Raw genomic sequence first — 57,671 nt, forward strand, 5'->3', positions numbered from 1 at the left:
CAGCGTTCGTCCTGAGCCAGGATCAAACTCTCCATAATAGTTACCTTCCGATCTGCGAAGCATTTCGAAAGGCAACAAATTAGAACTAGTTTAAAAGCTCATTTGTTTTGCTGGCATCATCATTAAATGATGTCAAAAATTGTTTTGCTATCAAACTAACAAAGTTAGTTGTCAAGCTGTATGCCTTAACGTTTTGCATGTTCAGTTTTCAATGTTCAATGTTCATGTTGTTCAAGTCGTTTTAGCGACTTTATTAGTATAGCTTATTCCAGATTTGATGTCAAACATTTTTTTGAAGTTTTTTAAGTTGTTTGTATCGCGTTCCGAAGGACAAGTATTAATATACATCGTATAGATATAAAAAGCAAGCCTTTTTATAAATATAACTTAAATATCTGCAAAACTCTTGTATTATCACTCCCTTGCTATAACTAAATTTGATTATTCAATAGAACCATTAAGCATCTTGCTATCCTCATAGCTATTTTCGACACTAGCCAAATCAAATGATGAAAGTATTCAAGACCTTAAAAATATTAGTTAGAGTAATAGAAAACCTTTCAATTGAAGAAATGAATTAAGAAATAGATCTCCTAAGTATAAACCAGTGCTTTATTTTAAAGACCCCTATCCTTATAATAAAAGAAACAAGTCTACCAAACTCTACTATTCCCTAATTAAAGCATTTATATAGTAGGTAGTCAAAAAAGTCCTCAACTCGCCAAAATAAATGAAGGAGGAATTATCGTTGGAATGGCTAAACTACCTAAGTGATTATACTGAAATTATATTCAAATTAATTTTTGCAGCATCTTTAAGTTTAATAATAGGTATAGAAAGGGAACTAAAGAAGAAGCCTATTGGATTAAAGACCAGTATAGTCATTGCTACATTTAGCTGTCTCCTAACTTACATATCCATCGAAGCTGCTTATAAAGCCGTTCCAAACGATGCTATAAATATTACGATGGATCCATTACGATTAGCTGCACAAATAGTGAGTGGCATAGGTTTCCTCGGAGCAGGAGTTATATTACGTAAAGGAAATGATAGTATAACCGGCTTAACCACAGCAGCTATGATTTGGGGGGCTGGAGGAATAGGAATAGCTGTTGGTGCAGGATTTTATATTGAATCAGCTCTTAGTGTGATTATTGTAATAGTAGGAATTGAAGTAATCCCTCCCCTTCTAACTAAAATTGGTCCAAAGCGCTTGAGATCAAAGGAACTATCTCTAAAAGTAATAGTGGGAAATCCAGAAAGTATTCCTAAAGTATATGACTTTTTACAAGGAAGCGGGGTTTATATAGAAAGTATACGCATTAAAGATGTCACTTCAGACAATAATACAGTTAAACACGAGATGGAAATGAGACTTTCCGTCGTCACCCAAAAAAATACCGTAGAATTCTACTCTACTATCAAAAAACAAAAGTTCGTTGAGTCGGTGGAAGTAGAATCTATTTAAGAGGAGTAATTATATGGCAGATTTTTTTAAATTATTAAAGGGTGGTAACAAACCTTCATTATTAGCAGCAGTTGTAAATACTGTAATAGCTATACTAAAAGGAGGAGCATTCTTTTTTACAGGGAATGTAGCAATGTTTGCAGAAATGATGCACTCTATCGGGGATGCCGCGAATCAGTTTTTCGTTTACATCGGTTCAGCATTATCTAAAAAAGCACCTACACCGAAATTTCCAAATGGTTTTGGACGTTTAGTAAATCTCGTTTGTTTAGGTGCTGTCATTATCGTTGGTATTTTATCTTATGAGACTATTATAGAAGGCTGGCATCATATACAACATCCAACTGAATCTACTGGTGTCGCTATCACGCTTAGTGTACTCGCTATTGCTATAATATTAGAATTTGCTGTTTTGTACAAAGCAGGGAAAGAAATCTTACATGAAATAGGAATTAAAGGAACACTTCTTTCTCCTCTTACTACTAGTTTTGCTAACTTAGATAGGGCTAAACCTGCGACAAAACTTGTCTTTATGGAAGATTTAGTCGCAACATCTGGAGGAATCCTAGCTTTTGTAGCTGTTCTAATTTCTCACTTCACTGGTTTCTTACAAGCAGAGGGTATAGCTTCTATTATGATTGGTATAATGATGTTCTATGTAGTAGGAAAAGTATTCCTTGATAATGCCCGTGGAGCACTTGGGGAAACAGATGAACAAATGCTTGTGCATATAGCGCATATTGTATCTGAAAACGAACATGTGACAGATATCCAAAAACTTGAAGTTATAAAAGAAGGAGAATTTCTTCACGTTGATATAATTTTAGAAATAGGTCCCGGATATTCTTTCGCTGAGGTGGATGATATTCGTGATGTCTTAAAAGAATTAATTCTAAATCAACAAGGAGTAACAGATATTTCTATCTCATTTGATGAGGATGATGGAATCAGAACATGGACTGAACATCGAGATGAGCATACTGTATTAAAAACACATAATTAAAAATAGTCGCACCATCTTATACAAACAAACACTTCCCATAAGTAAAATCTAAGAAAACCACATGACGAATTTCCGTCATGTGGTTTTTATTCATGCTATTAAAGACAAGCAGTTAGAATAGATTTTGTATCCTCTGCATTTAACTTATTGAAATTACCATAATTGCCATAAACCATTGCCTTTTCTACCATAAGGTCAATTTGGCTATCATCTATATTATAGTCGGCTAATTTAGAAGGGGCATTTAATGACTTCCAAAATTCTTCAAGGCGGTCAATTCCTTCATAAGCTACCTCTTCTATAGATTTACCTTCTGCTTTCACTTTAAAGACATTCGTCGCAAGCTTAGCAAAACGTTGTGGATTTACTTTAACGTTATGACGCATCCACCTAGGGAAAACGATCGCTAATCCCCCACCATGTGGAATATCATAAACAGCTGAAATTGCATGTTCTAAGTTATGACTTGCCCAGTCACCGTTGTAGCCCATTTGAAGGAAGCCATTTAACCCTATTGTACCTGCAAATAATATTGTTTCGCGATTCTCATAATTTGTTAGGTCATTGATAAGTTTTGGTCCTACTTCTATAACAGTGCGAAGAGCTCCTTCTATTAACTCGTCTTGAACTGGTGTATTGGTTGCATTATGATAATATTGCTCAAACATATGGGACATCATATCCACTATTCCGTAAACTGTTTGATCAAGAGGAACTGTGAATGTGTTAACAGGATCTAAAATGGAGAACTTCGGAAAAACTAATGGACTTCCCCAGCCAAATTTTTCGAGAGTATTTTCATTTGTAATAACAGAGCCAGAATTCATCTCTGAACCAGTTGCAGCAAGTGTTAATATTGTTCCAAAAGGCAAAGCTTCTTGCGGAACAGCTTTACGTGTAACAAAATCCCAAGGATCGCCATCATACTTTGCTGCTGCTGCGATAAGTTTCGTACAATCAATCACGGAACCCCCACCAACCGCAAGGATAATGTCAATTCCTTCCTTTTTGCAGATTTCTGCTCCTTTTATAGCTGTCGATAATCTAGGATTAGGTTCTACTCCTGCTAATTCAAAAATTTCCATTTCTGCTTCTTTCAATTCAGCCATAACGCTATCGTATAAACCATTTTTCTTGATACTACCTCCACCGTAAACAACTAGGACTTTGTTGCCGTATGAAGATAATTCACCTTTCAACTTACTTAGTTGATCTTTACCAAATATTAATTTTACCGGGTTATAAAATGAAAAAGCGTTCATCTAACATCCTCCTCTTTCCATACTCTCTTTATAATAATAAAAACCGCTCGTATAATACAAGCGGTTCAACTTACTTATAATTTTATACCCAACCACGGAAACGTGATGCTTCTGCAGTTTTACGTACACCTACCATATATGCAGCTAGACGCATATCAATATTACGAGTTGATGCAACTTCATAAATATTTGCGAATGCATCTACCATTTTCTTGATTAGTTTTTCATCAACTTCTTCTTCTGTCCAGTAATAACCTTGGTTATTTTGAACCCACTCAAAATAAGAAACAGTTACGCCTCCAGCACTAGCTAAAACATCAGGGACCAATAGAATTCCTCGATCATAAAGGATTTTAGTACCTTCTGTTGTAGTTGGACCATTTGCAGCCTCTACTACAATTTTCGCTTTAATGTTATGAGCGTTTTCAGCAGTAATTTGGTTTTCAATAGCAGCTGGAACTAAAATATCACAATCTAATTCTAATAACTCTTGGTTAGAAATCGTATTTTCAAATAGAGTTGTTACAGTCCCAAAGCTATCACGACGATCTAATAGATAGTCAATATCTAAACCGTTTGGATCATGTAAAGCGCCGTAAGCATCGGAAATAGCAATAACTTTTGCCCCTTGATCACTTAAAAACTTAGCTAAGAAGCTTCCTGCATTTCCAAATCCTTGGATAACAACGCGTGCACCTTGCATATCAATATCGCGTTTTTTTGCAGCTTCGTTGATAATAATTGTAACACCTTGAGCTGTCGCACGGTCGCGTCCTTGTGAACCACCAAGTACTAGTGGTTTACCCGTGATAAAGCCTGGTGAATTGAATTGGTCAATACGACTATATTCATCCATCATCCATGCCATAATTTGAGCATTGGTAAATACGTCTGGAGCAGGGATGTCTTTTGTCGGACCAACGATTTGTCCAATAGCACGTACATATCCACGGCTTAGACGTTCGATTTCTCCCATTGACATTTCACGTGGGTCACAAGTAACTCCACCTTTTCCTCCACCATAAGGAAGGTCAACAATACCAGCTTTTAGGGTCATCCACATAGATAGAGCTTTCATTTCATCTGGTGTTACTCCCGGATGAAAACGTATGCCACCTTTTGTAGGTCCAACAGCATCATTATGCTGTGAACGATATCCAGTAAAAACTTTCGTTGTGTTGTCATCCATACGTACAGGAATACGAACTTCTAACATACGTAGTGGTTCTTTCAATAATTCATACATTGCTTCGTCATAACCAAGTTTGTGCAGAGCCTCTTTAATAACAGCTTGAGTTGATGTGAACAGGTTTAAATTTTCAGCCATTTTCTATTTTCGCCTCTTTAATTCATAATTATTTCTTCGGAACCATTGTAACATATAATTAATAATATTTGTCTATCAATTATTATTTATTGAATACTTTCTGAATTCTTTCGATTGCCCAATCTAACTCTTCTTTAGAAATGATTAAAGGTGGAGCAAAACGAATTACTGTATCATGAGTCTCTTTACATAATAATCCAAGTTCTTTTAAGTCTTCACAGAATGGACGCGCTTCTACTGTTAACTCCATTCCGATAAATAAACCACGACCACGGATGTCTTTAATAGAAGGATGCTTAATTTCTTTCAATGCATCCATAAAATAATTACCTAATTCTAGAGAGCGATCAGCTAATTTTTCATCTACCAATACGTCTAATGCAGCTATTGAAACCGCACATGCCATTGGGTTACCGCCAAATGTAGATCCATGAGAACCTGGGTTAAATACATTTAGAATTTCTTTATTTGCAACGATACATGAGATGGGGAAAACTCCACCGCCTAATGCTTTTCCTAGAATGTACATATCAGGGTCGATTTCTTCCCATTCACATGCAAACATTTTACCAGTGCGGCAAAGACCGGCTTGGATTTCATCAGCAATAAATAACACGTTATTTTCACGACATAATTCTAGAGCAGCCTTCATGAAACCAGCTGGAGGAATAATAATTCCTGCTTCTCCTTGAATAGGTTCGATTAAAAATGCAGCTGTATTTGGAGTAATTGCCTCTTTTAGCGCTTCTAAATCACCATATGGAATTAGTTTAATACCTGGAAGCATTGGTCCGAATCCACGTTTGTATTCAGGGTCAGATGAAAGTGAAACAGCTCCCATAGTACGACCGTGGAAATTTCCGTTACAAGCAATTACTTCTGCCTGGTCTGCTTCTACGCCTTTTACATCATATGCCCATCTGCGAGCTGCTTTAAATGCAGTTTCTACAGCTTCCGCACCCGTATTCATCGGTAATACCATATCTTTTCCTGTTAACTCACTAACTTTTTCATACCATGGACCTAATTGGTCATTGTGGAATGCACGAGAAGTTAAAGTAACACGATCCGCTTGGTCTTTTAATGCTTGAATAATTTTCGGATGACGATGCCCTTGGTTTACTGCCGAATAGGCTGAGAGCATATCCATGTATTTGTTACCTTCTGGATCTTTTACCCAAACTCCTTCAGCTTCAGAAACTACTATTGGAAGTGGGTTATAATTGTTTGCACCATATTTGTTTGTTTGTTCGATCATTTTTGATGAAATAGTCATGTATACATTACCCCTTTTATTTAAAATGAAGGCAGACTTCAAAATGAGTCTGCCATTGAAGCATTAAAGCATTTCAGATGTAGTTTTTGCTTGCATATGAAGTTGGACGTAATCCGGTCCGCCAGCTTTTGAATCTGTACCAGACATATTGAATCCACCGAATGGTTGGTATCCAACAATCGCACCTGTACATCCACGGTTGAAGTATAAATTCCCAACGTGGAACTCTTCGCGCGCTTTTTCTTGGTTCAAACGATTATTTGTAATAACCGCTCCTGTTAACCCATACTCCGTGTTATTAGCAATTTCTAATGCTTCATCGAAATCTTTTGCTTTTGAAATACCGACCACTGGTCCAAAGATCTCTTCTTGCATTATACGTGCTGTTGGAGATAGGTCCGCGATTACAGTAGGTTGGATAAAGAATCCTTTCGAATCATCACCAGTACCACCAGTAACTAGACGACCTTCTTCTTTACCAATTTCGATATAGCCCATAATTTTTTCGAATGAAGCGCTATCGATCACTGGTCCAACGAAATGCTCATCACTATCAGGAATACCAACTGTTAAAGCATTTGTTAATTCTTCAACGCGGTTTACCACTGTATCGTAAACGTCTTCTACAATCACTGCACGTGAACAAGCAGAACATTTTTGACCACTGAAACCGAATGCAGATTTCACAATAGATTGAGCTGCCAATTCTAAATCAGCATCTGAATCGACTACGATTGTATCTTTACCACCCATTTCAAGAATAGAACGTTTAATCCATATTTGCCCTGAAGCTAATTTAGAAGATTTTTCTACGATTCCTAGGCCAACATCACGAGAACCCGTGAAGCTGATAAGACGAGTGCGTGGGTGTTCTACCATGAAGTCCCCTATTTCAGCACCAGAACCTGGGATGAAGTTAACTACTCCTGGAAGCATACCTGCTTCTTCTAATACTTCTACAAATTTATAAGAAACAACTGGAGTTGTAGAAGCTGGTTTTAATAGTACAGTGTTACCTGCTACCATTGCAGCAACAGTAGTACCAGCCATGATTGCAAATGGGAAGTTCCAAGGTGAAATTACAACAGCAACACCTAGTGGAATATAGTTATATTGGTTATATTCACCAGGACGGCTTTCAACTGGTGCACCATTTTTTAAACGTAACATTTCACGACCATAGTATTCTAAGAAGTCAATACCTTCGGCAACTTCTACATCAGCCTCAACCCAAGTCTTTCCAGTTTCTCTTGATAAAAGAGCAGAGAATTCGAATTTACGACGACGAATAATTGCTGCTGCTTTAAAAAGAACATCTGCGCGAATTTCAGGCTTAACTTTTTTCCACGTTTTGAATGTTTCATCCGCAATATCCATAGCTTTAGAAGCAATCTCTTGCGTTGCTTTAGAAACAGCACCAACTAGTTCTTCTTTTTTAGCTGGATTATAAGATTTTATTTTAGCTTCTGTAGTAATACGTTCTCCACCTACGATTAATGGGAAATCATTTCCTAGGTATGCATCAACTACTTTGTAGCCCTCTTGTATTGCTTTTTTATTTTCTTCTTTCGAAAAATCCGTGAACGGTTCATGTTTGTAAGGTATCAATTTTATATCCTCCTTTGAATTGGGTGCAAATAATATTTGCAGTTTGAATTAGTTTACATATATAATAATGCAAAAGATTGTTGCGTTAATCAAGTAAAAAATTTAAAAAAGTGAAATATTTTTTTGAGGTGAGCAATTTGGACGAACAAATAAAAGACTTTCTACCCTTTTATAAATTTGCAACAGAGCAAGTAGCAGTAGGCATCCACGCTATTGACGTATCCGGCAAAACAATTATTTACAACGAAAAAATGAAAGAAATTGAAGGTCTAAATTTAACAGATGTTGTCGACCGATCTATCTTTGAACTTTTCCAATTTGAACAGCAAGAAAGTACTTTGCTAAAAGTTTTGCATAGTGGAGAACCAGTTTTACGTGCTAAACAGACTTACTGGAATCGAAATGGACAAGAAATAACTACTATTAATGATACATACCCTGTTTGGCAAGATGAAACACTTGTTGGGGCAGTTGAATTCTCTCGTGATATAACTGCTTTAGAACGATTAATCTATCAGCCATTAAAACGTTACAATGAAGCCATCACCCTTTCTAGTATTACAGCTGTTTCGACAGACATGCAGGAAGTACTAGAACGTTCGATGAAAGCTGCACATGTACGAATGCCTGTCCTTTTAGTTGGAGAAGCTGGTACTGGCAAGGATTTAATAGCTGAAGGTATTCACAATCAACTTTCACCTGTAAATAAACAGTTTATTTCTCTGTATTGCCATAGTTCAGATAGTTTTTTAATACGTAAATTTAAAAAAGAGCTTACTGAAATCTTGGACTGTACAATATTTTGTGAAAGAATTGATTTATTATCCATAGAATTACAAAATGAACTTTTGCAAATTCTTATTGCCAATGAAACACGACAAAATTTATATATAGCAAGCATTGGCGAGGATCCAGTTGATCTTATTTCTTCGAACAAGTTGAGTAAGGAGCTATATTATTACTTTGCACAAATAACCATCAGCGTCCCACCTTTACGCAAACGCACGGAGGACATACTACCTTTTACACATGATTACTTTAATCGATATTTAAATCGCTATGGCTCGACGATCAATAACATTGATGAAGATGTTGTTCAAGCTTTTTTGAAGTATGAATGGCCAGGCAATCTAAAGGAGTTGGAACTACTCCTGGATGAGATTAGTTCTATGGTAACTACTGAGCAAGTATTGAAATTTGATATGCTGCCTCTACACTTCAAGCTGAAGGTTCAGGATTTTAATGAGTCTTCAAGGAAAGCGGAGGATTTTGTCATCACTTCTGATAAAGAATTGGTTCCACTGGATGAGTATTTACGCTCCGCAGAAATGTATTATTTACAAAAAGCGTTAGATAAATTCGACGGTAATATAACAAAAGCTGCTGAAGCACTGGGAATGAGCCGACAGAATTTACAATACAGAATAAGGAAGATGAAACGATAAGTTAACCTTTTTGCGCAAAATAAAGTAGTTAAGAATTCTGCAGTCTGCATTATTTAATAGAAAAAGCAAGAATGAGTTCACTGACGAACAACATTCTTGCTTTTTTCATACAGGTGGACCTCTGCGTGAGCCCATCCATACTTTATAGTGCTGATTTTTTTATCCAGTCGCCTAATTTTTCTTTCAAAGTATTAAATCCTTCTTCATCATGTTCATCTACTCGATCTTGAAGTGATCTCCGGGGTCTGTCATCACGTTTAGGGAGTGAGGGTTTTTCTTGGAGCTCTCTCATGGACAAGCTAATTTTTCCAGCTTCGCCGTCAATCTCTAGAATTTTCACCTCTACCTCTTGCCCTACAGTTAAAAATCCTTCCACTTCTTTTACATACCCGTATGTTATTTCTGAAATATGCACTAGGCCCTGTGTTTGCTCGTCTAAACTAACGAAGGCACCGTATGGTTGAATCCCTGTAACTTTACCCGTGACAACATCTCCTACCTTATAATTTTGAGTCATAATCCGTTCCTACTTTCTTATATACGTTATAGTCATGTTAAATTATAACATAGTAGGAAGTATGACGGCAAAAGTCACTGTGTTGGCATAAACGGTGGTCTCCATCCATTGTCGGTTGGGATTAGTTGAAAGCCAATGATAATATCTTGTTCGTCTGGGTACTTCGTTAATGTAACAACTCCCTCTCCATTTAATTTTTTTTCAAATTTCATTTCTTTAAATACTAGCCTAATGTCTTCTATATATTGATGCTCTGCATTCATGTATTCATCTTTGGGTATCTGAATCCGCCCTTCTTCCTTAATATATAGCTCATACTGTGTTTCAAAATCCTTTAGCTGAGCTGAATAATAGTACAAACCTACAATTTCTGAAGGGGTAGCCTCTTTTAAAACTGTTTGATCATATGTTCGTACAAAGGATTTATATAAATCCTGAATGCGCTGAAGAAGTTTATCATCCACTGGTTCTACTTTACTTATTAAGTAATCTTCTTCCCCTTGAATTCTCCATATATCATCATTTTCTAGGCGGAGAAGAATATCGTAGCTAACTTGATTTCCTTTTTCCTGTCCAATATAGGTTTTCAAATTATTTTTGTCCGGGGTTAAATATTCTTTGTTGAAGTAAAGATTTTTAGCACTGTCTCCAATAATATTTTGTAGAGTTGGATTCTCTACAAATTCTTCTTTCTTATATTCATTTTTAAAAGCACTAGTCATCAATTCCCACATCATTTCATGGTTATCTTGCCCATCAGCATAATGGTATAAGAGAGTGATATCCAATGGTCCCGCTCCGTGTAACATTAGCGGATTAAAGTTTTCATTGAACTTTTTATATAACTCATGAATTCCATACATTGTATACGGTGTTTCTAAGCTTTTCTCTACTCCGTCAGGCAGTATAGATAACCAGTCTAATTTGTTAATTTCTAGTTCGTTATCCAAAGCTAAGAGGTAATAATCTCTCAGTTGCTCTATGTCTAATAGTTTATACGTCTCATTGTAGGTCCAATCACTTGATTTCATTGAAGCAACTACCGGTTTCATAAAAGTAGCCAATGGTGATACACCTGGAATATTCACTAGTGTTTCCCAAGCCATATGGGCTTCGATATTTATTTTATTGTCATCATTTAAGATTTCACCAATGTCAGATGGGAAAATAATCATTTCTGCTAACTCAAAGTAATGATTTTCAAAGCGAGAATGCATTGCCGAATTTTCACTTGTATTTAGTAATGTAAATTCTATACTAGCTAAATAATAGCCTAGTTGAGATAATTCCTGCTCCTCTACTAGAGTGGCTATCCCATAACCTGGGATTAAATCATAAATTCCTAAATAACGCGCCTCATTTTCATCTAAAACGGAGAAAAGGTCTCTTGTGAATAAGGCCAAATCAGGTTTAATTTGAAATTTTGTTCCTTCCGCATTAACTGCTAATTTTAATCCCTGCTTAGGTAAAACTTCAATCATGCTCTTTATTTCTTCGGGGATATTGTATCGATTGGCAATCAGCACATGTTCACTTAGTCTTCCTTCATGTTTTGCTATTTTGAGAGCCTCTTCATTGTCCCAAAGTTTTTGTTCATAGTAGGCCATTAAATGTTCCGTTTTAGTGACAAAGTCATCCACAAAATAGGAGCTTTCTTTGCTATCTAATTTGCCTAAATTTTTAGCTACCTTTATCATTTCAGAAGGAAGATTTAACCCTTCAATAGCTAAATCATATGCCTCTTTAACAGAAATATTATCATTCTTACCTTCTAAGGTTCCAGGTTCAATCTGCGAGGCGAAAATATTGTCGGCGTACTGTACAAAACCTAATGAAGTAAAATCATCTACATTCATCTGAAGCATATGTTGACGTTTAATTCGTTCGTCTTGATAACGTTTCCTCCATTTTTCAATTTCTTCATCACTGTAGTTTTCATCGCTAGTTGTTGTTTCATCTGACTCAGTTAAATAAGCTGTTCCCAAAATTCCAATCACAAACACACTCGCTACGCTCACTGCCCACACTGTAATTCGTTGACGCTTGGATCCTCTGGTTTTCTTTTCTATTGGAAGAACATTTTTCTCATTTTCTATTTTTGTTAAAATCTCTTCCGTATCTAAAGTTGAAGGCAATCGATCATAGGATGATTTTAAAAGATTTAAGCGTTCTTCTAATTGTTTATCGTCCATGCTTTACTCCTCCACTCATCTGTAATCTTGATTTTAATAATGCTTTTGCCCTCATTAAACGTATTTTGACCGTCGATAAGGGTACATTTAATACTTCTGCAATTTGTTCATACGATAATTCATGGAAGTAAAACATGATGATCGGATGACGATATTTTTCATCCAGTGATTGAATCGCATGATGGAGTTCGCGGTCTTCTTCAAATACTAATACTCGGTCTTCTGCGGATTTTGACGTATAGCTTTCTCTTACTTCTACATTTAACTTTTGTCCCTTTTCTTTTTCTTTTATTTCTTTTCGATAATAATCTCTAGCTGAATTTAAGGTGATTTTGTATAACCATGTCGTAAATCGGTCACGCTGAAACTGATGTAAAAATCTATATAGCTTCACAAATACTTCTTGAGTTATATCCGGTATGTCATTGACCTGAACGCCACATTGAAATGCAAACTTTTCAACGGTCCTATAATGTATATGTATGAGTTCTGTATATGCTGCCTTGTCCCCTTGTTGGGCTCGTTCTATTAACTCAAGCTCTAACATAGGCCTCCCTCTCTCTCTGTTTCTCTATTGATGATACGAAAGATTATTCTAGATTGTTTCACAGATCACAATGCATTTTAGAAATAGTTGTATCAATTTGGATTAAGTCTAAATATGATAGAAGGAAACATGAGTACCTGAGTTTCCGGATTCCTTATATTCTTAGTTGGAATTCCTAGTGCCATAATTTTTGGTGTATTTAATGTAATAAATGTTCTTTTTCTGACATTAATATCAAAAGTTCTAAGAGGAATTATGTTACAATATAATAATTGAGATAGGGGTGGATGAATCATGAAGATAGATTTACATGAGCAATTACGTCAATTACGAGAAGAGCGTAACCTTTCACTAGAAACGCTTGCATTAAAAACAAGAATTGGTACTGGGAAGCTAGAAGCATATGAATCAGGCGTAGAGAAGCCTTCCGTACAAACCATCTTAAAATTATCCAATGCACTTGAAGTTCCCGCCTCTAACCTATTGGATGGACTGAAAGAAGCTTAATAATACAAAAAAGCTTTCGGCTTAAAAACCGAGAGCTTCTTCATTTATATTATACATTTCATTTCGTATTTTAATGCTATTAGCTTGTATGATATATCTACACATTTTTCTAATGGAATCCATTCTTCAAAAGAATGTTCATAAATTGCCTGAATTCGTTTCGCCAATTCAGATGGATGATCGATATTTTGTAAATAGGCGACTACATCTGCCGTTTCAGTCTCATAGGCATTTTCTCCAATGTGGAATGGATCCCATTGTTGCAATGTCCAAACAGCTTTTCTATTCATTTCAATTGTGTCCATTTTAGTTTCACCTGTCTAGTTTTATTAGATAGCGTTATAATAACAATAATAAATACAAATTGAAAGGGGAAATTTCATTGTCCATATTTTCCACTGTTTTTAATCGACGAAAAACATATTCTGCAAAATGGGATATGTTAGAACAAGTATACTCTATTCAAGATGCTTCTGAAGTACTCCCTATGTGGGTCGCGGATATGGATTTCGCCATCCCTTCCGTAATAATTGATGCACTTCAAAAACGCATGGAACATCCAGTATTTGGTTATACGATGGTGCCGGAACAAACGAAATCATCCCTTACTAAATGGGTTGCAGACAAGCACCAACTTACAATAGAAAATGAATGGATTTTGTTCCGCCAAGGAGTCATTCCAGGCATAGCAGAAGCTATTGAATCCTTCACTGAAGTTGGGGATAAAGTGCTCATACATACACCTGTCTACCCTCCATTTGTAAGTGTTCCTACGAATTTAGGTAGAGAAGTAGTCACTAGCCTGTTAATAGAAAAGGATAATTCCTATGAAATGGATTGGGATTCATTTGAAAACTGTTTAAAAGATGATGTTAAAGCTTTCATACTATGTAATCCACATAATCCTGGCGGAAAGGTATGGAGTAAAGATGACTTAACGAAAATGGCGACACTTTGTCAGCAATATAATGTATTAGTTTTGTCCGATGAAATCCATTCTGATCTCATTTTCGAACCGAATAAGCATACTCCTATGCTTAATGCTGCGGAAGATTCAACTAACATCATCACTTTTTTTGCTCCAACTAAAACATTTAATCTTGCAGGAATTCAAGCTGCCGCTATGGTTGTTCCTGATGAACAAAAACGAACGGTATTAGAAAAACTTGCGATGAGCCGCGGATATATGGATTTGAATGTATTCTCACTTACAGCTCTTCAAACTGCCTATGAACAAGGTAATCCTTGGCTTGAGGAACTATTAGAAGTATTGACTGTGAATATGGACTATGTGGTGGATCATCTGTCGAAATTAGAGGGCATCAAAGTTTCTAAACCAGAGGGTACTTATTTAGTTTGGATTGATTACCGTGGGACTGGCCTTTCCGAAAAGGAAATAATGAATCGTCTATTAACGATTGGAAAGCTCGCTCTCGAGCCAGGTTCTAAATATGGAAAAGCTGGTGAGGGATTTTTGCGTATGAATTTGGCTTGTCCGCTTTCTATTGTTGAAGACGGTGTAGAACGCTTTGTAAGATCACTTCAATAAATGTAATTTGAAAGCTAATGTCTAAAATACGAAAGACATTCCATTCAAGGAAGGTCTTTCGTATTTTCATCTGTTATAGATGTCAAATATCAGTATAAAGACTATTATTTTAGTTCATCTTTTTTGGCTTGCATAATTCTTTCTTCTAAAATCCTTGCTTTTTCTGCATCTTTTTTAGATTTTTTTTGCAGCCATCTAAAAACAAATACACAAAGAGCAACTAAAACAACTAATTCTATTACTACAGGTATATATTCCGATTTATCTTCTGGAAAATACAAAAAAGCTAGATGTAAAAACGAAAACATATATACACTCCTCTAATTATTTCTGAACAATTTCGATTGAATCTATCGTAATATCTACAACTGGTTTATCATTAGCGCCTTTTTCAACTGCTGCGATTTGATCCACTATATCTAAGCCTTCAATAACTTGTCCAAATACTGTATGTTTTTGATCAAGATGCGGCGTTCCACCCATTTCTGCATAAGCTTCGGCAATTTCTTTTGGCCATCCACCGTCAATCATTTGCTGCGCAGTTGCTGGTGGTTCAGAAGCTTGAACGATGAAAAATTGACTTCCATTTGTATTTGGTCCTGCATTTGCCATCGAAAGAGCTCCTCTTAAATTAAAGAGATTCACCGAGAACTCATCCTCAAATTCTGCTCCGTAAATACTTTCTCCGCCCATGCCGGTACCAGTTGGATCTCCACCTTGAATCATGAAATCTTGAATAACTCGGTGAAATATCATTCCATCATAATAACCATTTTCTGCATGTGTTAAGAAATTCTCCACTGTTTTTGGTGCTTGTTCTGGGAATAATTTAATCTTAATTGATCCCATTGATGTATTCATCGTAACTAAGGCTTCATTTGAAGCAACCTCTTTAGAAAGTTGTGGATACAAAGTTATCTCTCCTTCTTGTTGAGTTTCCGTATTTTTATTAGTATCTTCTGTTACTATCTCTTTTTTCGATGCAGTGGAATCATTGGAATCTGTTGACCCACAAGCACTTAAAAAGAATATAGTTGTTGCTGCACCTATTAATATTAATAACTTTTTCATGAATTAATCACCCCAAATTAGTTTACCATAACAGTACATCAAAATTCAGCAACAAAGTATCTAACTTTCTTAGACACACGAAATGTTCTATACTAGTAATAGAACTGTTACGCATCAAAAGAAGGAAGGGATATCGATGAGCGTACAAAAACGAAATTTTGCGATCATGTGGTTTTCTATCTTTCTAGTTTCAGCCACTATGACAATGATTATGCCATTCTTATCATTATATATAAGTACGATGGGTGATTTCACAGCAGCTTATGTCCAAAAGTGGTCCGGGCTCGTGTTCGGTGCTACATTTGTTTCTGCATTTTTAATGTCACCTATTTGGGGAAGAATCGCAGATAAGTATGGATATAAACCAATTTTAATCATTAATGGGTTTGGGATTGCCATTAGTGTTTTGCTAATGGGGTTTGTTAATTCTGTAGAAGCCTTCTTTGTCCTACGTTTATTTATGGGGATTGTTACTGGATTTATCCCTACCTCCTTAGCATTTATAAGCTCCCAAACTGCAAAGAATGTTGCTGGAAAAACGATGGGTACATTACAAATGGGTAGTGTTTCAGGTACATTATTCGGTCCTATCATCGGTGGATTATTAGCAGATACATTCGGCTTCCAATATACATTTATGATTACTGCAACAGCTGTTTCTATCGCTGCGTTAATCGTACTTTTTGGTATTCATGAAGTTCGCAAAGAGAGAAAAGCTGGTGATCATGAATATTCTAGAAAGACTGTTATTTCAGGTATATTTCATCATCGTCTCATCTTAAATGTCCTAATGATTACTTCGTTGATCCAAATTGGACTATTTAGTATACAACCCCTGCTATCCTTATATGTTTCTCAATTAACAGACTCTAAAGAAGTTGCCCTCCTTGCAGGTATAACCTTTAGTGCAACCGGAGTTGGAAGTCTATTATTTGCTAGAACTTGGGGGAAACTCGGTGATTCAATTGGATATGAAAAAATATTATCCTTTCTACTAATTCTTGCTTTCGTGTTTATCATTCCGCAGGCATTCGTTTCCGAACTATGGCAGCTAGTCATCCTACGTTTCTTATTTGGCATTGCCGCCGGTGGATTAATACCAATCACAACTGCTCTAATACGGAGAGAGTCCCCGATTGAGGTACAAGGTGAACTAATGGGTTATAATACGAGTTTCCGCTTTTTAGGTAATATTATCGGACCAATGTTTGGCGGATTTATCAGTGGATATATCGGTATTTCATCTGTCTTTTTTGTTACCGGATCGCTGTTCTTGATCGCATTTACCATTATTTACTTCGCCAGAAAGAAACCACGAATAGATTTTGAGGATGTATTAATAGAAGAAGAGGAAATGCAAGCCAAATTATTGTGAAGATAGCACACTTTCAATTTAGAAAGTGTGCTATTCTTTTTATTAGAAAAGAAAATATAGCTATTTACTCATTATTTGTCCAGCTCCAGCGCCTATCCCTTCGAGTCGCTTGCTCTTTTCTTATTAGATTATTGAATTGGAGTGCGACTCATGCGTCAGACAATCGGATATATTATCATTCTTCTTTGCTTTCCACTTATTTGGCTGTTATATTCCTATATCCATAGTGAGACGCAAACTGCCTCTGAGTTTAAAGAAGATTTAAAAGTTGCAATCCCCCTTAATACACCAATTATTACATCGCCTATTGTTCTATTAGATAAAGATAACGAAATTTTCTCGGAGGATTATGTTGAGTGGCGAGATCCTCTACCATTAGAATCTATTCCTCTCTTCGTTCAAGAAGTGCTTATTCAAAGTGAAGATGTAGAGTTTTATAATCATATTGGCTTTAATTTTAGCGCGATTTTTCGTGCTGTTTTTGCAAATGCAGCAGCAAATGCAAGCGACCAGGGAGCAAGCACAATCACTCAGCAATTAGTGAGGTTAAGATACTTATCTACAGAAAAAACGTATGAACGGAAAGTCACAGAACTAGTCTACGCATACGAGATGGAAAAACATTCGAACAAAGAGCAAATACTAGAAAACTATCTAAACGAAATATATTTTAGTAACCAAGTGTATGGAATTGGCGCAGCCGCAACCTATTATTTTGGTAAACCATTAGGTGAATTAACTGAAGCACAACAAGTATTTATTAGTGCTATTCCAAATAATCCATCCGTTTATAATCCATTGAAAAATTTTGAAGCTACTAAAAATCGGCAAGAATTGTTGATTGATATTTTAGTGAAGAACGATAAAATTTCTACAGAGCATGGGAATGGGTTAAAAAATGAGCCTATTGTTCTTCAAACTAAAACAAAAACACAATTGTATCCAGTTTATAGTACGTATGTATTAGACGAATTAAAGTCTTTAATCAGTACAAGTGAGGGATTTCAAGAGAAAATTGAATCCGCCTCAAACGAACAGCAAGCACAGTTTTTCAAAAATGAATTACAAACTCGCGTGAATGAAGTAATTTCTCAGGGCCTAATTGTACATACCGCTTTAGACCCACACAAACAAAAAGAAGATGTAGCTTATATCGATAGCCTCCTGCATCAAACAAAAGATTTACAAGCTGCTTCTGTAGTTATTAATAATGAAACAAGAGAAATTGTCAGTATGTACGGCGGGAAGGATTATAAAAAGTTTGATTTTAACCGGGCAAATCAAGCAGTGAGACAACCTGGATCCGCTTTAAAACCCTTACTTGTGTATGGACCAGTTTTTGAAACGACTTCATTAACTCCTAACAACGAAGTAAGTGGGGGTAAATTATGTATTGGGGATTATTGTCCTCAAAATTATGGAGGAGCCGTATACGGAAATGTTACCTTAAAACAAGCTTTTCGTTTTAGCCATAACACTCCCGCTGTGCGTCTATTGCAAACCGTCGGGATTGAAGATGCCTTTGCGAAGTTAGAGCAATTCCAATTTGATCATTTAATCGAGGAAGATCATACCTACCCTGCTGCTCTTGGTGGTTTGACGAATGGAGTAACAGTGCTCGAAATGGCGGACGCTTATACAGGCTTTATTAACGGAATGTATAAACCTGCCCATGCTATTCGCAAAGTAACAAACAAGAGTGGTGATATTCTATATGAATGGAAAGAAGAAAAGATCGAAGTATGGTCTCCTAAAACTGTAAATATAATGAGAGACTTACTGGCAGATGTAGTAGTTAATGGGACTGGTAAAGGTTTATCAATGACCGCTCCTTATGTTGGAGCTAAAACAGGAACGACAAATGACTTTTATGATTACTGGGTTGCTGGACTTTCCGATACACATACTTCGGCAGTATGGATTGGCTATGATATGCCACAAAATATGAAGCCAATAGAATCTAAAAAGATTCATCATAAGATATTTAACCAAATCATGAATTGAGTAAATAGAGACGAAAAAATGAGCTTGAGATGTTTCTCCAAGCTCATTTTTCTATACAAAATAAAGCCTAATCGGGTCATTTTAGGCTCTGTTGAAGAATAAAGTAGATTTTAGATACCTCTCTCGAAATTTTACTAATTAAAGTGTCCACCCTAAAAGATATAGGAATAGTACGTCGCTAGATCAAATAAAATGATAACAGGTAGAAATGAGGTGATTGTATGTTAGAAAAACTTAGAAAAATTAATCTAAAAACTGCTGTAATCATGGGGATTACTTTTTATTCTTTGACTATCTTAATCCATCTTCTTATTTTAAGTGGGATTATTCCATTCACATGGGTTAATGGTGGACGGTCTGAATCCTTCGCTACTCAACTACCAATATCTATAGTAAATATTGTTATTTCTATTTTTGGAGGAATTTTTACACTGTTTGTTGGCAGAAATATACTAAGTAAATACAAAAGGGCACTAACCATTATATGTTGGCTTTTTGTTGTACTTTGGTCAGTTGGGTTTATACAACAATTGTTAGGTACACCTTTTGAAAAAATGATTTGTTCGTTTATATTGTTGCTAGGAGTCATCTCGAACTTCCGTATGGCGATTGAAAAAAGAATAACACTTAAATTAACAAATTCATGAAAAAAAGTGCTTTAAGTTAAGGATACTTCTTCAGTATAAATTTCTTCATGGAGGACCTTTCTAAAATGGTATTTATTGCCCACCTAATCGTTTTGATGTTTCTCTCTTATATTATCTTTCTCAATCATTGTTTATATAATACTTACTCTGCTCAATCTTATCTTTAATATCTACTCACTTATTGATTGAAGTGCAACGCGGCTAATCTTGAACCTCGTATACTGATCGCGCTTTGTTCAAAGTACGAGGTTTTTTTATAATTTTTCAACAGCAAGATCTACTATTTTTCTAATAACAAGCGGTATTTCATCCGAACTTTTAATAGTAAACAAATGCTCCGCTTCATCTTCAGTGGGAACTATTATATCTCCTGTATTAGTCTCTACTTGCTGTCTAGAAAGTACTTCGGCAAAAGTTGAAGCGACTCTTAATATCTTTGTACTGCGTTGACCTTCAGCGATTCTTTGTTTTAGAACATGATCGGGGAGTTCAAAATTTACAAGGATACAAGTAAATCCTTGGTTTTGATAATATTCAATTAATCTCAAACGACCTTTTCGATTGCGATTCGAGTTACAAAGAATAAGATGGCAAGTTGTCTCTTGAACTGCATGATTAACAATCGCTTGTGTAATTGCATATTTTATCGTGTTACTCCCCTGCTTGGGAAGTAAGGATTGGTAATGTGTATGAAGGAACTCCGCATGATTATCTTGATCAATCACTACTGAGTTGAGAAGCTCTTTTTCCAAAACTTCGGCAAATGTCGTTTTACCGCTATGCGTTTTTCCGACCGTCATAACTACTAACCTTTTCATTAGATAAATACAACTCCATCCCAAATTTTAGAATTAACCTTACATTTTATTCGCAGCACTGAAAGAGATAAGGAATAGCATTTTAGTTAGAAGGTAGGTACTCTCGCCATTCCTCCCACACTTTCAGATAAGCACTTAAGTCATGAGGATGTACTTTTTTACAAATCCCGATACGGGTATATAACTGAAATAAGACCTCTTCCAAAAGCTTTGTATTACTAATTGAGTTATTTTGGTTCAACAATGAAAATGATGAAAATAATGTCCCTAAATCTAAATCGTCTGGAGAAGAGCAAAATGCGTATGTAAAATCATAAATCATCGGACCTATTAGCGGTGAAGGATCAATAACTCCATTTAATTTACTGTCTTTAAATATTAAATTATGAACGCCAATATCTCCGTGAAGATAATACTTTTCTTCTTGATGCTCATAAGTATTTAGTTTATTTACTAAAACTCCTACTCTTCTATGTTCTTCACTTGAAAACAAATCCCCAATATTAGCTTTAGCATATTCTAAACTTTCTAGATTAAAGTCCGCCCATGAGTTTCTACTTACCCCCGTAAGCCTACCCCGGTTGGCGTTCTCATCTGCTTTTTTATATTGATTGAACAATTCCTCCACAATAATAGTCATCCATCCCAGCTTAGACCCTCTATTTATATGAGTATCTCCTAAAATATAAGAGTAGACTATAAATTCATTGTTTTCGTCAGTGTAAAGTATATTTGGCAACAACTTCACATTTCTATAAATTTGAAGAAAATCCTTCGTTGTAGTAATTATATTAGGTTGATCTATTTTTATAACATATAATGGCTTGTCTCCTGAAGATAAACTATATATAATTCCAGCTGTAGTACCTCCTTTAATTTCTTTATATTCTATATTTTCTTCAATGATGCCTAGGCACTTAAGAGTAATTGTGATTTCGTCTATTGTTTTCATGTCTAAACCTCACTTGTAATTGAATTTCAATTTCATACGGTTATCATCCTATATATAGTGAATTTTATTGATTAGAGCGGCAGTAGTATTATTCTATATTCCTTTATTTCATATTAAAGTACTACTCACTCAATTGATTGGAGTGAAAGGTGGCGACTCCAGTGGGATGAGTGAGACAGATGAGATATCACATCGACGCGTTAGCGACGGTGATAGCTCATCGCTCACCCCACGGAGGCCAACAGGATGTTAGTCACGAAGGCATTGCCACACGACGTGGCGCACTTAGCCTTCGTTCTACACCTGAAACGGAAGTCAGTCGTGTCCTATAATAGAAATCAAAGAAATGGTAAACTAGCAACTATTCCATTGTATAGTTTAATCATTATATAAATAACGAGTGCGATAAAAAGACTCCAGACGATGATCTCAAACATGACTAATCCAAGTGTACCGACAAGAGTCATCGAACTGCTCAATTTATATACGACATAAACAAAATATATAAAAGTAGTTATCAAAAATATAATTAGCAATAATTGGACCGATTGAAATCCAACTAAAGAAATCACTGCTCCAACAAAAAAGATAACAAAGCCTCCACGTGCCTGTGCCATAGTCTTACCTTCATAGTCCTTTGAGAAAAACAGCATACCAATTTCATGAATCGTCTCCGCAATTAGTTTCAATGCAGAAAGAATCATAAAATAGATTAATGCCAGAATGATCAATAAAAAAAGTTTTAGTTCTAAATCGGAAAGAAATTCTCTCATTCCACTGTACACACCAATTACCTTAAAAAGTTCTATAACTTTATTCATCGTAAATGTAGCGAATGATAAACTGAACAATACTATCGTAATTAGTGGTAAAAAGCCAAACACATAAGGGTTTTTCATATGTACTCCTTTGAAAGGTTGTTCCTGTTATTTTTCTTTATGGCTAGCCTGTTGTAGAAGCAAGTGAATTTTTTGTGACAGTATTAATTTACCTAGTTCTACTTATTTAACTAATCTTAAATATCATATCGAAAGAAAGATACTATATGCAATAGCAAGTAATACATTCTATGCAATTAATACTTATCTGCGTTATAATTTTGGAGATACATTAAATACACTAATTTGAGAGGAGGATTCCTTTGTCCTTAATTTTCGCAATTTTCTTGCCCATTATATTGGCGTTAGTGATTCCTTTTTTATTCAAGAAAGTTTCGAGTATTCATACTGGTTGGTTCGTGCTACTTGCTCCACTTGCTTTGGTAATCTTTTATGCTACATATATACCAACTGTCATGGATGGTAGCACATACATAGACAAGTTTGCTTGGATTCCATCATTGGATATTTCATTAGTTTCATACATAGATGGACTAAGCTTGCTGTTTTCACTACTCATAACTGGAATTGGCGCATTAGTTGTTCTCTATTCTATCTTTTATTTAGATAAAGATAAGGAGAAACTTGGTAACTTCTACGTTTACTTATTACTATTTATGAGTGCAATGCTAGGTGTTGTTCAATCAGATCATCTCATCAGTTTATATTTCTTCTGGGAATTAACTTCTATATCCTCGTTCCTGCTAATCGGATATTGGTACACCAGGGATGGTTCTCGATTTGGGGCTTTAAAATCGATGATGATCACTGTGTTCGGTGGTCTGATGATGCTAGGTGGATTCCTGTTACTTGGTATTATGGGAGATACGTTCTCTATTCGTGAATTGATCGATCAGGCACCAACGCTTGTAAGTCAGGAGTTATTTGTTTGGGCACTTGTTCTCGTACTAATCGGGGCATTTACAAAGTCTGCTCAGTTCCCATTTTACATTTGGTTACCGGATGCAATGGAAGCACCTACTCCGGTTAGTGCATATCTGCATTCTGCAACAATGGTTAAAGCAGGTTTATACTTAGTTGCTAGATTCACACCCATATTTGCGTTATCAGAAGTCTGGGTTTGGCTTGTAACGGGAGTAGGATTACTAACTCTGTTATGGGGTTCTATCTTTGCTGTAAAGCAAACAGATTTAAAGGCCATATTAGCTTTCTCTACAGTAAGCCAGCTCGGGTTGATCATGTCGTTGCTTGGTATTGGATCTATCTCCTATCATGTTACTGGAGATTTAGTGACTACCTTTACATTCGCTACTTTTGCAGCGATATTCCACTTAATGAACCATGCTACGTTTAAAGGTAGCTTGTTTATGATTGCAGGTATTGTTGATCATGAAACAGGTACACGAGATATTCGTAAGCTTGGTGGATTGATGAGCTTGATGCCTATTAGCTTTACTATCGCTATGATTGGTAGTTTCTCCATGGCTGGAATTCCACTATTTAATGGATTCTTAAGTAAAGAAATGTTTTTAGATGCTACTCTTTCCTTGCAGCACTTTAATGTGCATTCTTTAGAATCTTGGTGGATTTTGTTTCCATTAGTAGCCTGGGTTGCTAGTGTTTTCACATTTGTCTATAGCCTATATTTTGTATTCCATACATTTAGAGGCAACTACAAACCTGAGCTGTTACCGAAAAAAGCACATGAAGCACCTCTAGGCATGCTTGTATCTCCGAGTATTTTAGCAATACTTGTGATCGTAATATTCTTTGTTCCTAATTTTTTTGGAAACACTTTCATAAAACCCGCAGTAGCAGCTATTCAGCCACTAGCTTATCAAGTGCCTGCAGATGTTGGATTTAAGATAAAAGCATGGCATGGTTTTGACTCTATAGCATTGTATATGACATTAGGTATCTTTTTAATAGGTTTCATTTTATATAAAACAATTGCTAAATGGTCTCCTATTTACGATAAAATGCCTGCTAACATATCTCTCAATAGATTTTACGATGGGTTGATGAACCTATCAGACAAAGGTGCTAATCGACTATCCTCTACTTATATGACTGGATCTATTCGATCGTACTTAATCTATATGTTCGGTGCAATTATTATTCTATTAGCGTTTACAATGTGGATTAAAGATGCATTTGTCATAGATTTAACTAATTTGGCGCCAATTCAATTTTTTGAAGTGTTAATTTCCATTGTATTAGTAATTAGTACACTGACTATTTTAATAACAAATTCAAGGCTGACTGCGATTATTGCACTGGGAGCAGTTGGATATACAGTCTCATTGTTCTATGTCATATTCAAAGCGCCTGATCTCGCATTAACTCAATTGGTTATAGAAACTGTATCGGTGGCACTATTTTTAGGTGCATTTTATCATCTTCCTAAATTGAATAAATATGAAAAGGGAAAAGAAGATCGTCGTTTCCGCTTGACTAACTTCGTTATTGCTTTGGGTGTTGGTGTAATGGTTACATTAATAGCGATTGCTTCCCATTCTCAAAAGCTTGTAAAATCCATCTCTGACTATTACAAGGAAACCGTCTATTCAGAAGCAGGTGGAGGAAATATCGTAAATGTTATTTTAGTCGATTATCGTGGCTTTGATACATTATTTGAAATTAGTGTACTTACTATTGCATCGCTTGGAATTATCGGAATGATAACAGTTCGCCTAGCAAAAAAGAAAGGAGATAGAAAAGTTGAAAACAAATGATTTAATTATTCAAACGGCCACAAAAGTAGTGTTTTTCATCATCTTTCTATTCTCCATTCATATCTTTTTTGCCGGTCACTATACTCCAGGTGGAGGATTTGTAGGTGGATTAGTTATGTCTAGTGCCATTGTTTTACTGATGTTAGCTTTCGATTTGAAAACCGTACAAGAAATGCTACCGATTAATTACACAGTAGTTACTGCAATTGGTTTATTAATTTCAATCTTAACTGCATCAGGTTCCATTTTCTTTAATGTCCCATTCTTCACTCACGTATTTGATGACTTTTACATACCATTGCTTGGAGAAACATCTATCCATACCGCTATGTTTTTTGATACCGGCGTATACTTAGTAGTTGTAGGCGTTACGATAACCATCATTCAAATGATAGGGGGAGATGAATAATGGAGATTTTGATGTCCATTTTAATCGGCTTTCTATTTATGGCTGCCGTCTATTTAATACTATCTAGAAGCTTACTGCGTATAATTATTGGCACTGGTTTGCTTAGTCATGGAACCCATCTATTACTACTAACGATGGGTGGATTAGGCGGGGAATCTGCTCCTGTATTAGCAGATGGAATTACGGATTATGCAGATCCATTACCACAGGCGCTTATTTTAACGGCGATTGTCATTAGTTTTGGTGTAACTGCTTTTTCGCTCGTTTTAGCTTACCGTGCATATAAAGTTGTTGATACCGACAATATGGATTTAATGAAAGGAAATGAAGACAATGATTAACTTATTATTATTCCCTGTCCTAATTCCTTTTCTGTTTGCCGCTGTTCTATTACTTTTCCCTAAAAAAGTGAAAGCTCAGCGAATTGTAACGATGATTGGTTTACTATTCGCTTTAGCTTCATCCTTTGTCTTACTTTACAAAGTAAAAGTAGATGGTGTACAAACCCTCACATTAGGTAGCTGGGCACCTCCATTTGGAATTACAATGGTTTCTGATATGCTTTCTGCATTATTGGTTACCTCTTCTCTACTCATCGTATTCTTTGTAGTGTGGTACAGTTTCACTTCTATAGGGGAGGAACGAGAAAAAGCATTTTATTACCCTGCGATCCTATTCATGCTTACAGGTGTAAATGGTGCATTTACTACTGGCGATATTTTCAATATGTTTGTATTCTTTGAAGTATTATTAATGTCCTCTTATGTGTTAATCGTTTTAGGAGGAGAAAAGATTCAGCTGAAAGAATCGATCAAATACATAATTGTTAATGTTGTATCCTCCTCTTTGTTTGTTATTACAGTTGGTTATTTGTATTCTGTAGTTGGCACATTGAATATGGCGGATATTTCTGTAAAACTAGCAGAAATAGGACCATCTGGGATTGTGACAGTTATAGCAGTTCTATTCCTAATCGTATTTGGGATCAAAGGTGGTATATTCCCGTTATTCTTCTGGTTACCGGGATCATATGCAGCCCCTCCTATCCCAGTGCTTGCATTATTTGGAGCGTTGCTTACAAAAGTAGGGGTGTATGCAATAATGCGAACGTATACCCTGTTTTTCACAAGTGATGTAGGGTATACGCATAATTTATTAATGATACTTTCCATTCTTACTATTGTGGTAGGATGTATTGGAGCTCTAGCGTATTTTGATGTAAAACAAATTATTATTTATAATATTGTCATAGCTGTGGGTGTTATATTGTTTGGAGCCTCTGTTATGAATGAAAGTGGAATGATGGGGTCTGTCTTTTATTTGATCCATGATATTCTCATTAAAGGTGCACTGTTTCTATTCATAGGAATTATTATTAAGATTACAGGGACGTCCGATTTACGTAAAATGGGCGGACTTATCAAGCGTTATCCAATGCTCGGGTGGAGTTACTTAATCGTTGCATTTGGACTAGCTGGTATCCCGCCTTTAAGTGGTTTTATAGGGAAGCTATTAATCGTACAAGGTGGATTTGAAGCTGAGCTCCTATGGCAAAGTATTTTCATATTAGCATCTAGTTTACTAGTACTACTCTCTGCAATTCGTATTTTCATCTATGCATTCTGGGGTGAGGAAAAGGGAGAGCATCTTATTAGTCCAAAAAAATATCGTCATTTATTGGCTCCAGCGATCACATTAGCTGGAATTACGGTCCTTTATGGCGTTGGTGCAGAATACTTAGTACCATTTATGGCAGATGCCGCAAATGTACTACTCGATCCTTCTATATATGTTGATGCTGTATTCGAAGGGGTGAAATAATTTGGCTTTTCAAATTTTATTGAATGTACTAATCGCTCTTACTTGGATGTTCTTATCGGTGTCTATTAAGCCTACGACGTTCATAGTCGGTTATTTACTCGGATTACTTATGCTTTTCATGCTTCGTAAATCATTTAGTTCTAGATTTTATATGGACCGTATATGGGCTGTCATTAAGTTAGCTTCCCTATTTTTAAAGGAACTTGTGTTGTCCAACTTCTCTGTATTAAAGTTAATCATGCAACCAACCATGCCTATTCGTCCCGCAATCTTTGCGATGCCGACAGTACTCGAACAAGATTGGGAGATTACCCTGTTGTCTAGTTTGATCACTTTAACACCAGGTACCATAGTAATTGATATTTCAGATGATAATAAAACATTATATATCCACTCGATAGATTTTGAAGATATCGATGAGGCAATAGAATCCATACAGAATACGTTCGAAAAAGCCATTTTGGAGGTGAGTAGATCATGATAACTTTTCTATGGGTAATTGTTGTGTTAATAAGTTTATCCGTTTTAGGTTTTGTTTATCGCCTAGTGAAGGGTCCTTCTACTCCAGACCGCGTTATTGCATTGGATGCTATAGGAGTTGGCCTAATAGCACTAATTGGGCTTATATCTATTCTTTTTGATACCGTCTTTTTCCTAGAGGTTATCATGTTACTTGCAGTTCTATCTTTTATCGGGACTGTCGCATTTTCTAAATTCACGGAGAAGGGAGAAATCATTCAACGTGACCGTAATAGCTAATATTCTTATCATTGGTACTATTTCTTTTGGAACCATTTTCATCTTAGTTACTGCTATTGGTTTAATACGCCTACCTGATGCATTCTCAAGAGCCCATGCTGCATCAAAAAGCGCAACTTTAGGCGTTATGAGCATATTACTAGGGGTATTCCTTCATTTTTGGTTAATTGAAGGTCATTTCAATTCTCGTATTTTATTAGGAATTCTCTTTATATTCATCACAGGACCTGTTGGAGGACATATGATGGGGCGAGCAGCTTACTTGTCAGGGGTTAAATTAACCGATAAAACGGTACGCGATGATTTAGCTGAAGTGATTAAAAAGAAAAGAGAAAAGCTGCAATAAGAGCTGATAAAAATTATCTAACGAGCATGTTTTGAAAAAATTCAAAACATGCTTTTTTGATGAATTAATAGATTGAATTTGGGCTCCCTCGTAGCTTTATTCGAAATATTTATAAGAATGGATATAAATTTCCTATAAATTATTATTTTAGCAAACTTTTTTATCTGCTTAACCGTCTAAATAGTAGTATATTTATATTTGTTTATGAATGTGAAGTTGAATTACACATAATAAAGGAGAATACCATCTTATGAACAAATCCCGTATCAAAAAACGAGTACCATGGATTGAGGTTGCTTGTATTGGTATAATTGCACTTCTGAGTATGACCTTCATCCTACTGAGTTCCTCAACAAAGAGCAATGCAATCCAAACTAGCAGCAAAGTAAAAAACACAGAAATAAAAAAAGAAGATTCGACTAAAGAATCGGCTTTTCCTGGAATACTTATAAAAACGGAGGTGTCAAATGACGAGTATTCGCCTTATTCAATGCAATACCCACATAGCAAAGTAGAATCATTTAATGTAAGTATCAAAAAATACATAGATGAACAGCTTGACACTTATTTAATCGCCATGCAAGAAAATAAACAGAGAGGTAGTAAGATCCCTGGAGAATTGAACATCGCATTTGAAATATTTCCACATACCTCAGGGTCTTTTTCATTTGTTATGATTACTGGAATGTATACTGGTGGAGCAAATGGATATACAGAATTTAACACGATTAATTTTCACCCTAAATCAGAAAAAATTATAGGGATTAATGATCTATTTGGAGGTGATGAATCTAATCTTGTAAAGCTTTCATCACTTGTACGAGATAATATTAAGAAAGACCCCAGTCTGAAAGATCAGGTGCAAGAAGAAGAAATGTTGCTAGCTACCGAACCAAGATGGAGTAACTTTGAACAGTTTGCAATAATAGACGATACACTTGTTATCTATTTTGATGAGTATGAGATTGCTAGCGGGGCGGCAGGTGCACCGATCATTGCTGTCCCCCTTTCCGAGTTAAATGAAGAACTGCTTGCACCTTATAAGCTTGATATTTCAGTGGATAGATTGCCAAAACCTCCTGTAGAAGATAATTCTGTGGATGTTAAAGTAGAAGAAAACAGTAAAGATGAGACTTCAACTCAAGTTGACCAACAAATTGATGATACTAAAATGAAGCGAGTTGCTTTAACTTTTGATGATGGACCAGATCCAAAAGTTACACCTAGTATTCTAACAACTTTAGCAAAGTATGATGCAAAAGCGACATTCTTTATGCTTGGGAGCAGAGTAGAATTCTACCCGGAGATTGCAAGCGATGTGTTGAAAGCCGGACATGAGCTTGGCAATCACACATGGACTCATGCAAAATTAACTAATATGACCACAGATGCAATCTTGGAAGAGGTTTCCAAAACAAATAACATCATCGAACAATCCACTGGACAGGAACCTACCGTTTTTCGCCCTCCCTACGGTGCTTTTAATGATGATTTGGTGAACATTTTGAACTTACCAGTTGTATTATGGGACGTAGATACACTTGATTGGAAACATCGTGATGCCTCTCAGCTATTAGTATCTGTGAAGAGCAGTGTTCATGATGGAAGCACCATTTTAATGCATGATATACATTTATCCACTGCTCAAGGACTAGAAGATGTTCTTGTATATTTGATCAGCGAAGGATATACATTCGTAACTGTTTCGGAACTTGAATAACTGTAAGGATGAATTAATGGAAAATTAATACTCGATTTTTTTATAAAGCAAATTGGTAGTTTTTCTACCAATTTGCTTTTAAACACTATACTCTCCTTTTTATCTTTAAATATACCCAAGTTTGCCGTAAAGACATTTTTACTGTATACCTCTAGTTGCAACCTTCATTAGTAGAAATATTCAACTCAAGACCTATTATTTACTTAAGCTCATCACACTATAAATAAAATAAAGCTTCTGTACCCGCGGATAACCGAGGATACAAAAGCTTTTTTACCTTTATCAATTTTATTAGTAATATCCACCATAATAAGGCGGATATGGGGTATATGGATAGTAATACGGATATGGATACGGGTAATATGGATATGGTTGCCTATACCCTCCGAATCCTCCATATAATGCAGAACCTACAAGACCTCCTACTAAGCCACCTATAAATGGGGTTCCAAAGCCTCCAAAGCTTCCAAATCCAGGACCCCTAAAACCTCCCCGATATCTGACCATGCTACTCCTCCTTTCCTCTCAGTGTATGCCACTAGGAAAATCGAGTCTGTGCATATGCCCTATTCTTCGTCCGCCATTATTTCTACTAATGTCGCTAACGTACGTACCATAACTCCAGTACCACCTTTTGGTCCAAAGTCATGAGCAGCTTTTGTATCAGATGTACCTGCGATATCCAGATGAATCCATGGAGTTTCCTCAACAAATTCCCCAACAAACCCTCCACCGAATATCATATGACCATCTCCACCGGGTGAATTATTAAGGTCTGCTACATCACTTTTACGAATGCGTTTTTTGTCGCTTTCAGTTAGAGGTAGTCTCCAAACGAATTCTCCTGTCTCTAGGGAAGCTTCCATGAAAGTTTCGAAGAATTCCTCATTGTTCGTTAATGCACCAGTCTTATCATATCCTAATGCCGTTATAACGCCACCTGTTAACGTTGCAACATCTACAATATAGTTCGCTCCTTGTTGCTTAGCATATGTAACAGCATCCGCTAAAACTAAACGACCTTCTGCATCGGTATTTAAAATTTCGATCGTTTTACCACTCATGGATGTAATAACATCGTCTGGTTTAAAAGCACTACCTGAAATCATATTGTCTGTAGATGCAATGACAGCGATCACGTTTTTATTTGGACGAAGTTCTCCAATAATTTGCATTGCCCCTAAAACGGCAGCTGCTCCCCCCATGTCACCCTTCATACCAACAATGCCAGTTTTAGTTTTAATAGAGTATCCACCTGTATCAAAAGTAATACCTTTGCCTACTAATCCTACAACATCCGTCCAATCATCCGTTGCTTGATATTTTAAAGCTATAAGTCTTGGTTCTTCAACGGAGCCTTGATTTACTGCAAGAAGTGCACCCATTCCAAGCTCTTCCATCTCTTTTTTTCCAAGGATTTCGGTTTCGAATCCGTATGTTTCTCCAAGCTCTCTTGCATATTCCCCTAATTGAGTAGAAGTCAATACATTACCAGGTGTATTAACAAGAATTCTTGCTTCATTTACAGCATCTGCATAAATGGTTCCTACTTCAAAATAAGAAACGACCTCTTCATCCTCTTCGTCCATTAACAGTTCGATAGACGGTAAATAATAGTCAGGAACATTCGAAGTTGTTTTATACCCCAAAAATGTAAATGAACCCATGCCAATTCCTTCAGCTGCTAAATAAGATACATCTGCTACAGTTATAGTTTCAGTAGTAAATGAAGGAAGCCAAATTGCAAGTGATTCTGGTTTACTAGTTAGTAATTCTTTACCGACAAGACCAAACGCTTCCCGCACGCTCTCTTGCGTTAATTGTTTTCGATCACCTAGTCCTACAAATAGTACTCTTTTTACTGATTCTTGGTTCGATACAGGAATTTTGACAATTTTCTTTAAATCAGTGGAAATATCTCCACTTTTTACCCAGTCGCCTATATGCTCTCCGAAACTATTTAAAAAAGTATCCCATTTTGGTGTATTTTCTATATGCTTAGAAACTCCAACTACAAGCGTTTCTGATTGTACTTCTTCAAATACTACTTCATTTGTATGGATAATCATTATTTTTCCCCCTACTATTTTCGATATACTCCTATTATATAGGAACCTTACATATTTTTCGAATGGAAGGAATGTGATATACTAACAATCATATAAGTTCAAAAATGAAAGGCGGTGTCTACTTTGGCAATCCTCCAAAACACTCCACTTCTGGCTGCACTTTTTTCTATTTTCTTTGCACAATTCGTCAAAATTCCCATTCACTTTTTAATGACGAGAAAATTAGATTGGTCTTTATTCACTTCTACCGGTGGAATGCCTAGTTCTCACTCTGCTGCTGTTACATCTTTATGTACTGCTATTGCTTTTGAAACAGGGCTGGATTCTCCATTGTTTGCAGTTGCTATGGTATTCGCGGTAATTGTTATGTTCGATGCAACAGGCGTCCGTTTCCAAGCTGGTCAGCAAGCAATTATGATCAATCAAATGCGCATTGATTTCCAACTATTTGTGGAGCAAACGAGAGATTGGTCCCAGAAGAAAAATGAAGAGAAAATAGAGGAACTTAAAACTTTACTAGGTCATAAACCTATTGAAGTTTTCATGGGTGCCATAACCGGTATACTGATTTCTATTGTAATTTATAACATTATACAATAAGTAAAATGGGGCAAAAAGACATCCGGTCATTGAAGGTCACAGCCTGTTTCTATCGTTTCCAAAGGGCTTTGAACAGTCGTTTTGCTATTTGATTACCGAGTCAATTTTTAGTGATATTGGTTGTGACAATCGTCACAACCAATATCACTTTTTTTCGATAATCGTATGGCATTTATCTGTTCGCCACCCTTAAACAACTTTTAGAGAAAGGTAAGTACATTTTTGGATAACTAGAGAAAAGATACTTTCCAATTGATAGAGCAAAGCTCACGAAGATGCAATTTCGTTCGCTGTTTCGCTTCTTTATTAAGTAAATACTTACTATTTCTCCTTTCCCACTAATGTAAAAGAAAATCTACCTTTACATCCTTATTACAGTATAGTTTCTCTAACTTTCTACATCGCTGCGCTAGCTTCGAAACATGAAAGTGCGTTGGAACGGAAATCAGTAGTATTATTCATTCTTTTTAGTCCCATGAACTCTGTGTTTACGCTACATTTTTGTATATTTTATTCAATAAGAAAAGGATGGCTCTATGGAGCCATCCTTTTCTATTAAAACATCTGATAACCATTTTTTCTTAAAAATTTTATGACAAAGCCCGCAGCAATTGTACCTACAAGACCTCCAGCTAAAATAATTATATCTGCAGCATGTAGAGAAACAATTTTTTCTCCTAGAGCTGAGAATGCTGATCCTGGTTTCGTAAAGTAATCAAAAAACCCAACTTCATCGATGATTAGTACCACAACAATCGGATAAAGAATGGCCATAAACCATGTCATACGAAGTAACATGTTCATTAAGAAGGCGATTCCAAAAAACATGACAAAAAATATAACAACTGAAAGTATCATTTGAACTAACATAAACTCCATATTATATAACCTCCGTAACATCTGTAAATAGTTTACCTTAACGGAGGTTAGTATTCAATGAACATATTTGTTTTCACTTTTTTGTCATAATCTTCTTTATTTTCTACCAGACCCATTACAACAGTTGCATGTTTCAGACCCGCCTAATCGAAGTTGGAAATACCCCTCTCCTTTGCAATATGGACAATGCGTGTTCTTCGTCTCCGTTTTCATTCTTGTCATAGTAATCGTCTCCTTTTCTATATTTTTATAATATTCAGATAATATATCACACACAGAATATTTTGTAAAGGAGAAATACGATTACTCTAAAAAGAAAAGCTCCCACTATAAAGAAAGTGGGAGCTACTATTGTTCCTAACAATTATAAGCTGAATTTACCTTTTTTCACTACTAGTGGAAGTCCACCGATCATGTAAAGTGCACGATTATCGATTACTTTTTTCATGATGGATGCTTTGGTACCTGTAAGTTTTCTTCCCATTACATCCCCAATTGCATCATGTTCTCCAAGAGAACAAACGGCTCCTTTTAAGTTTGGTACGAATTCTTCCGTAGCATTACCATTCGTAAGAGATACAATATTTTTTGCAACAGTTACTGCTTGTTGCATTGCAATTTGAGCTGTTGGTGGATATGGACGGTTAACTGCTTCATTGATCATTAGAGCACAGTCTCCAACGATGAATACGTCAGGGAATCCAGGAGCTCTCATATCTTTTTCTACTTTAACGCGCGCACGCATATTTTCAATACCTGATGTTTCGATTAAGCGATTTCCACGAACTCCTGCAGCCCATACTACTGTACCAGCTTTGATAAATTCGAATTCCTCTTCGCCTTTTTTAATTTTTACGCCTTCTGGAGTTGCCTCAACTACTGGAGTACCAATAGAGAATTCAATTCCTTTAGCTTCTAATTGTCTTACTGCATATTCCACAAGCTCCGGATCAAATCCTGGTAATACCATTGGAGCTGCTTCTACACAAACTACACGAACTTTTTCTTTCGGTACATCGTATTCTTTACAAAGTTCAGGCACACGATTTCCTAGTTCACCCAAGAATTCAATACCAGAGAACCCTGCTCCACCTACAACGATTGTTAGGCGAGTATCATCTAGTGTGTCCTCTGTTGACCACGTCGCAAATTGATATTCAATATGATCACGAATTTGACGTGCAGCATTTACATTTGCAATGGAAAGTGCATACTTATCTAAGCCAGGTATACCGAATGTCTCACCTTCAAAGCCTAAACCAATAACTAAGTAGTCATATGTATACTCACCAGCACTTGTTGTTACCTTTTTAGTATTCACATCAATCGCATCAACTGTAGCTTTTACAAAATTTACTTTACTAGAATTGATAACACTTTTTACATCATAACGAACTTGATCTGGACGTAATGTACCAGCAGAAGCTTCATGTAACCAAGTTGATTCATAATGATAATCATTTTTATTAATTAATGTAATATCCGCTTCATTTGGACCTACTAATTTTTGAAGGTTTACTACAGTAGATAATCCACCATATCCTGCACCTAATACTAGAATTGTTGGTCTTTTCAAGAAGATCGCAACCACCTTTTTATATTTTTTAAGAAAATTAATGACACAGAATATACATCATTAAACTATTTCATTTTGTCTAATGTTCGACAAATAATCTTACTTTCTATATTAGCCCTTTTCTCATACGATTTCAACTCAATATTGTATAATTGTAAAGGTCTGAAAATACTGTGATTAAATCTCAACAACTTAATAAACTATGTTGATGGTAGTCTGATGAAAAATACTAAGAAAAACCGGGCAAAAAGACGCTCGGTCCTTTAAGTTCAATACCTGTTTCTGTCGTTTTCAAAGTGCTTTAGAAAGACGTTTTGCTATATAATTACGGAGTGAATTTTTAGGGATGCCGGTTGGTTGTGACTGACGTCACAACCAACCGGCATCCCTTTTTTCGGTAATCTTACGGCGTTTGTCTATCCGTCGCCCTCCTACAACTCTTAGAAACAGGTAAGTACATTTTTAGATAACTAGAGAAAAGATACTTTCCTAATAATTGAGGAGGCTCACGAAGATGCAATTTCGTTCGCTATTTCGCTTCTTTATTGGGTAGACACTTACTATTTTTCCTTATTTCCACTTGTAAAAAGGAAATCTACTATCTTCATCCTTCCTTACACAATTTCATTCCTACATTCAACAGACGGTTTTATCCCCACATTAACTCCTACTACTCTTCTTATCTAAGCGAGAGTCTATGCAATATCCCCTAGTTTATTTAGTACTACTCATTTAATTGATTGGAGTGAAAGTGGCGACTCCTGTGGGAACAGCACGAGCTGAAAGCCCCGCAGGAAAGACGTTGGTCAAACTTTATTTGACCAACGTCTTTGCGACGAGTAACCGCAGGAGCATATGTTTTCGTAGTAACGAGGAGATTTAAGCCGTGCCCACGGAGGCCAACAGGATGTTGGTCACAAAGGCGTTGAGGCCCACAGGAGGTGGGTTATGCAATCGTTGCCGCAGGACGCGGCGAACTTAGATTGCCTTCCTTTTACGACGTGGCGCTCTTAGCCTTTGTACTCCACTGAAACGCAAATCAGTAGTATCAATCATTCTTAAAAGCCCTGTAAAACTGGTGTTCATGCTGTATTTTTATATACTTTCTTATCTTTTTAAAAAAAGAACATCTCCTAGATAAGAAAATGCTCTTTCAAATATTAGCAACTTTCAGGCGTTCCTTCTTTTTTCGCTGTTCTAAATGATGTTCCGCAACCACAAGATGCAATGGCATTTGGATTTTCTATCGTGAACCCACCACCCATTAATGATTCCTTATAATCAATTGTGGTGCCTTTCAATATAGATGCATCCTCAGTTGATACTACTATATCTATTCCATGCTGATGAAGTCCTATATCTTCTTGCTGTTTTTCTTTTTCAAAGCCCATTCCATAAGAAAGACCGCTGCATCCACCACCATTTACTGATACACGAAGGGCAGAGCCTTCTTCTCCATTGTGCGTCATCATTTCTTTTACACGGTAAGCCGCCGCTTCAGATAAAATAACTACTTCTGACATCTGAATCACCTTCCCTTTCTTATCTATATCATATCAATGTTTTTACTATGTATACAAGGAATACTACTCGAACATTTACTTCGCATTCAATATGTATTTCAAGTATAATAGAACTATAAACTGTAGAGTGAAAAGAGGACTAAAGATGGAATTAACGCCCTATTATCAAAAGGACATGGAATGCTTGAACTGCAAAAAAAAGTTTAAAACGACAAAGGTCCGCTCCAAATTTATAAAAGTTCTATCACATGAAACTGATTTTCAACCTATATATGAAAACAAAGAAGTAAACCCCTTATTATATAACATATTTGTATGTGAGCATTGTGGATTTTCATTTTCAGACGACTTCACAAAATATTTTGCTCCAGGAGTAAAAGAAACAATCCAAGAACAAATAGCTAGTAAATGGACACCAAGATCATTTGGCGATGAACGAACAATTGAAGAGGGAATTACGGCCTATAAACTAGGTATTCTTTCTGGAACCTTAAAAAAAGAAAAATTTGTAAGTATAGCAGGTTTAGCTCTTCGTATAGCTTGGCTATACCGTTTACAGACTAAACAGGAAGAAGAAATTCGATTCTTGGAAATTGCTCGTGATCGGTATGCTGACTCCTTTTCAAATGATGACTACAATGGAACACAGATGTCCGAAAGCCGCATGCTCTATTTAATAGCCGAATTATCAAGAAAAATTGGAGATATTGAAAATGCTACTCGGTATTTCTCTAAAGTAATTGAAAAACAAAAAACTTCAACTGAACCTTCTATTATTGAAATGGCAAAAGATCGTTGGCATGAAATTCGTGCTCAAAAAGAAAAAGAAGCCCAATAAAAGGCTTCTTTTTTTGATCAAATACGCCTAGGCGTATAGTTAAAATACTTGTTCTACTTCTACTACTCCTGGAACCTCTTCTAAAAGTGCACGTTCAATACCTGCTTTAAGTGTAATCGTTGAACTTGGACAGCTGCCACAAGCTCCTAGAAGGCGTAGCTTTACAATACCATCTTCAATATCTACAAGCTCACAGTCGCCTCCATCTCTAAGTAAAAACGGACGCAATTTATCTAAAACTACTTGAACTTCTTCAGTCATTGTATCAGTCATATTGATCGACTCCTTTCACTATAATCATTATAATGTGAAGGAGGGAAAAAATCCAATAAAGAATTCCGAGGAGGTCACCATTTTGACGTTACAATCTTTAAATATAGAAGTATTTGGAGCAAATGTGATATGCGCTAGTTGCGTAAATGCACCATCTTCCAAGGATACATATGAATGGCTACAAGCTGCCATCGACCGTAAATTTCCAAATCACCAAATTACTTTCACCTATATCGATTTTGAAAAGCCAATTGAGAATGAGCAACATCAGCATATTGCCAACCGAATTGCAGATGATGAATTCTTCTATCCACTCGTGATGATTAATGGCGAAATGGTTGGGGAAGGCTACATCCAACTAAAACCAGTCTACACGGCACTTGAGAAATACGGCTATATGGAATAATTTCACGAAAAAAAGCTTGAAAGTGCTCATATTGAGCCTTTCGAAGCTTTTTATATTACCCGTTATGTCGTTTGTACATCCAAAGTAAGCCTGATTTCATTAAACGTGCAATTCGTCCAGTAACGGAGATATCAGCCAAATATGCAAATCCTTGTTTTTTCCCAAGAGAGCCCATGAACCCTTTAAGTTTGATTTCCGGCATCTGTTCAGGAAGTGGTGCATCTTTCCAGCGTGCTTGAAGCACTTTAACAATTTGCTCTGCTTGTTCTTCTGCCAACTGAGCACTCGGTGCTAATGGTAGTGATGCAGCATCCCCAACAACATATACATTCGGATAGCTTGGTAAGTCATGGTATTGTGTTAAGATGACGCGACCAGATTTGTCTTTTTCACCTGGTAATGCTCTAACAGGAGCTGCCGGTTGAATACCAGCTGTCCATACCACCGCATCCACAGGAATTACCTCTTCATGATTGAATAATTTGTTCGGCTCTACTTTTGTAATGTTTGAATTACTAACTACATCCACATTATTTGTGTCGAACCACTTTTGTACATAATTACTTAATCGTTCTGGAAAATCTCTTAAAACACGAGGACTGCGGTCAAATAATTTAATGGTCAGGTCTGGACGGCTTTCACGAAGTTCGCTCGCAAGCTCTATTCCACTAAGTCCCGCTCCAACGATACCTACAACAGAACCAGAAGGAAGACCTCCAATTTTACTATACGTATCTCTTGAACGACCAATCGTTTGAATGCTATAAGTAAATTCATCTGCTCCGGGCACATTATGGTACTTGTCCTCACACCCCAGCCCAATTACTAGGTCATCGTATGCAATGGCTTGTCCATCAGCTAGTAAGACTTGTTTGCCGTCTACATCTATTTCTAAAATTTCACCGAAATTAATTTTTAATTTTTCGCTCTCTGGAAATGCAACTCGAATACTACTATCCGGAGATGTTCCAGCAGCTAGTGCATAAAATTCTGTTTTTAAACTATGAAACGGTGTTCTGTCTATCAAAGTAATTTCTACATCATCAGGAATATTATTTGGCAATAAGCGAAGTAATATTCGCATATTTCCATATCCCCCACCTAACAATACTAATTTTCGCATAATATTCTCCCTTAAATTTAATGTCATCTCAAATTATAATAGATTGTGATACATTTCACAATAGAACTTCTTAATTGACGTTTTCTTAAAAAAAGAGTAGCATGACCATGTAGTGAGGTGAACAGCTGTGAATCCTATGGTTGAATTTTGTATAAGCAACCTTGCAAACGGGTCCCAAGAAGCATTTGAAATATTAGAACAAGACTCCAATTTAGACGTTTTAGAGTATGGTTGCCTGAGTTATTGCTCCCTCTGTTCTGAAACTTTATTTGCTATTGTGAATGGTGAAGTTGTAGAAGCAAATACCCCAAGCGAACTTGTCGCAAACATATATCAATTTATAGAGGACAACCCTCTATTTTAAAAGACTGTACTTTGAGCACAGTCTTTTTATTTTGTCCATTCGCTTAAAGATTCTAGAAAATAGGTAGGTTGCTCTGCCTGAAGCTTAACTTCTGCAGTAGAATTTACCCCACTGTTCACATGTACTGTGTCAATCCCCATATGAATTCCGGTCAAGATGTCTGTTTGATAATTATCGCCAATCATGACCATCTCTTCTTTACTAAATCCATATTGTTTTTGTATAAACTCTAACATAAATGGTTGAGGTTTCCCCATATAGATTGGTTCTACTCCAGTAGAATGTTCCACTAACTTTGTAAAGGCTCCATTTCCAGGTAAAAATCCAATTTCAGAAGGAAATGCATGATCACTATTAGTAGAAAGAAATGTAGCGCCCGCTCTTACGGAAAGACAGGCAGTTGCCAGCTTCTCATAATTAATGTGACGATCAATTCCAAGTACGATAACATCTGCCATGCCAGTTGTTATCGAAATATCTCGTGATTTAAGTGCATCTTCCAAGCCCAGTTCACCAATCATAAATACTTCTTTACCTGGCATAAACTCATTAATATAATTTGCAGCTGCAATTGACGATGAAATAATATGTTCCGTATCTACTTGAATATCCATTTTGGCCAGCTTTTCCTGTAGTTGTTGTTGAGTCATAGAAGAATTATTCGTCACAAAAAATGGTTGGTTACCATTGCTTTGTAAATAATGAATGAATTTCACAGCCTCAGGAATTGGTGTTTTACCTCTATAGACAGTGCCATCTAAATCGATAAAGTATGCTTTATAATTTAACATTAGAATCCTCAGGTAAAAAGGCAGAAACTGGCCCTAATTCATTAAGTAAATAAGTTTCTACAGCTTTCGGGAATTCCTTTAAGAATGGTAAATTATTCGTCAGAACTTCCTCTAATTTTTTGTGGTCCACCGCATAAAATTGGCGAACAAGCACTTTTCTAAACTCGATAACTTCTTTTAATGGTCCATCCATTTCAGCAGAAATAACTTTCTCATCCGTTAAAATATCGATAATATCATCGTATCCACCAGGATCACGCATGATAAACCCATCGATCATTGAATTGCCTACGTCGATAATAGATTCAATAATATTATGACCAATTCGCTCAAACGCTAAATTAGATAATTCATCTACTTGCCAATCTTGTTTTGTTTCAATAAGGTTCAACAATTGGTTCATATGAGCCAATGTTAAAGCAATTTTTTTTCTATCTACAAAATACATGGAAAGGCCTCCTAATTGTTGTTCAGTTGATATATACTCCTATTCTATAGTACCATAATTCTAAGGTAGGAAGGAGTGTCACATAGTGGAGCGATTTTATTTGTACGATGATGTAGAGGATACTAAAACGAGATTTGTTGGCTTTACAGGAGAATCCCAAAGATATGATTTAGCTATTTCTCAAAGCTCTCGCTTTTTTGGAAAAGTACTTGTAATGGATATACAATATGGACGAGCAGCCATTATCGGAGCAGATGATGTGGAAGAACCAGGCTATCTCGAACATGTATTTAATAGATCAGAAGAAGAAGCAGTGGAATTACGAGATTATCTTCGAGAATTATTAAGTTAATTAATATAAGATGGCTAGTTGTGGATAACTATCACGGCTAGCTTTTTTATGTGCATTTGGATGGCCCATAAACTGCGCCACAGTATATACATTAGATTATAGCCCATAAAACTCTTGAAATGGCCCGTAAAAATGCAATATTAGCCCATAAGCTTCTTATTATAGCCCTTAACCTGGCTGTAAATATAAAAAAACTAGAGCAGATCATAGTTGATCTTGCTCTAGATTTTCGTTTACTTCTATTATAGCTTCGTCAGGAACAATTTTTGGAGCAATCCCTATTTTTTTTACGACAAAGTAGGCGCATCCAAAATTACAATATTCATATAAATAATCTTTCATCGTTCCTATTTTCGTATCAAATGTAGCTTTATGACTACGATCCTCAAAAAAACCTTTAAGACGCAGCTGACCGTAACCCCAGTCACCCATAATATAATCGTATTTAGTTAAAATTTCACTATAACGATCTAAAAACGCTTCTTCTTTAAATGCCTCGCGATAATCTTCTATAATTTCATATGTAAAGCCTTCTGCAACTATCATTCAATCACCATCCATTAGCTATTTGGAGTAGCTAGAAGTTGTTCACCTTGCAGTTGTCTTTGCTTAGCCGCAGCGTTTACCTGTTCATCTGCATGGTAGCTACTTCTAACTAGTGGACCAGCTTCACAATGGGAGAATCCTTTGCTCATAGCAATTTTTCGTAATTCTCCAAAATCTGCTGGGGAGTAATATTTTAGTACCGGTAAATGTTTTTTCGAAGGTTGCAAGTATTGACCAATCGTCATGATATCTACATTGTTCGCACGAAGGTCGTCCATTACTTCCAGAATCTCTTCATGAGTTTCCCCTAAACCTAACATTAAGGATGATTTCGTTGGAATACTTGGTTGCATTTCTTTTGCACGACGCAATAATTCGAGTGAACGATCGTATTTAGCTCTCGCTCTAACTCTTGGAGTGAGTCGACGAACCGTTTCAATATTGTGATTTAGGATATCCGGTTTTGCATCCATAATATTACGGATATTTTGTTCAATACCGCCCATATCAGAAGGTAAAACTTCTATTGATGTAAAAGGATTTTTGCGACGAATCGCACGAATGGTTTCAGCAAAAACTTCAGAACCACCGTCTTTTAAATCGTCTCGAGCAACTGCTGTTACGACAACATGTTTTAAATTCATAACTACAACCGAATCTGCAACTCTTTCTGGTTCTGCCAAATCTAACTCATTAGGTAGGCCAGTTTTTACAGCACAAAAACGGCAAGCACGTGTGCAAATAGCTCCTAAAATCATAAATGTAGCTGTTCTACGTGAACCCCAGCACTCATGTATATTTGGACATTTTGCTTCCTCACATACAGTATTTAAATTATTTTCACGCATCAGCTTTTTAAGACCCTTGTATTCATCATTCGTATTTAACTTAATTTTTAGCCACTCTGGTTTTCTTTGGTACTCTGCTTTCGTTGGTTTACACGATGTCATTTTCATCCCGACCCCATTCTAAATAAACTAACTACACTGTTGTCAATGTAACATATTATTTAATTGCAAACAACCATACAAATACCAAAGACAACCAATTTTAAAACAACTAAGCTACCCTCTTACTCTTAAAATTCCATATCGTGAAAAATAGGATAAGGATGACGACTACTGTTATAAAGCCAAACATAACAGAACCTGTAAGACCTAATACTAAATAGCCAATTGCAGCAATGACTGCACTAATAATGGCATATGGTAATTGAGTCATTACGTGATCGATTACATTAACTCCTGCACCAGTCGCTGACATAATTGTAGTGTCTGAAATAGGCGAACAATGGTCTCCAAAAACAGCTCCCGCTAAAACGGCCGCTAAAACAGGAAGTAATAACTCTGGCTCTACTACCATGATGATACTTGCACCAATTGGTAATAGTATCCCAAATGATCCCCATGAAGATCCAGTTGCGAAAGCCATAAAAGCTGTTAAAACAAACAGTAAGACTGGAATAACCCCTGCCGGAATATTATTATCTGTAACTAGATGTGCTAAATACTCACCAGTTCCTAAAGCTGTTATTAAAAATGAAAGGGACCAAGCAAATATTAAAATGTAAATAGCAGGTAACATTGAATTTATACCAGAAATAACAGCTTTCCCCAGTAAGCCCAAATTAGCATCTTTGTTTTTCTTGAATTGAAGCGTATACAATAGTACAGCTAAAATACTCGATACCATCCCACCTATAAATAGAGAGAGCGGAACATCTGTATTTTCAAAAATAACAAATATGTCCATTACTTTTCCTGAAGCCTGATAGCCTGTCCAAAACATTACAAAAAGAGTTACTACTATTAATGAGACAATTGGAAGGATTAGATCCTTTACTTTACCAAAATTATTTTCCGGGAAATTACCTTGTAAATCACCTGGATTTGATTTATTTGGATCAAAAAGGACACCAGTTTCTCTTGCAAGTTTTTCATGTTTTTTCATCAGACCTAAGTCATTGTCTGTCCATGCTGTAAAAAATACCATTGCAAGCGTAGCAATTACATAAAAATTCATCGGTGCCATTAACATAAACGCTTGCAGTGGAGTATAGTCTGTTACTGCATGAGTAGCAAATATAACACCAAGCTGACTTATTAGAAACGCACCCCAGCTAGAAACCGGAGAAATTACACAAACTGGTGCTGAAGTAGAATCGATAAAATAAGCTAGCTTTGCACGAGAAACACGATGAGTGTCAGTAATTGGACGAGCAATCTGTCCTACAGCAAGTGCATTAAAATAATCGTCTACGAAAATAATAATACCTAAAAAAGCTGTAAGGAGTTTAGATCCGCGATTTGTTTTAATACGTTTAACTGCCCATGCAGCAAATGCAGTACTTCCTCCTGACAGACTAACAATCGCAGTAACCACCCCAAGCAACAATATAAACAATAATATATAAATATTATACATATTCAATCCATTATCCCAAAATGACGTGATAAAGGAATCCCAAAGAATGATCAATGAATCAATCGGCGAAAAGCTTTCTACTAACAGAGCCGCTGAAACAATACCGACCCCCAATGATAATAAAACTCTCTTCGTCACAAGCACCATTAAAATAGCTAGTAGTGGCGGTAAAATCGAAAATATCGTATTTTCCAAAACAATTCCTCCCAAATATAAAAAGCCAAACCTAATATATTTTTAGGTTTGGCTTTTAGTTAAAATTTCAAGCATAAATTTTATACTTTGTAGTCCTCCATTTATACTATTGTATAAATGACAGTGTTATTTTTGTTCAAAATAACCCCAATTAGATTTGTCTCGACGATTAGCATCTAATTTCGGCAAAACTTCCTTCCGTTTACAATCACAGGTGTCATTCTCCTGTAAACTACTCTTAAGTTATGCAGCCTCTACCTATTCATATTCATTTCTACTAGTATAACAGTAAATGCTATGTTATTAAGGTTTTTTATTTTTCTGGTAATGGTATTGGTACTTCTATAGATGGAGCTGAATCACCGTCGCCGCCTGTGTAAATATATGGTACCTGGCCTTGCACAATCCCCATAGCAACAGGTATACTCTGTTCAACCGTACTCATTTTACTTGCTAGAGGTACAATTATTTGCACATTTACTTTAATATGGATATTGATTTCCACATAAGCATTATTAATACCAAATTTAGTTATCTTAGACGTTACATTCGACTGTACATTACCGATCACATGAAAGCGTATAGGAATTTTCGGACCTAAGTTACCAATGATGGGAATATTCGTCGCTTGCCCCATAGGAACGAAAAATACGATTCCCCCTTGGTCTTCCATCGTTTGTTTATCGTATTCAATATCATCCAAGTATGGAAGACTCGACAAATTCCCTTGCTCTGCTTGCTCCAAATGAGATTGAACTAAGCTATTGGTATCGGCAAGTATACGATTGATGATTTCTGTATTAAATCGAGTTGTTACCATCGTTGTACTATCAGTCGGAACTTCTTCGATTATTTCATTGACATCAAGTGCATTTGCAATCCTTGAGTTAATCGCTTTGCTAATTACCATGGATGCTATTTTATTTGTTTGAATTTCCGCATAATCTAAGTACATAGGGGTCAACTGTGCATTAATATAATAAATGATACCCGCAATAGATAACAAAAAACAAGCTAAAAAAATGGCTATCTTACGCTGAAGGGTAAAAATAGTAACTCGCTTTTTCTTCTTTTGATAGAACAAAAAAATCCCCCTAATTACTACTTATGTAAGGAGGAGGATTTTCATGACTCATATTCATCTTTTTCAAGCTGTCCATACCATTTCACGATATCACGTATCATTTCTGGCATAAAGTATTGTTTTTGAGCAAATTTTAAGGAAGGAAAAAAGTACCCGAATGTAAACATATCTAAAGTTGCTAACGTATATATTTTTTCAAGTTCAAGCGATGTTTCTTGAACCAACACAGTTCCATCCGTTAGCTCTTGAAGCTGTTCATATAAAATTGCTCCAAGATACTTGCCTCTGAACCCAAGCCCTTTGACTTCAAGCTTTGCCCATTTTTCATTTTTCCCCGTACGAATAACTTCGAGTAGCTCTGCACCAGTTAATGTAATGACACATGGATTAATTGGATGTGGCAAGCATTGGTGTAAATCCCTCATAGTAATTGGTCCCTGCTGAAGGTCCTTTAAAAAAATACCCGCCGGAAACATTGCACAGTCTGCTTTTGTAAAGGAAATCAGAGCTTTTCCAAAAAAGTGAGATAAATCGGATTGTCTAAACCAATCCTTTTTTAATGTCGAAGAGTTGTAAAAAGCAATACTAGTCATTTCAGCTATTCCTTCATTTTCCCATGCTAGCTGTGAATTACTTGCGTAGGGTGGAACTGGTAGTGTTTCTGTAGGAAATAATTCTGCTCGCTTCGATTGAATTGTTCCTGCAGCATGATCAAATTCGAGCGTCACAAGCCCAATATTCATACCAAATTTACCTGTAGCAGCTTGCAGTGTATTCCCTATTAGCTTGCCCTCTTCAAAAGCATGATGTGTATGGGCACCCAAAATCACATCAACCTGTGGAATTTCCAATGAAATTATTTCATCCTGCGACATTCCTAAATGAGACATACAAATTAGAACATCCACTTGTGGACGAAGTGTCTCACATACCTCTTTCAGACGTGGAATCGGGTCTTGCACATGCCAACCTAATTTTTCATAGTAAATACCGTAATCTGCAGTAGCTGCAACAATACCTATTTTTATACCTGTTGGTGTCTCATGTACTTTGAAAGGTAAAGCCCATGAAGGAATATTCCCTTCCAAATCAGTAAAGTTGGAAATGATAACGCCAAAATTAGCATCTATGTATAGGGTTTCCAAATTTTCATGACTTAGGGTGATCCCCTCATTATTGCCAATTGTTACATAATCATATTGTGCTTCATTTAACAGTTGCACATTCCCCTTCCCAAGGGTACCTTCCGTAAATATATTCGCCCGGTCCAAATGATCTCCAATATCCAAGGTTAAATGGGAAGAAAGTGCATCATGGTTTTTCCGGCTATCTGAGAGAAATTGATGAATAGTGGGCCAATTTTCTAGATGACTATGCAAATCATTTGTATGATATATATAAATCTTCTCTATCATTTTTTACCCACCTTTTCAAATATGCTGACGTTTTTATATTGCGCAAATTACTCTCCCAATTTGAAGTTAAAATAGTCCATCGAAAATGGAACGTATGCCTAATAATAGAAGTACAATTCGTAAAGCTAATACGAGTGTATCGGAATTCAACTTTTTATTTAATCTTGCTCCTATTTTCGCTCCGATATAAGCTGCAGGAATTACGGCAATCGTGTACATCCACGGAACATTTCCTAAAGAAATATGAGTTACAGAGTTCACTATAGATGAAAGAAATACCATAAACATGGACGTTCCTACTGCCACATGAGGAGGGAATAGGAATAATATAATCATAGCAGGTACGATAATAGAACCCCCGCCAATTCCAAATAAACCAGACGCAAATCCAACACCAAATGTTAATAATAATGCAAACCAAATAGGATAACCATATACATATGTTTTATTGCCATCGTTGAAGGTTTTCTGTTTCCCATTCTCTACAAACCACCGAACTGGACTTAGGCGATCTCGAACTAACAACAAAGTGGATAAGATCACCAGTAAGATACCAAAATATAAGTTAAAAGAAGGTAAATCTAATCCTTTGTTCACAATTGCTCCAAGTATAGTTCCGGGAATACTACCGATAAAGAATATAAATCCGCTTTTAAAGTCGACCATTTTAGTCTTCATATAGGATAGAGTAGATGCCAGTCCTGTAAATATCATCATAATAACAGATAGACCAACAACACTCTGAGGTGTAATATTAGGAATCATGCCAAGAGATGCACCAAAAAATAAGATAGCTGGCACTAAGATAACTCCCCCACCAAGACCGACTAAAGCGCCCACTATTCCAGCAAAAAGACCACTAGCTGCAAGTATAAACCATTCCATTTAAAAATCTCCTTCAAATAAGTCTAATTGTTTTGGAGCAAGTCCTTCAAAATCTAATCCTAACATGCGCTGAAATGCTTTTGCATTGTTTGCCGCATGTCCACCAGAGTTATTATTAAATAATACAACAACTTCTTTTGCTTGTTTCTCTAAATGCTCACAAACGTTTTTAATAGAAGAAAGTTCTTCATTATTATAATCGTAGAGGTATCTAACCTCTCTCCACTTCACATTATTACCCGGATTAACCCATCCATAAGTATTTCTACCGTGCAACCGAACTAGCACCTTATTTGAAGTGGCAACTGGAACTAGAGGAATACTACCATCACCAGCCTGTGGTTCATCACAAACACTATGATGAAGATGATTCTCCCTTAAAAATTGAAGTGTAGAGGCTTTGTATTCGGGAGCATACCAGGATTGATGTCGAAACTCAATGACCACTTCAAAGTCCTTTAACTCTTCTCTAACTTTACGTATGTATTCTACACTTTCCTTATTGCATTTGAACCAAGGTGGAAACTGAGCTAATATCATCGATAGTTTCCCTGCTTCTTTAAACGGCAAAATCGACTGTCTATATAATTCAAACATTTCATCGATCGAATCAAATGGAAAATCTCCTCGTAAATGACCAGTGATCCCTTGATACGCTTTCACAACAAATTGAAAGTTATCTGGTGTTTCTTTAATCCACTTTAAGCTGTTTTTTTTAGGTTGAATCGCATAAAATGCCGCGTCTAATTCTACAATGGGAAAGTGTGCACTGTAATCTTGCAATCTTTCTTTTGTAGAAGACACGTACAAGTCCGGATGATCTCCCCAGCCAGTTAGGCCGATCTGAATCATTTACAACACCTCACTATTAATACTATAATATCATAGGTGTACGCTACCGAATAACGTATTTAACCTTTAAAATATGAAGAGATGGATAATTTGAGTTTATTTCGCTCAATATACAAGTGTCTGTAAGAATAGCCCATTACGCTTTTTGAAGCAAAGGGAGGAATTTTAAATGTTGAAAGTAGATATATGTATAGTAGGTGCAGGTCCTGGTGGTGCACTTCTAGCGTATTTATTGGCTAAGAAAAATATATCTGTTGTATTAATAGAGCGAACAAATAAAATCGGCAAAACGTTTCGTGGAGAGCATTTAAATGAAACAGGCGAAGCCATTTTAAAAAAATATAACTTATTTGATGAAGTGGAAAAACTCGGGCTTTTGAGAATGGAGAAACTTGAATATTGGCAGCAAGGTGAGCTGTATAAAACAATTTTACCAGATCCTCAGGTCGGTCATCTAGGCATTCATGTTCCGCAAGCACATTTACTACAAGTATTGATAGATGCGGCTGAGAAATATTCAACGTTTCATTTAATGCTTAATACGAAAGTAGATGAACTACTTCAAGATGAAAATGGAATCTTTACTGGAGTTAAGGCATTGAATAACGGAGAACAAATTATCATTGAAAGTGAACTAGTAATTGGTGCAGATGGACGTTTTTCGACCGTACGAAAAAAAGCAGATCTGGATGTTACCATTCGAAAACACGGTTACGATTTGCTTTGGGCAAGAATTCCAGCACCAGATAGTTGGGAACCTTCTATTAAAATGGCCTTAGTCGGAGATAAGCAAATTTCTCTATTTACCCAAGCAAAAGGTTATATCCAAATTGGTTGGAATATTGAAGAAGGCTCGTTTCCGACTTTAAGGAAACAGCCTTTTACACCATTTATCGAGCAGCTGATACTTGCGTTCCCAGAACTGGAACAAACTGTTCGAGAAAACATTCAATCGTGGCAGGATTTCGTTCTGTTAGATGTATATAGTAGCACTAGTGAAAATTGGGGTAAAAAAGGAGTCGCATTAATTGGGGATGCAGTTCATACAATGACACCTACTGGAGCATTTGGATTAAATAGTGCTCTAAAGGATGCCGATTACCTCGCTTCTTTAATCGATAAAAATACAATTACCCAGCTAAATATTGCTGATTGTGCTTCCGTAAGGAAAAAAGAAGTTGCTAAAATTCAAGCAATTCAAGTAGAAAAAGAACAATCCTTTGCTTCTCAATTTGTAGTGATGGTATAACAATATGAAAACCAGTCAATATGTATTGACTGGTTTTTTTGAATCACTTTATTTGAATATAATTTTTCTATTAGTGACAGGAGTATCTTTAAACGCTTGCAGGAGGCCATCCTTCTCAATGTGGTCCTTCATTACTTCCTTGTAAGGCAGTTTTATAACTAGTTTGCTCTTCAGCGGGGAGAACGATAAGGAAACAATCTCTTCGTTTTCCCAACTTGCTATAATTGGCTCGTCTGTGACAAATAGAAACAATTGTGGAAATCCATTTTTGAAAAATGGATGCCTTATTTTATTATTTCCCGGTTCATGTAAACAAATAAATAAAGAGAGAAAATCCGAAAATTTCAACAGGTCTAAATGATACATGACTATTTCCTGCATTTCCTCATTCTCGGTAATTTCTAGTTCATTATAAAGTCGTTCCTGTCTTTGCTTTTCTAAATCCCAAAATTCTTGAACTGCGGGTTCATCGGCATCCTGAACGAAGGAGGAATAATGTAAACTACATAATAAACAAGCATATTTACTCAATTCTTCCACCTCATTTAATCCTTTTTCATAAAAAGAAATTTTGAGGTCTGTCGGGTAATCAATAAATGAGAAAGGCTCCTCTGATTTATCATTCCATAGTGGAGACTTATCAGGATCTATCCAACCACGGTCATGCTCTTGGATCGCCAAAATTACTTCCTCAAAGTGTTTAGAATCATAATAAAACTCATCCTTACAATGTTCAGCTATTTGCTTTGACACTTGCGCATGATCATCTTGCGTAACCATTACATAGCTTTCTTCTCGTTCAAATAGAATCATATTAACATCTCCTCTTTGTAAAAACTGCACTTTCCAAATTATTTATACTACATTATAGTTACCACTTTTTGAGTAGGATAAAACTAATAAATATTTGGCAAGGCTAGCATTATGTGTATTAAAAAATGCAGCAAGGTGAATTGTACACCTTGCTGCATTTATATAATTGGATTAACCGATAGAGCCTTCCATCTCGAACTTAATCAGACGGTTCATTTCTACAGCGTATTCCATTGGAAGTTCTTTTGTAAATGGTTCGATGAAGCCCATTACGATCATTTCAGTTGCTTCTTCTTCACTTAGCCCACGACTCATCAAGTAGAATAATTGTTCTTCAGATACTTTTGAAACTTTTGCTTCATGCTCTAAAGAAATATTATCGTTTAAGATTTCGTTGTAAGGAATTGTATCAGAAGTCGACTGATTATCCATGATCAATGTATCACATTCGATATTTGCACGAGCACCTGTAGCTTTACGTCCAAAATGAACGATACCACGGTATGTTACTTTACCACCTTGTTTCGAAATGGATTTCGAAATAATGGTAGAAGAAGTATTTGGAGCTAAATGCATCATTTTCGCACCAGCATCTTGGTGTTGACCTTTACCAGCAATAGCGATAGAAAGAGTCATACCACGAGCACCTTCACCTTTTAAGATAACTGCAGGATATTTCATCGTTAATTTTGATCCAATATTTCCGTCAATCCATTCCATCGTTGCATTTGCATCACAAACTGCACGTTTTGTAACTAAGTTATAAACGTTGTTTGCCCAGTTTTGGATTGTTGTATAACGGCAATAAGCATCTTTTTTAATGATAATTTCAACAACTGCACTATGCAGTGAGTTTGTTGTGTAAACAGGCGCTGTACAACCTTCAACATAGTGTACGGAAGCACCTTCATCTACAATAATTAGCGTACGTTCGAATTGCCCCATGTTTTCTGAGTTAATACGGAAGTATGCTTGAAGTGGAGTTTCTACTTTTACTCCTTTTGGTACGTAGATGAAAGATCCACCTGACCATACCGCTGAGTTAAGTGCTGAGAACTTATTATCTGTTGAAGGAATAATTGTTCCGAAATGCTCCTTGAAAAGATCTTCATTTTCACGAAGGGCAGAATCAGTATCTTTAAAGATGATACCTAAATCCGTAAGCTCTTGTTTCATGTTATGGTAAACAACTTCTGATTCATATTGTGCAGAAACACCAGCAAGGTATTTTTGCTCTGCTTCAGGAATCCCTAGTTTATCAAAAGTTGCTTTGATCTCTGCGGGTACTTCATCCCAAGAAGTTTCTGTTTGTTCAGAAGGCTTAACATAATACGTAATTTCGTCAAAATTTAATGACCCTAAATCTCCACCCCATTGAGGCATTGGTTTTGAGTAAAAAATTTCTAATGCTTTTAAGCGATAATCTAACATCCATTGTGGTTCAGATTTCATACTTGAAATTTCTACCACAATTTCTTTCGTTAATCCACGTTTAGAACGGAAAATGGATACGTCTTTATCGTGAAAACCATATTTATAATCACCAATTTCAGGCATTTTTTTAGCCATCGTAATTCCTCCGTTCGTTTTTTAATCTTTATCTAATGAAACGCCTTTTTCCATTGCTTTCCAAGCGAGAGTTGCACACTTGATACGTGCAGGAAACTGAGAGACACCACTTAATGATTCTATATCTTCAAGTTCAATAGAATCATCGTAATCTTTCCCGAGCATCATTTCTGAAAAAGTTGAAGAAAGTTGTAGAGCTTCCTCCACAGTCTTTCCTTTAACTGCTTGTGTCATCATTGATGCAGATGCCATTGAAATGGAACATCCTTCTCCATCAAATTTCGCATTTTGTATTTTACCATCTTCCACTTGAAGTGTTAGATGAATGCGGTCCCCACAAGTAGGGTTATTCATATCAATTGTCAAAGCGCCATCCTCAATACTACCTTTGTTACGAGGATTTTTGTAATGATCCATAATGACACGGCGATAAAGTTGATCTAAATTAGAAGACATCGTTAAAATACTCCTTTGCAGAAACCAATCCAGTTACAAGCGAATCAATATCCTCTTCTGAATTGTAAATATAGAAACTAGCACGAGCAGTTGCCACACATTGCAACCATTTCATCAACGGTTGTGCACAGTGATGTCCTGCACGAACTGCAATTCCACTCATATCTAAAACTGTTGCAACATCATGTGGATGTACATCATCTAAATTGAATGTAACAATTCCTGCACGCTTTGCGGGATCAGTAGGTCCATAAATAGTTAACCCATCAATCGCAGACATTTTTTGCATTGCGTAAGCAGCTAACTCATGTTCATGCTGTTCAATTTCATCTAAGCCAATTTCTTCTAAGAAATCAATTGCAGCTCCAAGACCAATGGCACCTGCAATTATCGGAGTTCCACCTTCGAATTTCCAAGGAAGCTCTTTCCACGTAGAATCATACAATCCTACGAAGTCGATCATTTCCCCACCAAATTCGATTGGCTCCATTTTCTCCAATAATGCTTCTTTTCCGTATAGTACCCCTATACCAGTAGGACCACACATTTTGTGACCAGAGAATGCAAGGAAATCACAATCAAGCGCTTGAACATCTAATTTCAGATGTGGTGCAGCCTGCGCACCATCTACTACCATTACTGCTCCATGCTCATGAGCAATCTGCGTAATTTCTTTAATTGGATTCATTGTTCCTAAAACGTTTGAAACATATACGATTGACACGATCTTTGTTTGGTTAGTAATTGTTTCTCTAACTTTTTCTAAAGAAAGTGTACCATCTGCTTCTAAATCAATATATTTTAATACTGCACCAGTTCTTTTCGCAAGTTGTTGCCAAGGAATAATGTTGGAATGGTGCTCCATATGCGTAATAACAATTTCATCGCCCTCTTTTAGGTTCGCCAAGCCGTAGCTCTGTGCCACCATATTGATAGCGGTTGTTGTACCACGAGTAAAAATAACTTCTTTAGTGGATTTAGCATTCATGAATTTACGAACCTTTTCACGTGCTCCTTCGTAACTGTCTGTAGCTCGGTTACCAAGCGTATGAACTCCACGATGCACATTCGAGTTTTCAAATTCATAATACTTTTTAATAGCTTCAATCACTTGTCTTGGTTTTTGAGAAGTAGCACCATTGTCTAGATAGACTAATGGATGCCCATTGATCTCCTGATCTAAAATCGGAAAATAGCTTCGAATCTCTTTCGTATTGAGCATTAGCGAACTTTCCTTTCAATAACCTCCGTCAGCTGTTTCTTCACGCCTTCAATAGGTAATTTGTTTACTACAGGAGCAAGGAATCCATGAATTACTAGACGCTCTGCTTCATGTTGAGAAATACCACGGCTCATTAAATAATACAACTGAAGTGGATCTACTCGGCCAACGGATGCTGCGTGACCTGCTGTTACATCGTCTTCATCGATCAAAAGAATAGGATTTGCATCTCCACGTGCTTTTTCGCTAAGCATTAATACTCGAGATGTTTGCTCTGCATTAGATTTAGTAGCTCCAAATTCAATTTTACCGATACCATTGAATATAGAAGATGCTGCATCTTTCATAACGCCGTGCTTCAGAATTTGACCTTCTGTATGTTTGCCCCAATGAATTACTTTTGTTGTAAAGTTTTGTTTTTGTTTACCGCGACCTACAACAACCATTTTTACATGACCCTCTGAATTATCTCCAACTAAATGCGTTGTGTTTTCAGAAATAGTATCACTATCGTTCATCATACCTAGTGCCCATTCAATAATCGCATCACGACTTGTTACACCACGACGATTAACGTATGTTGTAAATCCTTCTGCTAGAACATCAACAGTTCCAAATGTAACTTTTGAATTATCTTTAGCAATAACTTCCGCCACGATATTAGCTAGCCCATCTGCATGGTCAACAGTAGATAAGTAGTTCTCCACATATGTTACAGAACTATTTTCATCTGCTACTAGTAAAGTATGATTGAATAGTGAAGCAGTCTTATCGTCGTGTAAATAAATAACTTGAATTGGTTCTTCAACTACGACATTTTTAGGTACGTATACGAATACTCCACCATTTAATAACGCAGCATGAAGTGCAGTTAATTTATGTTCTGTTACTTTAACACCATCTGTCATAAAGTATTGCTGAACAAGCTCTGAATGTTCACGAACTGCAGTGTGTATATCTGTTAAAATAACACCTTTTGCTTTTAGCTCTTCTGATAATGAAAGAAAAGCAGGAGTGTTATTATGTTGAATATAAATGTTTTTTTGTTCTGCATTTACAACAGCCTTCACTTCTTCAGGTAATTCTGCTATAGATGTAAATTTACCGCTATCTACAGTATGAACTGGAAACTCTGTGAAATTCCAATTCGTAATTTTTGTTTTGTCTGGTGTTGGCAACGGAAGTGTTTCAAGTTCACCAAATGCTTTAAGACGAAGTTCTGTCATCCAGCTTGGTTCTTGTTTACCTTCTGAAAAGGAGCGGATATCTTGCTCGGTTAATGCCAATTTTGTTTCAACCGTCATGCTTATTCGTCCCCTTTCTTATGCTTCTTGTCCAACTGTTTCGTCTTCAATTCCTAACTCTTCTTTAATCCATTCGTAGCCTTCTGCTTCTAATCTTTGAGCAAGCTCGGGACCGCCAGATTTAACTATGCGACCTTGCATCATTACATGAACATGATCAGGAGTAATGTAATTTAGAAGACGTTGGTAGTGAGTGATTACTAGGCTACCGAATCCTTCACCGCGCATTTGGTTAATCCCATTAGATACAACTTTTAATGCATCGATATCAAGACCAGAGTCAATTTCATCTAATATAGCGAATTTTGGTTGTAGCATCATTAATTGAAGAATTTCATTACGTTTTTTCTCTCCGCCTGAGAATCCTTCATTTAAATAACGTTGTGCCATATCTAAATCCATTTCTAAAAATTCCATTTTGCTATCAAGCTCACGAATGAATTTCATTAGTGAAATTTCATCGCCTTCTTTGCGACGTGAATTGATTGCTGAGCGAAGGAAATCCGCATTTGTAACTCCAGTGATTTCACTTGGATATTGCATTGCTAGAAAAAGACCAGCTTGTGCACGTTCATCTACTGCCATTGCTAAAACATCTTCTCCGTCCAATTCAATTGAACCAGATGTTACTTCATATTTTGGATGACCCATAATAGCAGAAGCTAAAGTAGACTTACCTGTACCATTAGGACCCATTACTGCGTGAATTTCGTTCGTATTAATTGTTAAATTAACACCTTTTAAAATCTCTTTACCGTCTATTGCAACGTGTAAATCTTTAATAACTAAAGTTGACATTTAATAACCTCCATTAAGTAAATACGAATGTATAATCATTCTAATTTATTATCATTCTAATCTTAACTCAAATTAGAGTACCTTGCAAATCTTTCGGAGCAGAATCTATTTTATATTGTAGAATATACAGATAAACTGTTTTCTATTGACTTTCCCCAATTTTTTAGAGTGTGTAGTGTTCTCTTTTTATTTTCAATAAGAATAGATTAAATGAGAATCGATTTCACTATGAAGCTAGTGAAAACAAAAGAATCCACAGAGTATTTCTCCATGGATTCTTATATATTATCCCCTAAAAGCCTGGGCCTCAATTTTAGCCGCTAATTGCATACACTTTTCATGATCTTCTTGCCTTTTGTTTTCTACTTGCAATTGTAATTCCTGACTTTGTCTCAATTCGTTGTATCCAAAACCATGTACTCCTCTAAATGCGTGGTCCATCTGTTCTGTATAAGGTAAATCTTCCGAACTGATAATGAATCATTCCTCTCTTTTTTTGAGTTCATCATATATTTACCCACTATATTTGTGATTAAACATTAATTCATTCATAAACTAACGTTGTTTTGGAAAATTTGTCTGCGATGATTGCAAGTTCTCCGTCACCAGTTACGTTTGTCTCCGTTCCAAAACTGTCCTGTGCAACATAAAGTGCAATCATAAATCAAAGCATTGCCTGTTAAATCTAAGCATTGTTTCTAATAAGCCTAACGCTGCCATAACAGCTACTTTTAATTGTGGGATGGTTTGTAGTACGTAGTGGAACTTTTTCCGTATTTTACTAATTCCGAGTTTGAAAGAATTATTTTCGCTTCATTTCTATTGTTTAACAAGAGAAAATCTCTACATTCTTGATTAGTAATAGATCCTTTGCAAAGAGAAAAATAAGTGGATATTGCTTTGAGATGCGCTTTAGAATTGGTCTTTTTACAGGTAGGACAATACCATGTACGGATTATTTTATGCATTCCAATAAATCCGCAACTTTTACATTTTACTCCGTGTTTTAAATCTTCCATAGGGATAGAGAAATGATCGATGAGAGGAATGGTTGGAGGCGAAGAGGGTCTTCTTAAGAGAATTTCTTTTATTTGCTCCATATTATCTTTACTTAAGGTTGAATTATTTTTGGTGAGATTTCGTAGGTAGGAACGCATTTCATTCCTATAAATTATTTTTACTCCATTAGCTGATTGTTTAATAAAACTATTTCGAGAAGCAAAGATTACTACACCATGAATTGGGATTGAAATATTATACTGGAGGAAAAACTGAGAAAGTTGATATTTATATTCATTCAACTGATTTGCGGGGCAAGGATACTTCGTAATCTTTCCGTCATCCTTTCGTTGGATAAGTTGCGATGGATTAGTCGAAAACTCTAATTCGCCAATAATATTTTTTACTTCAAGAATCAATA

61 protein-coding genes, 1 pseudogene and 1 riboswitch (1 of these 63 running past the window's edge) are annotated in these 57,671 nt (G+C 36.2%); of the genes and pseudogenes, 23 read left to right on the forward strand and 39 right to left on the reverse strand.

Annotated features, from left to right (window positions below; translation table 11 throughout):
- Window positions 1-730: 730 nt before the first annotated feature.
- Entirely contained in the window at window positions 731-1,468 is a 738-nt protein-coding gene (locus LDK52_RS08720; RefSeq protein WP_277585570.1) for an MgtC/SapB family protein, read from the forward strand.
- Window positions 1,469-1,481: 13 nt separating this feature from the next.
- The gene (locus LDK52_RS08725) at window positions 1,482-2,471 is read left to right on the forward strand and encodes a cation diffusion facilitator family transporter (RefSeq protein WP_277585571.1); all 990 of its coding nucleotides are present in this window, start codon (window positions 1,482-1,484) and stop codon (window positions 2,469-2,471) included.
- A 98-nt stretch (window positions 2,472-2,569) separates the two neighbouring features.
- Here the strand turns inward: LDK52_RS08725 and LDK52_RS08730 are convergent, their stop codons facing one another.
- From LDK52_RS08730 to pruA, 4 genes are all read right to left on the reverse strand, one after another.
- Window positions 2,570-3,733 carry an iron-containing alcohol dehydrogenase gene (locus LDK52_RS08730; protein WP_277585572.1) on the reverse strand — a complete coding sequence of 388 codons (1,164 nt, stop codon included), beginning with the start codon at window positions 3,731-3,733 and terminating at the stop codon, window positions 2,570-2,572.
- A gap of 82 nt (window positions 3,734-3,815) precedes the next feature.
- Window positions 3,816-5,060, reverse strand: a complete 1,245-nt coding sequence (locus LDK52_RS08735; protein ID WP_277585573.1) for a Glu/Leu/Phe/Val family dehydrogenase — start codon at window positions 5,058-5,060, stop codon at window positions 3,816-3,818.
- An 82-nt stretch (window positions 5,061-5,142) separates the two neighbouring features.
- Window positions 5,143-6,336, reverse strand: a complete 1,194-nt coding sequence (locus LDK52_RS08740; protein ID WP_277585574.1) for an ornithine--oxo-acid transaminase — start codon at window positions 6,334-6,336, stop codon at window positions 5,143-5,145.
- A gap of 63 nt (window positions 6,337-6,399) precedes the next feature.
- Window positions 6,400-7,944 carry an L-glutamate gamma-semialdehyde dehydrogenase gene (gene pruA / locus LDK52_RS08745; RefSeq protein ID WP_277585575.1) on the reverse strand — a complete coding sequence of 515 codons (1,545 nt, stop codon included), beginning with the start codon at window positions 7,942-7,944 and terminating at the stop codon, window positions 6,400-6,402.
- A gap of 128 nt (window positions 7,945-8,072) precedes the next feature.
- On the opposite strand from pruA, the gene LDK52_RS08750 reads away from it, so the two are divergent.
- A complete protein-coding gene (locus LDK52_RS08750; RefSeq protein ID WP_320415357.1) occupies window positions 8,073-9,389 on the forward strand; it encodes an AAA-type ATPase lid domain-containing protein in 1,317 nt (438 codons plus the stop codon).
- A gap of 142 nt (window positions 9,390-9,531) precedes the next feature.
- On the opposite strand, the gene yugI is transcribed toward LDK52_RS08750, so the two are convergent.
- The 3 genes from yugI to LDK52_RS08765 all read right to left on the reverse strand — a co-directional run bounded on the left by yugI (window position 9,532) and on the right by LDK52_RS08765 (window position 12,645).
- On the reverse strand, window positions 9,532-9,906 hold the full coding sequence (yugI, locus tag LDK52_RS08755) for a S1 domain-containing post-transcriptional regulator GSP13 (RefSeq protein ID WP_277585577.1): 375 nt from the start codon (window positions 9,904-9,906) through the stop codon (window positions 9,532-9,534).
- 74 nt (window positions 9,907-9,980) lie between these two features.
- On the reverse strand, window positions 9,981-12,098 hold the full coding sequence (locus LDK52_RS08760; RefSeq protein ID WP_277585578.1) for a hypothetical protein: 2,118 nt from the start codon (window positions 12,096-12,098) through the stop codon (window positions 9,981-9,983).
- Window positions 12,088-12,645, reverse strand: a complete 558-nt coding sequence (locus LDK52_RS08765) for an RNA polymerase sigma factor (protein WP_277585579.1) — start codon at window positions 12,643-12,645, stop codon at window positions 12,088-12,090. Before LDK52_RS08765 ends, LDK52_RS08760 begins: the two co-directional genes overlap by 11 nt.
- A 294-nt stretch (window positions 12,646-12,939) precedes the next feature.
- Here LDK52_RS08765 and LDK52_RS08770 point away from each other — a divergent pair, with 294 nt between their 5' ends.
- On the forward strand, window positions 12,940-13,152 hold the full coding sequence (locus LDK52_RS08770) for a helix-turn-helix domain-containing protein (protein ID WP_277585580.1): 213 nt from the start codon (window positions 12,940-12,942) through the stop codon (window positions 13,150-13,152).
- A 44-nt stretch (window positions 13,153-13,196) separates the two neighbouring features.
- Here the strand turns inward: LDK52_RS08770 and LDK52_RS08775 are convergent, their stop codons facing one another.
- Entirely contained in the window at window positions 13,197-13,457 is a 261-nt protein-coding gene (locus LDK52_RS08775; RefSeq protein WP_277585581.1) for a DUF1871 family protein, read from the reverse strand.
- 77 nt (window positions 13,458-13,534) lie between these two features.
- On the opposite strand from LDK52_RS08775, the gene LDK52_RS08780 reads away from it, so the two are divergent.
- Window positions 13,535-14,701, forward strand: coding sequence for a MalY/PatB family protein (locus LDK52_RS08780; RefSeq protein WP_277585582.1), 1,167 nt, complete (start codon window positions 13,535-13,537; stop codon window positions 14,699-14,701).
- A gap of 104 nt (window positions 14,702-14,805) precedes the next feature.
- On the opposite strand, the gene LDK52_RS08785 is transcribed toward LDK52_RS08780, so the two are convergent.
- Both LDK52_RS08785 and LDK52_RS08790 read right to left on the reverse strand, forming a co-directional pair.
- Window positions 14,806-15,009 carry a hypothetical protein gene (locus LDK52_RS08785; protein WP_277585583.1) on the reverse strand — a complete coding sequence of 68 codons (204 nt, stop codon included), beginning with the start codon at window positions 15,007-15,009 and terminating at the stop codon, window positions 14,806-14,808.
- 16 nt (window positions 15,010-15,025) lie between these two features.
- The gene (locus tag LDK52_RS08790; protein WP_277585584.1) at window positions 15,026-15,772 is read right to left on the reverse strand and encodes a peptidylprolyl isomerase; all 747 of its coding nucleotides are present in this window, start codon (window positions 15,770-15,772) and stop codon (window positions 15,026-15,028) included.
- A 136-nt stretch (window positions 15,773-15,908) separates the two neighbouring features.
- Between LDK52_RS08790 and LDK52_RS08795 the strand changes: the two genes are divergently transcribed.
- The 3 genes from LDK52_RS08795 (at window position 15,909) to LDK52_RS08805 (ending at window position 19,798) form a co-directional block, all read left to right on the forward strand.
- Entirely contained in the window at window positions 15,909-17,147 is a 1,239-nt protein-coding gene (locus tag LDK52_RS08795; protein ID WP_277585585.1) for an MFS transporter, read from the forward strand.
- A 150-nt stretch (window positions 17,148-17,297) separates the two neighbouring features.
- Window positions 17,298-19,151: a transglycosylase domain-containing protein gene (locus LDK52_RS08800; protein WP_277585586.1), complete on the forward strand. Its 1,854-nt coding sequence runs from the start codon at window positions 17,298-17,300 to the stop codon at window positions 19,149-19,151.
- Window positions 19,152-19,372: 221 nt separating this feature from the next.
- On the forward strand, window positions 19,373-19,798 hold the full coding sequence (locus LDK52_RS08805) for a hypothetical protein (protein ID WP_277585587.1): 426 nt from the start codon (window positions 19,373-19,375) through the stop codon (window positions 19,796-19,798).
- 254 nt (window positions 19,799-20,052) lie between these two features.
- Here LDK52_RS08805 and LDK52_RS08810 read toward each other — a convergent pair whose 3' ends face one another.
- Together LDK52_RS08810 and LDK52_RS08815 are read right to left on the reverse strand one after the other, a co-directional pair.
- Window positions 20,053-20,616, reverse strand: coding sequence for an AAA family ATPase (locus LDK52_RS08810; RefSeq protein WP_277585588.1), 564 nt, complete (start codon window positions 20,614-20,616; stop codon window positions 20,053-20,055).
- A gap of 82 nt (window positions 20,617-20,698) precedes the next feature.
- Entirely contained in the window at window positions 20,699-21,568 is an 870-nt protein-coding gene (locus LDK52_RS08815; RefSeq protein WP_277585589.1) for a protein kinase family protein, read from the reverse strand.
- A 179-nt stretch (window positions 21,569-21,747) separates the two neighbouring features.
- On the opposite strand from LDK52_RS08815, the gene LDK52_RS08820 reads away from it, so the two are divergent.
- The gene (locus tag LDK52_RS08820) at window positions 21,748-21,900 is read left to right on the forward strand and encodes a hypothetical protein (RefSeq protein WP_277585590.1); all 153 of its coding nucleotides are present in this window, start codon (window positions 21,748-21,750) and stop codon (window positions 21,898-21,900) included.
- A gap of 6 nt (window positions 21,901-21,906) precedes the next feature.
- Here the strand turns inward: LDK52_RS08820 and LDK52_RS08825 are convergent, their stop codons facing one another.
- A complete protein-coding gene (locus LDK52_RS08825; RefSeq protein WP_277585591.1) occupies window positions 21,907-22,467 on the reverse strand; it encodes a DUF5366 family protein in 561 nt (186 codons plus the stop codon).
- A 242-nt stretch (window positions 22,468-22,709) separates the two neighbouring features.
- Here LDK52_RS08825 and LDK52_RS08830 point away from each other — a divergent pair, with 242 nt between their 5' ends.
- From LDK52_RS08830 to LDK52_RS08865, 8 genes are all read left to right on the forward strand, one after another.
- Window positions 22,710-25,142 carry a Na+/H+ antiporter subunit A gene (locus tag LDK52_RS08830; RefSeq protein ID WP_277585592.1) on the forward strand — a complete coding sequence of 811 codons (2,433 nt, stop codon included), beginning with the start codon at window positions 22,710-22,712 and terminating at the stop codon, window positions 25,140-25,142.
- On the forward strand, window positions 25,129-25,551 hold the full coding sequence (locus LDK52_RS08835; protein ID WP_277585593.1) for a Na(+)/H(+) antiporter subunit B: 423 nt from the start codon (window positions 25,129-25,131) through the stop codon (window positions 25,549-25,551). Before LDK52_RS08830 ends, LDK52_RS08835 begins: the two co-directional genes overlap by 14 nt.
- Entirely contained in the window at window positions 25,551-25,892 is a 342-nt protein-coding gene (locus LDK52_RS08840) for a Na(+)/H(+) antiporter subunit C (RefSeq protein ID WP_277585594.1), read from the forward strand. Before LDK52_RS08835 ends, LDK52_RS08840 begins: the two co-directional genes overlap by 1 nt.
- Entirely contained in the window at window positions 25,885-27,372 is a 1,488-nt protein-coding gene (locus tag LDK52_RS08845) for a Na+/H+ antiporter subunit D (protein WP_277585595.1), read from the forward strand. Before LDK52_RS08840 ends, LDK52_RS08845 begins: the two co-directional genes overlap by 8 nt.
- A 1-nt stretch (window position 27,373) precedes the next feature.
- Window positions 27,374-27,853 (forward strand): Na+/H+ antiporter subunit E, encoded by a 480-nt coding sequence (locus LDK52_RS08850; protein ID WP_277585596.1) that lies wholly within the window; start codon window positions 27,374-27,376, stop codon window positions 27,851-27,853.
- Window positions 27,850-28,131, forward strand: coding sequence for a Na(+)/H(+) antiporter subunit F1 (locus tag LDK52_RS08855; RefSeq protein ID WP_277585597.1), 282 nt, complete (start codon window positions 27,850-27,852; stop codon window positions 28,129-28,131). The genes LDK52_RS08850 and LDK52_RS08855 overlap by 4 nt, the downstream gene beginning before the upstream one ends.
- Window positions 28,115-28,477 carry a monovalent cation/H(+) antiporter subunit G gene (mnhG, locus tag LDK52_RS08860; RefSeq protein WP_277585598.1) on the forward strand — a complete coding sequence of 121 codons (363 nt, stop codon included), beginning with the start codon at window positions 28,115-28,117 and terminating at the stop codon, window positions 28,475-28,477. The genes LDK52_RS08855 and mnhG overlap by 17 nt, the downstream gene beginning before the upstream one ends.
- Window positions 28,478-28,727: 250 nt before the next feature.
- Window positions 28,728-30,197, forward strand: a complete 1,470-nt coding sequence (locus LDK52_RS08865; protein ID WP_277585599.1) for a polysaccharide deacetylase family protein — start codon at window positions 28,728-28,730, stop codon at window positions 30,195-30,197.
- A gap of 291 nt (window positions 30,198-30,488) precedes the next feature.
- Here the strand turns inward: LDK52_RS08865 and LDK52_RS08870 are convergent, their stop codons facing one another.
- Together LDK52_RS08870 and LDK52_RS08875 are read right to left on the reverse strand one after the other, a co-directional pair.
- Complete coding sequence (locus tag LDK52_RS08870) at window positions 30,489-30,704, reverse strand: hypothetical protein (RefSeq protein WP_277585600.1); 216 nt, start codon at window positions 30,702-30,704, stop codon at window positions 30,489-30,491.
- A 59-nt stretch (window positions 30,705-30,763) separates the two neighbouring features.
- Window positions 30,764-32,266: a leucyl aminopeptidase gene (locus LDK52_RS08875; protein WP_277585601.1), complete on the reverse strand. Its 1,503-nt coding sequence runs from the start codon at window positions 32,264-32,266 to the stop codon at window positions 30,764-30,766.
- 123 nt (window positions 32,267-32,389) lie between these two features.
- Here LDK52_RS08875 and LDK52_RS08880 point away from each other — a divergent pair, with 123 nt between their 5' ends.
- Window positions 32,390-32,866 carry a divergent PAP2 family protein gene (locus tag LDK52_RS08880; protein ID WP_277585602.1) on the forward strand — a complete coding sequence of 159 codons (477 nt, stop codon included), beginning with the start codon at window positions 32,390-32,392 and terminating at the stop codon, window positions 32,864-32,866.
- A gap of 555 nt (window positions 32,867-33,421) precedes the next feature.
- Here LDK52_RS08880 and LDK52_RS08885 read toward each other — a convergent pair.
- The 4 genes from LDK52_RS08885 to LDK52_RS08900 form a co-directional block, all read right to left on the reverse strand.
- Window positions 33,422-33,745 (reverse strand): YuiB family protein, encoded by a 324-nt coding sequence (locus tag LDK52_RS08885; RefSeq protein WP_277585603.1) that lies wholly within the window; start codon window positions 33,743-33,745, stop codon window positions 33,422-33,424.
- Between the two features lie 96 nt (window positions 33,746-33,841).
- A complete protein-coding gene (locus LDK52_RS08890; protein ID WP_277585604.1) occupies window positions 33,842-33,967 on the reverse strand; it encodes a YuiA family protein in 126 nt (41 codons plus the stop codon).
- A 142-nt stretch (window positions 33,968-34,109) separates the two neighbouring features.
- Complete coding sequence (locus tag LDK52_RS08895) at window positions 34,110-35,321, reverse strand: NAD(P)/FAD-dependent oxidoreductase (protein ID WP_277585605.1); 1,212 nt, start codon at window positions 35,319-35,321, stop codon at window positions 34,110-34,112.
- A 1,160-nt stretch (window positions 35,322-36,481) separates the two neighbouring features.
- Window positions 36,482-36,844, reverse strand: coding sequence for a HesB/IscA family protein (locus tag LDK52_RS08900; RefSeq protein WP_277585606.1), 363 nt, complete (start codon window positions 36,842-36,844; stop codon window positions 36,482-36,484).
- Between the two features lie 145 nt (window positions 36,845-36,989).
- On the opposite strand from LDK52_RS08900, the gene LDK52_RS08905 reads away from it, so the two are divergent.
- Window positions 36,990-37,682 carry a DUF2225 domain-containing protein gene (locus tag LDK52_RS08905; protein ID WP_277585607.1) on the forward strand — a complete coding sequence of 231 codons (693 nt, stop codon included), beginning with the start codon at window positions 36,990-36,992 and terminating at the stop codon, window positions 37,680-37,682.
- A 39-nt stretch (window positions 37,683-37,721) separates the two neighbouring features.
- On the opposite strand, the gene LDK52_RS08910 is transcribed toward LDK52_RS08905, so the two are convergent.
- Entirely contained in the window at window positions 37,722-37,955 is a 234-nt protein-coding gene (locus LDK52_RS08910) for a NifU family protein (RefSeq protein WP_277585608.1), read from the reverse strand.
- A gap of 82 nt (window positions 37,956-38,037) precedes the next feature.
- Here LDK52_RS08910 and LDK52_RS08915 point away from each other — a divergent pair, with 82 nt between their 5' ends.
- The gene (locus LDK52_RS08915) at window positions 38,038-38,361 is read left to right on the forward strand and encodes a YuzD family protein (protein ID WP_277585609.1); all 324 of its coding nucleotides are present in this window, start codon (window positions 38,038-38,040) and stop codon (window positions 38,359-38,361) included.
- 55 nt (window positions 38,362-38,416) lie between these two features.
- On the opposite strand, the gene LDK52_RS08920 is transcribed toward LDK52_RS08915, so the two are convergent.
- Window positions 38,417-39,484, reverse strand: a complete 1,068-nt coding sequence (locus LDK52_RS08920) for an NAD(P)/FAD-dependent oxidoreductase (RefSeq protein WP_277585610.1) — start codon at window positions 39,482-39,484, stop codon at window positions 38,417-38,419.
- Window positions 39,485-39,611: 127 nt separating this feature from the next.
- On the opposite strand from LDK52_RS08920, the gene LDK52_RS08925 reads away from it, so the two are divergent.
- A complete protein-coding gene (locus tag LDK52_RS08925; protein ID WP_093537778.1) occupies window positions 39,612-39,848 on the forward strand; it encodes a YuzB family protein in 237 nt (78 codons plus the stop codon).
- Window positions 39,849-39,874: 26 nt separating this feature from the next.
- Here the strand turns inward: LDK52_RS08925 and LDK52_RS08930 are convergent, their stop codons facing one another.
- Together LDK52_RS08930 and LDK52_RS08935 are read right to left on the reverse strand one after the other, a co-directional pair.
- Window positions 39,875-40,639 carry a TIGR01457 family HAD-type hydrolase gene (locus tag LDK52_RS08930; protein WP_277585611.1) on the reverse strand — a complete coding sequence of 255 codons (765 nt, stop codon included), beginning with the start codon at window positions 40,637-40,639 and terminating at the stop codon, window positions 39,875-39,877.
- Window positions 40,626-41,087 (reverse strand): DUF86 domain-containing protein, encoded by a 462-nt coding sequence (locus tag LDK52_RS08935; RefSeq protein ID WP_277585612.1) that lies wholly within the window; start codon window positions 41,085-41,087, stop codon window positions 40,626-40,628. The genes LDK52_RS08930 and LDK52_RS08935 overlap by 14 nt, the downstream gene beginning before the upstream one ends.
- 85 nt (window positions 41,088-41,172) lie before the next feature.
- Between LDK52_RS08935 and LDK52_RS08940 the strand changes: the two genes are divergently transcribed.
- Window positions 41,173-41,439, forward strand: coding sequence for a DUF3055 domain-containing protein (locus tag LDK52_RS08940; RefSeq protein WP_093537775.1), 267 nt, complete (start codon window positions 41,173-41,175; stop codon window positions 41,437-41,439).
- Between the two features lie 204 nt (window positions 41,440-41,643).
- On the opposite strand, the gene LDK52_RS08945 is transcribed toward LDK52_RS08940, so the two are convergent.
- The 7 genes from LDK52_RS08945 to LDK52_RS08975 all read right to left on the reverse strand — a co-directional run bounded on the left by LDK52_RS08945 (window position 41,644) and on the right by LDK52_RS08975 (window position 48,840).
- The gene (locus LDK52_RS08945) at window positions 41,644-41,985 is read right to left on the reverse strand and encodes a YutD family protein (protein ID WP_277585613.1); all 342 of its coding nucleotides are present in this window, start codon (window positions 41,983-41,985) and stop codon (window positions 41,644-41,646) included.
- A 14-nt stretch (window positions 41,986-41,999) separates the two neighbouring features.
- The gene (gene lipA / locus LDK52_RS08950) at window positions 42,000-42,935 is read right to left on the reverse strand and encodes a lipoyl synthase (RefSeq protein WP_277585690.1); all 936 of its coding nucleotides are present in this window, start codon (window positions 42,933-42,935) and stop codon (window positions 42,000-42,002) included.
- 109 nt (window positions 42,936-43,044) lie between these two features.
- On the reverse strand, window positions 43,045-44,604 hold the full coding sequence (locus tag LDK52_RS08955; protein ID WP_277585614.1) for a Na+/H+ antiporter NhaC family protein: 1,560 nt from the start codon (window positions 44,602-44,604) through the stop codon (window positions 43,045-43,047).
- A gap of 82 nt (window positions 44,605-44,686) precedes the next feature.
- Window positions 44,687-44,869: riboswitch (Lysine riboswitch) on the reverse strand.
- Window positions 44,870-44,917: 48 nt separating this feature from the next.
- Window positions 44,918-45,688: a sporulation protein YunB gene (yunB, locus tag LDK52_RS08960; protein ID WP_407081804.1), complete on the reverse strand. Its 771-nt coding sequence runs from the start codon at window positions 45,686-45,688 to the stop codon at window positions 44,918-44,920.
- A 41-nt stretch (window positions 45,689-45,729) separates the two neighbouring features.
- Window positions 45,730-47,103 (reverse strand): bifunctional metallophosphatase/5'-nucleotidase, encoded by a 1,374-nt coding sequence (locus tag LDK52_RS08965; RefSeq protein ID WP_277585615.1) that lies wholly within the window; start codon window positions 47,101-47,103, stop codon window positions 45,730-45,732.
- A gap of 66 nt (window positions 47,104-47,169) precedes the next feature.
- The gene (locus tag LDK52_RS08970; protein WP_277585616.1) at window positions 47,170-47,988 is read right to left on the reverse strand and encodes a sulfite exporter TauE/SafE family protein; all 819 of its coding nucleotides are present in this window, start codon (window positions 47,986-47,988) and stop codon (window positions 47,170-47,172) included.
- Complete coding sequence (locus LDK52_RS08975) at window positions 47,989-48,840, reverse strand: DUF72 domain-containing protein (RefSeq protein WP_277585617.1); 852 nt, start codon at window positions 48,838-48,840, stop codon at window positions 47,989-47,991. It abuts the gene before it with no gap.
- A gap of 169 nt (window positions 48,841-49,009) precedes the next feature.
- On the opposite strand from LDK52_RS08975, the gene LDK52_RS08980 reads away from it, so the two are divergent.
- Window positions 49,010-50,089, forward strand: coding sequence for an FAD-dependent monooxygenase (locus LDK52_RS08980; protein ID WP_277585618.1), 1,080 nt, complete (start codon window positions 49,010-49,012; stop codon window positions 50,087-50,089).
- A 48-nt stretch (window positions 50,090-50,137) separates the two neighbouring features.
- On the opposite strand, the gene LDK52_RS08985 is transcribed toward LDK52_RS08980, so the two are convergent.
- The 9 genes and pseudogenes from LDK52_RS08985 to LDK52_RS09020 form a co-directional block, all read right to left on the reverse strand.
- The gene (locus LDK52_RS08985; protein WP_277585619.1) at window positions 50,138-50,902 is read right to left on the reverse strand and encodes a DUF3891 family protein; all 765 of its coding nucleotides are present in this window, start codon (window positions 50,900-50,902) and stop codon (window positions 50,138-50,140) included.
- 171 nt (window positions 50,903-51,073) lie between these two features.
- Window positions 51,074-52,471: a Fe-S cluster assembly protein SufB gene (sufB, locus tag LDK52_RS08990; RefSeq protein ID WP_277585620.1), complete on the reverse strand. Its 1,398-nt coding sequence runs from the start codon at window positions 52,469-52,471 to the stop codon at window positions 51,074-51,076.
- Between the two features lie 21 nt (window positions 52,472-52,492).
- The gene (sufU, locus tag LDK52_RS08995) at window positions 52,493-52,927 is read right to left on the reverse strand and encodes a Fe-S cluster assembly sulfur transfer protein SufU (RefSeq protein ID WP_277585621.1); all 435 of its coding nucleotides are present in this window, start codon (window positions 52,925-52,927) and stop codon (window positions 52,493-52,495) included.
- Window positions 52,917-54,149 carry a cysteine desulfurase gene (locus LDK52_RS09000; protein WP_277585622.1) on the reverse strand — a complete coding sequence of 411 codons (1,233 nt, stop codon included), beginning with the start codon at window positions 54,147-54,149 and terminating at the stop codon, window positions 52,917-52,919. Before LDK52_RS09000 ends, sufU begins: the two co-directional genes overlap by 11 nt.
- The gene (gene sufD, locus LDK52_RS09005) at window positions 54,149-55,453 is read right to left on the reverse strand and encodes a Fe-S cluster assembly protein SufD (protein ID WP_277585623.1); all 1,305 of its coding nucleotides are present in this window, start codon (window positions 55,451-55,453) and stop codon (window positions 54,149-54,151) included. Before sufD ends, LDK52_RS09000 begins: the two co-directional genes overlap by 1 nt.
- A gap of 18 nt (window positions 55,454-55,471) precedes the next feature.
- Window positions 55,472-56,251 carry a Fe-S cluster assembly ATPase SufC gene (gene sufC, locus LDK52_RS09010; RefSeq protein WP_277585624.1) on the reverse strand — a complete coding sequence of 260 codons (780 nt, stop codon included), beginning with the start codon at window positions 56,249-56,251 and terminating at the stop codon, window positions 55,472-55,474.
- A 285-nt stretch (window positions 56,252-56,536) separates the two neighbouring features.
- Window positions 56,537-56,692 (reverse strand): YuzK family famiily protein, encoded by a 156-nt coding sequence (locus LDK52_RS20200; protein ID WP_479687888.1) that lies wholly within the window; start codon window positions 56,690-56,692, stop codon window positions 56,537-56,539.
- A 103-nt stretch (window positions 56,693-56,795) separates the two neighbouring features.
- A pseudogene (locus LDK52_RS09015) lies at window positions 56,796-56,977 on the reverse strand (cation:dicarboxylate symporter family transporter); the annotation flags it as partial.
- 5 nt (window positions 56,978-56,982) lie between these two features.
- On the reverse strand, window positions 56,983-57,671 hold the 3' portion of the coding sequence (locus LDK52_RS09020) for a nuclease-related domain-containing protein (protein ID WP_277585625.1). 262 nt of this gene lie beyond the right edge of the window; only the last 689 of its 951 coding nucleotides appear in the window; the start codon falls outside the window, past its right edge — the gene reads right to left on this strand; it ends in the stop codon at window positions 56,983-56,985.

The organism is Psychrobacillus antarcticus (assembly GCF_029533155.1).
GTDB lineage: Bacteria > Bacillota > Bacilli > Bacillales_A > Planococcaceae > Psychrobacillus > Psychrobacillus antarcticus.

Bases quoted from the DNA above. Each gene is read 5' to 3' on its own strand.
- LDK52_RS08815 (WP_277585589.1), bottom strand. From the start codon at position 21,568: ATGAAAACAATAGACGAAATCACAATTACTCTTAAGTGCCTAGGCATC.
- LDK52_RS08930 (WP_277585611.1), bottom strand. From the start codon at position 40,639: ATGTTAAATTATAAAGCATACTTTATCGATTTAGATGGCACTGTCTAT.
- LDK52_RS20200 (WP_479687888.1), bottom strand. From the start codon at position 56,692: ATGGACCACGCATTTAGAGGAGTACATGGTTTTGGATACAACGAATTG.
- lipA (WP_277585690.1), bottom strand. From the start codon at position 42,935: ATGACATCGTGTAAACCAACGAAAGCAGAGTACCAAAGAAAACCAGAG.
- LDK52_RS08845 (WP_277585595.1), top strand. From the start codon at position 25,885: ATGATTAACTTATTATTATTCCCTGTCCTAATTCCTTTTCTGTTTGCC.
- yugI (WP_277585577.1), bottom strand. From the start codon at position 9,906: ATGACTCAAAATTATAAGGTAGGAGATGTTGTCACGGGTAAAGTTACA.
- LDK52_RS08775 (WP_277585581.1), bottom strand. From the start codon at position 13,457: ATGGACACAATTGAAATGAATAGAAAAGCTGTTTGGACATTGCAACAA.
- sufB (WP_277585620.1), bottom strand. From the start codon at position 52,471: ATGGCTAAAAAAATGCCTGAAATTGGTGATTATAAATATGGTTTTCAC.
- LDK52_RS08725 (WP_277585571.1), top strand. From the start codon at position 1,482: ATGGCAGATTTTTTTAAATTATTAAAGGGTGGTAACAAACCTTCATTA.
- LDK52_RS08970 (WP_277585616.1), bottom strand. From the start codon at position 47,988: ATGGAATGGTTTATACTTGCAGCTAGTGGTCTTTTTGCTGGAATAGTG.
- LDK52_RS08875 (WP_277585601.1), bottom strand. From the start codon at position 32,266: ATGATTATCCATACAAATGAAGTAGTATTTGAAGAAGTACAATCAGAA.
- sufU (WP_277585621.1), bottom strand. From the start codon at position 52,927: ATGTCTTCTAATTTAGATCAACTTTATCGCCGTGTCATTATGGATCAT.
- LDK52_RS08870 (WP_277585600.1), bottom strand. From the start codon at position 30,704: ATGGTCAGATATCGGGGAGGTTTTAGGGGTCCTGGATTTGGAAGCTTT.
- LDK52_RS08800 (WP_277585586.1), top strand. From the start codon at position 17,298: ATGCGTCAGACAATCGGATATATTATCATTCTTCTTTGCTTTCCACTT.
- LDK52_RS08945 (WP_277585613.1), bottom strand. From the start codon at position 41,985: ATGATAGTTGCAGAAGGCTTTACATATGAAATTATAGAAGATTATCGC.
- LDK52_RS08840 (WP_277585594.1), top strand. From the start codon at position 25,551: ATGGAGATTTTGATGTCCATTTTAATCGGCTTTCTATTTATGGCTGCC.
- sufC (WP_277585624.1), bottom strand. From the start codon at position 56,251: ATGTCAACTTTAGTTATTAAAGATTTACACGTTGCAATAGACGGTAAA.
- LDK52_RS08765 (WP_277585579.1), bottom strand. From the start codon at position 12,645: ATGTTAGAGCTTGAGTTAATAGAACGAGCCCAACAAGGGGACAAGGCA.
- LDK52_RS08980 (WP_277585618.1), top strand. From the start codon at position 49,010: ATGTTGAAAGTAGATATATGTATAGTAGGTGCAGGTCCTGGTGGTGCA.
- LDK52_RS08810 (WP_277585588.1), bottom strand. From the start codon at position 20,616: ATGAAAAGGTTAGTAGTTATGACGGTCGGAAAAACGCATAGCGGTAAA.
- LDK52_RS08785 (WP_277585583.1), bottom strand. From the start codon at position 15,009: ATGTTTTCGTTTTTACATCTAGCTTTTTTGTATTTTCCAGAAGATAAA.
- LDK52_RS08890 (WP_277585604.1), bottom strand. From the start codon at position 33,967: ATGACAAGAATGAAAACGGAGACGAAGAACACGCATTGTCCATATTGC.
- LDK52_RS08885 (WP_277585603.1), bottom strand. From the start codon at position 33,745: ATGGAGTTTATGTTAGTTCAAATGATACTTTCAGTTGTTATATTTTTT.
- LDK52_RS08865 (WP_277585599.1), top strand. From the start codon at position 28,728: ATGAACAAATCCCGTATCAAAAAACGAGTACCATGGATTGAGGTTGCT.
- LDK52_RS08900 (WP_277585606.1), bottom strand. From the start codon at position 36,844: ATGTCAGAAGTAGTTATTTTATCTGAAGCGGCGGCTTACCGTGTAAAA.
- LDK52_RS08790 (WP_277585584.1), bottom strand. From the start codon at position 15,772: ATGAAAAAGTTATTAATATTAATAGGTGCAGCAACAACTATATTCTTT.
- LDK52_RS08855 (WP_277585597.1), top strand. From the start codon at position 27,850: ATGATAACTTTTCTATGGGTAATTGTTGTGTTAATAAGTTTATCCGTT.
- LDK52_RS08770 (WP_277585580.1), top strand. From the start codon at position 12,940: ATGAAGATAGATTTACATGAGCAATTACGTCAATTACGAGAAGAGCGT.
- LDK52_RS08820 (WP_277585590.1), top strand. From the start codon at position 21,748: ATGAGATATCACATCGACGCGTTAGCGACGGTGATAGCTCATCGCTCA.
- LDK52_RS09000 (WP_277585622.1), bottom strand. From the start codon at position 54,149: ATGCTCAATACGAAAGAGATTCGAAGCTATTTTCCGATTTTAGATCAG.
- LDK52_RS08825 (WP_277585591.1), bottom strand. From the start codon at position 22,467: ATGAAAAACCCTTATGTGTTTGGCTTTTTACCACTAATTACGATAGTA.
- LDK52_RS08805 (WP_277585587.1), top strand. From the start codon at position 19,373: ATGTTAGAAAAACTTAGAAAAATTAATCTAAAAACTGCTGTAATCATG.
- LDK52_RS08795 (WP_277585585.1), top strand. From the start codon at position 15,909: ATGAGCGTACAAAAACGAAATTTTGCGATCATGTGGTTTTCTATCTTT.
- LDK52_RS08975 (WP_277585617.1), bottom strand. From the start codon at position 48,840: ATGATTCAGATCGGCCTAACTGGCTGGGGAGATCATCCGGACTTGTAC.
- LDK52_RS08935 (WP_277585612.1), bottom strand. From the start codon at position 41,087: ATGTATTTTGTAGATAGAAAAAAAATTGCTTTAACATTGGCTCATATG.
- sufD (WP_277585623.1), bottom strand. From the start codon at position 55,453: ATGACGGTTGAAACAAAATTGGCATTAACCGAGCAAGATATCCGCTCC.
- LDK52_RS08920 (WP_277585610.1), bottom strand. From the start codon at position 39,484: ATGCGAAAATTAGTATTGTTAGGTGGGGGATATGGAAATATGCGAATA.
- LDK52_RS08735 (WP_277585573.1), bottom strand. From the start codon at position 5,060: ATGGCTGAAAATTTAAACCTGTTCACATCAACTCAAGCTGTTATTAAA.
- LDK52_RS08985 (WP_277585619.1), bottom strand. From the start codon at position 50,902: ATGATTCTATTTGAACGAGAAGAAAGCTATGTAATGGTTACGCAAGAT.
- LDK52_RS08730 (WP_277585572.1), bottom strand. From the start codon at position 3,733: ATGAACGCTTTTTCATTTTATAACCCGGTAAAATTAATATTTGGTAAA.
- LDK52_RS08760 (WP_277585578.1), bottom strand. From the start codon at position 12,098: ATGGACGATAAACAATTAGAAGAACGCTTAAATCTTTTAAAATCATCC.
- LDK52_RS08910 (WP_277585608.1), bottom strand. From the start codon at position 37,955: ATGACTGATACAATGACTGAAGAAGTTCAAGTAGTTTTAGATAAATTG.
- LDK52_RS08740 (WP_277585574.1), bottom strand. From the start codon at position 6,336: ATGACTATTTCATCAAAAATGATCGAACAAACAAACAAATATGGTGCA.
- LDK52_RS08720 (WP_277585570.1), top strand. From the start codon at position 731: ATGAAGGAGGAATTATCGTTGGAATGGCTAAACTACCTAAGTGATTAT.
- LDK52_RS08965 (WP_277585615.1), bottom strand. From the start codon at position 47,103: ATGATAGAGAAGATTTATATATATCATACAAATGATTTGCATAGTCAT.
- LDK52_RS08905 (WP_277585607.1), top strand. From the start codon at position 36,990: ATGGAATTAACGCCCTATTATCAAAAGGACATGGAATGCTTGAACTGC.